This is a genomic window from Rheinheimera sp. (assembly GCF_037442525.1).
GTDB lineage: Bacteria > Pseudomonadota > Gammaproteobacteria > Enterobacterales > Alteromonadaceae > Pararheinheimera.
The window spans coordinates 1-56,912 of the sequence record NZ_JBBIQD010000006.1 but is presented as its reverse complement, the minus strand read 5'-3'; the positions used below and the strand labels follow the sequence as shown (position 1 = coordinate 56,912).

Below are 56,912 nucleotides of genomic sequence, written 5' to 3'. Positions count from 1 at the left end.
AACCATTTCCGACCTGGAACGTATTGGTGATGAAGCCGAGCGTATTGCCAAAGTGGCGCTGGAATCCTTTAACAGTGCTCAACAGGATTTACTGGTGAATCTGGACAATATGGGCCGTCATGTTGCGCAAATGCTGCACGACGTATTAGATGCCTTTGCCCGGATGGACGTGGAAGCCGCTTTAGCCGTGCACCGTGAAGACAAAAAAGTCGACCGTGAGTACGAAGCCATCACCCGTCAGTTGATGACGTACATGATGGAAGACCCACGTTCTATTCCTAAAATTATGAATGTATTGTGGTCCGCCCGTTCGATGGAACGTATAGGTGATCGCTGCAAAAACATTGCCGAGTACATAGTGTTTCTGGTCAAAGGCAAAGATGTCCGGCATGCCGATGACGAAAAACTGGAACAGGATGCCCGCAGCTAACATTTTTCCGTTAAAAAAGCGCCTTGATTTCAAGGCGTTTTTTTTTGGTTTCACGTTAATTTGTCACATAGAACCATTATAAAAGACGCAAAAGCATTGACTTAGGCTAAATTGATCCGGGCATGCTTTTTGGCGTTTTTATTGCGGTTTGATTGCAGTACAATGCGCGCCGACATAAGTCCACCTAACAACATGAGGCACTTTTTTATGCCAAATCATTTTTTGGCGGTTTTTGCGAAGTCTCCGATTAAACCTATTGAAGAGCACATTCGTAAAGTCCACGACGCCAGCAAATTATTGGTTCCGTTTTTTGATGCAGCTTTTGCCAAAGACTGGGACCAAGCGGCTGAAGTTCGTAAATCTATTGTTGCTATGGAAAAAGACGCCGACAAATTAAAACGGGATATCCGCGTTCACTTGCCACGCGGCCTGTTTTTACCTGTCGACAGAACGGATATTCTGGAACTGGTGTCCCAGCAGGACAAAATTGCCAACAAAGCCAAAGATATCACCGGCCGGGTGCTGGGTCGCGAGCTGGAAATTCCAGCCCCTATTCAAACCGAATTTAAGACCTACCTGGAGCGCTGCCTGGATGCAGTGGCGCTGGCCAGCGAAGCCATTAACGAGCTGGATGAACTGTTGGAAACCGGTTTCCGTGGCCGTGAAGTGGATTTAGTGATCAAAATGGTCGAACGCATCGACGAAATTGAACACGACACGGACCAGATGCAAATCAGTCTGCGCAAATTTGTGCGCAAAGCCGAAGCTCAACTGAACCCTATTGACGTGATGTTCCTGTACCGAACCCTGGAATGGGTGGGGGATCTGGCAGATACGGCTCTGAAAGTAGGGTCGCGCCTTGAAATCATGTTAGCGCGTTAACTCCGGGGACTTTTTAGCGATGGAAATTTTATCTCAGTACGGTTTTATCCTGATCCTGGTGGCCGCCCTTTTTGGTTTTATTATGGCTTACGGGGTAGGCGCCAACGATGTGGCTAACGCCATGGGCACCTCTGTGGGTTCGAAAGCCCTGACACTGAAGCAGGCGCTGGTGATTGCCGCCATCTTTGAAGCCTCTGGTGCCTGGTTAGCTGGCGGTGAAGTCACCTCCACCATCCGCAGTGGTATCGTCGATGCCGAAGCCTTTAAAGCGGTGCCGGAATTGTTGGTGTACGGCATGATAGGTTCTTTGCTGGCGGCCGGTACCTGGTTGCTGGTGGCGACCCATTTTGGCTGGCCTGTGTCGACGACGCACTCTATTGTCGGTGCCATTATTGGTTTCGCTTCTGTGGGTGTAGGCACTGAGTACGTGCATTGGGAAGAAGTCAGCAGCATAGTGGGCAGTTGGGTGGTGACCCCTGTGTTGTCCGGTATTCTGGCCTACCTGATTTTTATGAGCGCACAGCGGCTGATTTTTGACACCGACCATCCACTGGAAGCGGCGAAAAAATACGTGCCGTTTTATATGGTGTTTGCGGCCTTTATTATGGCGTTTGTCACAGTCAGTAAAGGCCTGAAACATGTCGGTCTGAAGCTGAGTACTGGCGAAGGTCTGGTTCTTTGTGTCGCCATTGCGCTGGTCATTGGTCTGATTGGTAAAATTGCCATCAGCCGGGTAAAAATTGACCCGGAAGCCGATAAAGAAATGCACTTCACCAATGTGGAGCGGATCTTCGGTATTCTGATGATTTTCACCGCCTGCTGTATGGCGTTTGCTCACGGTTCAAACGATGTGGCCAATGCCATTGGTCCTTTGGCGGCTGTGGTCGGTATTATTCAGTCTGGTGGACAAATTCTGGATAAAGTGGCACTGGACTGGTGGATTTTACCTTTAGGTGCAGTAGGTATTGTGATTGGTCTGGCGACTTTAGGGGCCAGAGTGATCCGCACCATAGGTGAGAACATTACACACCTGACGCCAAGCCGTGGTTTTGCTGCGGAAATTGCCGCTGCCAGTACAGTGGTGATTGCCTCTGGTTTAGGTTTGCCAATTTCAACCACTCAGACGCTGGTCGGGGCTGTGTTGGGCGTCGGCCTGGCCCGTGGTATTGCCGCGCTGAACCTGAGTGTGATCCGTAACATCTTTGTGTCCTGGGTAGTGACGCTGCCTGTGGGCGCAGGTCTGGCGATTCTGTTCTTCTACCTGATCCAGGCCATTGTGGGCGCTTAACCGCTACCGCAATTAAAAGCCCGGTTTCGACCGGGTTTTTTATTGGTCGCGCTATGTTATCCCCCGCTTCAGCGACGAAAGACAGAGGGCTGGCTATTTGGTTTGTATTCGATTAAATTGGAGAAAAGCCAGTTTCTGATTGGAATTAAAGATGAAACGAGTTCCCAGTATCAAGCAGCTGCAATACCTGTTGGCGCTGCACGAACATCAACACTTTGGCAAAGCTGCAGAAGCCTGTTACATAGGTCAGTCGACTTTAAGTGCCGCTATTGCCAATCTGGAAGAGACTCTGGATGCGCAGTTGCTGGAGCGGGATCACAAAACCTTTATCTTTACCCCTTTAGGGGAAGATGTGGTGCGTCAGGCACGTTACATCGTTGAACAATGCGAAGAACTGGCCGAGTTCGCCAAATGTCAGGGCAAGCCAATGGCCGGGCCACTCCGTCTGGGCTGTATTCCGACCATCGCACCTTTTGTATTGAGTGAAGTGATGGCCTTGGCCAAGGAACGTTTTCCTGAATTGCAATTGCTGCTGCGGGAAGACACTACGGAAAACTCCTTACGTTCCCTGATTGAAGGCCGGCTGGATTTGGTGTTGCTGGCGTTGCCTTATGACACCGGTACTTTACATACCCAGGTGCTGGCGCAGGACCCTTTTAAGCTGGTGTTGCATCAGGACTGGCTGGACCGTGGTTTTGAGCAGGATATCAGCCAGTGGCCGGATGAAAGCATCTTTTTGCTGGAGCGCGAGCACTGCATGACAGGCCATGCGGTCAAAGCCTGTGAGCTGGAAGACAACCGTAAAGTGAACCCCTTTTTCGCCACCAGTCTGCACACCTTAACCCAAATGGTGAATAACAAACTGGGGGTGACTTTTATGCCGCAGATGGCGATTAACAGTGGCTTGCTGGCTGGCACTGAGCTGGTGGCACAAAACCCTGGGGCCAGCCAGGCGCATCGTGAGATAGGTATTGCCTGGCGTCCTACTTCAAGCAAACTGCGCAGCTACCGGCAAATGGCCCAATTGATTGCCGAAGTACTGCAGCATAAATGCACGGGTTAACCACCAAAAGCCTTGTTGTTCCAGTCTGAGCTTTGTACACTGCGCCGGCCTGTGCATCCGGTGCAGGCCTTAGTTTGTCGGTAAAGCGGACTGAACCTTATGCATATCAAAGAATTCTCTTTTGAGCTGCCCGAGCAGCTGATTGCCCGTTTCCCCAAACCAGAACGTTCCAGCAGTCGTTTGCTGAAAATGGACCGCCATAGCGGTGAATTGCAGCATCTGGTGTTTACCCAACTGCTTGAAGAGGTCCGGCCCGGGGATTTGCTGGTGTTTAATAACACCCGCGTGATCCCGGCCCGTTTATTTGGCCAAAAAGCTTCAGGCGGAAAAGTCGAGATTTTGCTGGAACGCATGCTGGATGAGCGGCGTTTTCTGGCACATTGCCGCGCCAGTAAAGCGCCCAAACCCGGCACTGACATTCTGCTGGATGAACACACCCGACTGACCATGCGTGAGCGGCATGACACCTTGTTTGAGCTGGAGCTGCAGGGGGACGAGCCGTTGCTCAGTATGCTGGAACGCATTGGCCATATGCCGTTACCTCCTTACATCGACAGGCCGGACAGCGAAGAAGACAAAGAGCGTTACCAGACTGTCTATAACGAAAAGCCCGGAGCCGTGGCGGCACCAACCGCTGGTTTGCACTTCGATGAAGCCTTGCTGGCGGCGCTGAAAGCTAAAGGCGTGGAAACGGCCTTTGTTACTTTGCATGTCGGGGCAGGCACTTTCCAGCCAGTACGGGTCGACAATGTGCTTGAGCATAAAATGCATGCTGAATACATTGAGGTGGGGCAACAGGTGGTCGATGCCATTGCCGCCTGCAAAGCACGTGGCAATAAGGTGATTGCTGTGGGGACCACCTCTGTGCGTTCGCTGGAATCGGCGGCGCAAATCGCCAAAGCGCAGGGGGTGCCACTGCAGCCTTACAGTGGCGACACCCAGATCTTTATTTACCCTGGGTACGAGTTTCAGCTGATTGATGGCCTGGTGACCAATTTCCATTTACCGGAGTCCACCCTGATTATGCTGGTCAGCGCTTTCAGTCAGAAAGACTACGTGATGCAGGCCTATCAGGTGGCGATTGAACAGCAGTACCGCTTTTATTCCTATGGCGATGCCATGCTGATTATTTAGCCCTTTGCAAGCAGGGTAGGGATCCGTCCTGCCTTCTGCTACAATCGGGCGCGACGAGCCGGACTGTCTTTCTGGCCTTATGAGGTAACAACGTGAAATTTGAATTATTGACCACAGACGGCAAAGCCCGTCGTGGCCGTCTGAGCTTTGACCGCGGTGTGGTCGAAACCCCGGCTTTTATGCCTGTAGGCACTTACGGCACAGTGAAAGGCATGACTCCCGAAGAGCTGGACGCCACAGGCGCTCAGATTTGCCTGGGCAACACCTTCCATCTGATGCTGCGTCCTGGCACTGAGATCATTAAAAAACACGGCGACCTGCACGACTTTATGAACTGGCATAAGCCAATTCTGACGGACTCAGGTGGCTTTCAGGTGTTCAGTCTGGGGGAACTGCGCAAGATCAAAGAAGAAGGGGTGCATTTCCGCTCGCCGCTGAACGGCGAAAAAATTCTGCTGACGCCGGAAAAGTCCATTCAGGTGCAACGTGACCTGGGCTCTGACATTGTGATGATTTTTGACGAATGCACGCCCTACCCGGCGACCGAAGTGCAGGCGAAAAAGTCGATGGAGTTGTCATTGCGCTGGGCCAAACGCAGCAAAGATGAACATGGTGACAGCAAATCTGCGTTATTTGGCATTATTCAGGGCGGTATGTACCCGCACCTGCGTGACATTTCGTTAGAAGGCCTCGAGCAGATTGGCTTTGACGGCTACGCCATTGGCGGCCTGTCGGTGGGAGAACCGAAAGAGGAGATGATTAAAATCCTCGACCATACCACAGACAAAATGCCAGCCAATAAACCCCGTTACCTGATGGGGGTTGGCAAGCCGGAGGACATTGTGGAAGCAGTGCGCCGTGGTGTGGATATGTTTGACTGTGTGATGCCAACCCGTAATGCCCGCAATGGCCATCTGTTTGTCAGTACGGGGGTGATTAAGATCCGCAATGCCAAACACAAAGACGATACCTCGCCTTTGGATAAAGAATGTGATTGCTACACTTGTAAAAATTATTCCCGTGCATATTTACATCATTTAGACAGATGCAATGAGATACAGGGCGCCAGGCTGAACACCATTCATAACCTGCACCATTATCAAAAACTGATGCAGGGCTTACGTGCGGCCATTGCTGATGGCAAACTTGAGGCTTTCGTTGAAGAGTTTTATCAGAAACGCGGTATGCAGGTTCCTGCGCTGAACACTGCAGTCACAGAATAAATTTTTAAATTTAACTTTAGGGGACATGTAATGAGTTTGTTTATTTCCAATGCCTATGCCAATACACCAGCCACAGCACCACAAGGTGGCGGCTGGGACCTGCTGATTATGCTGGTGGCTTTTGGTCTGATTTTTTATTTCCTGATCTACCGTCCACAAGCCAAACGGGTGAAAGACCACAAAAACCTGATGTCTGCTTTGGGTAAAGGGGATGAAGTGCTGACCCAGGGGGGGTTGGTGGGCCGTATCGCCAAGATTGCTGACGACAAAGACTTTGTGGTGGTGGCGCTGAATGACACCACTGAAGTGACAGTACAAAAAGCCTCTATTGCCGCCGTGTTGCCGAAAGGCACCATGAAGTCACTGTAATAAGGACCAACCCGTGTTAAACCAGAATTCAATCTGGCGGTATCTGCTGGTGATAGGTGTGTTGGTGGTGAGTCTGTTGTACGCACTGCCAAACATCTACCCTAATGATCCGTCCTTACAAATTAACGCGACCCGGGGCGGCGAAGTCAGCCAGGAAAATGTAGAGCAGTTGACCAAAGCCTTGGCCGAACATGGCCTGACGGCCAAGTCGGCACAGCTGGAGAAAGGTCAGTTACTGGTGCGTTTCCTCAGCACAGAAGACCAGTTAAAGGCCCGTGAAGTAGCGACCGCTGCGTTGGGGGATAACTTCGTGACCGCGCTGAACCTGGCGCCGGCTACACCAGCCTGGTTGGATGCTATTGGTGCCCAGCCAATGAAACTGGGCCTGGACTTACGGGGTGGTGTGCACTTCCTGATGGAAGTGGATATGAAAACCGCGATGGAAAAAAACGTCAACGATCTGGTGGCCGTATACCGCACTGATCTGCGTGAAGCCAAAGTGCGTTACCGCGCTATTACCGCCGACCTGGCCAACCAACGGGTGCTGCTGAGTTTCCGCAATGCAGAGGATTTAGCTGCAGCCGAAAAAACCTTATCCGCCAAAGACCGCGATATGCTGTTTACTGCAGCGGACGAACTGACCCTGGTTGCGGCCTTCAGTGAATTGAAACTGAAAGCCCTGCGTGAAGATGCGGTCGCACAAAACATCACTATTATCCGTAACAGGGTCAATGCGATTGGCGTGGCTGAACCACTGGTGCAGCGTCAGGGGGCAGAACGTATTGTGGTGCAGTTGCCTGGTATTCAGGATACAGCCCGAGCCAAAGAAATTCTGGGGGCAACAGCCACGCTGGAATTCCGGATGGTCGATGAAAACGCTGATCTGGCCAGTGCGCTGGAAGGCCGTATTCCGCCCAATGCGGAACTCTACCATGATCGTCAGGGCCGCCCTGTACTGCTGCAAAAACGCGTGATGCTGACAGGGAACCATATTATTGGTGCCAACAGCAGCTACGACGAATACAGCCGTCCGCAGGTGAATATCGACCTGGATGCCAAAGGCGGCAATACCTTTTCTCAGGCCACCAAAGAAGCCATTGGTAAGTCGATGGCGACCGTCTTTATTGAGTACAAACCGACCGATAAAAAAGACGAAAACGGCCGCACCATTCTTGAGAAAAAAGAAGAAGTCATTAACGTGGCCACTATTCAGGCCCGTTTAGGCCGCTCGTTCCGCATTACAGGGGTGGACAGCCCGGCAGAAGCGCAGAACCTGGCATTGCTGTTGCGCGCCGGTGCCCTGATTGCGCCTATTCAGATTGTGGAAGAGCGCACTGTAGGCCCGAGCCTGGGTCAGGAAAATATTGAACTGGGTACCAATGCCATCATGTGGGGCATGATTGTCACCGTGATCTTTATGGGGATTTACTACAAAGCTGTGGGTCTGGTCGCAAACCTGGCACTGGCCTGTAACGTGGTGGTGCTGATTGGGGTGCTGTCGATGGTGCCAGGGGCGACCCTGACCTTGCCTGGCATGGCTGGTATTCTGCTGACCATAGGTATGGCGATTGACGCCAACGTACTGATTAACGAGCGGATCCGCGAAGAACTGGCCTCAGGCCGTTCGGTGCAGCAGGCCATTCATGAAGGTTACAACAGAGCTTTTGCCACTATTACTGACTCCAACCTGACCACCTTCCTGGTGGCGCTGATCCTGTTTGGTCTGGGTTCAGGTCCGGTCAAAGGCTTTGCGGTGACTCTGGCTCTGGGGATTGTCACCTCTATTTTCACCGCTGTGACTGTATCGCGGTTGTTTGTGAATCTGATTTGGGGTGGTCGCAAGGTTGACCGCTTACCTATTTAAGGACTGCTCATGCAAATTCTAAATTTTAAAGAGCCGTTAAATTTCATGAAGCTGAAATGGCCAGCCATGACGCTGTCTGTTCTGCTGATCCTGGGCTCGTTGTTCAGTGTGTTCACCAAAGGCATTAACTTCGGCCTGGATTTTACCGGCGGTATTGTCGTAGAGCTGGGGTTTGAGCAGCAGGCGGATTTGAATAAAATCCGCAGCGCTTTAGCTCAGAATGGCTTCCCTGATGCGGTGGTGCAGTACTTCGGCACCAGTACGGATGTGATGATCCGTATTACGCCTCGCGAGGATCAGGCTCAGGTTGGCGCGCAAATTCTGCAGGCGGTGCAAACCGTCGAGCAGGGGACTGTCACTCAACGCCGGGTGGATGTGGTGGGGTCTGCGGTCGGTGACGAGCTGAAAGAAGACGGTATGCTGGCGCTGCTGGCTGCTTTTATCGGCATTATGATGTATGTGGCTTTTCGTTTTGAATGGCGCTATTCGGTCGGTGCTGTACTGGCCTTAGTGCATGATGTGATCATCACTTTGGGGATGTTCTCCATCACAGGTATGGAATTCGACCTGACGGTACTGGCTGCTTTGTTGGCGTTGGTGGGTTACTCCATTAACGACACCATAGTGGTATTTGACCGCATTCGCGAAATGTTTCGTAAGTTACGGGACTCCACAGTGGAAGAAACAGTGAATGAAGCTGTCACTTCCACCTTAGGCCGCACCGTCATTACCTCAGGTACCACAGCGCTGTCACTGGTCGCGCTGTTTTTCCTCGGCGGTCCGCTGTTGACCGGTTTCTCTGCCGCCTTGCTGTTTGGTATTGCCATTGGTACTTACTCGTCAATCTTTGTGGCGAGCTCTATTGCGGTGATACTGGGAGCCAGCCGTGAAGACTTGCTGCCGGAAGTGATTGAGAAAGAGGGTGAAAATACACCGTCTCTGTAAATTTATCTGAGAAGAAACCGGGCCTATGCCCGGTTTCTTTTTTTTGGGGCCCCGCTGGCTTTCGGAATTTCCGTTATTTTGTGGCTGAGCAGTTCGACTTCTTTCTGACTGCTCCGACCTGCTGCTTGGCGTTAGTTTAAAAACTTGTTATAACCAATAGTGGCTCTGTGATCTTTCTGTTTTGTCCGCGTCGGGTGGATCACTGGTACGATCTGAAAATTTCCGATACTAAAGTTGCATGGCGCTCTTTAGAATGAGGCACCTTTTCGGCCGGCACCACAAGCCGTAACTACCAATAAAAAAATCTATAGCCCACAGGGCAACCCTATAAAAAAGCAGGAACCTCTTACCATGTCAGACCTACGCGAACAGGCGCTGAAGTATCACGCCGAGCCCAGACCGGGCAAAATATCTATTGAAATCAGCAAACCCGCTGAAACAGTGAAAGACCTGGCGCTGGCGTACAGCCCTGGTGTGGCTGAACCGGTGCGGGAAATTGCCGACAACATCGACAATGTGTACAAGTACACGGCCAAAGGCAATCTGGTGGCGGTTATTTCCAACGGTACCGCCATTCTGGGGCTGGGCAATCTGGGGCCTATGGCGTCCAAACCGGTGATGGAAGGCAAAGCCTTGTTGTTTAAGCGTTTTGCCGGGTTGGACTCCATCGACATTGAAGTCAGCCATAAAACCACAGAAGACTTTATCAACACAGTGGCCAATATTGCCGACACCTTTGGTGGCATTAATCTGGAAGATATTAAGTCACCAGAATGCTTTGAAATTGAAAAAGAGCTGATTAAACGCTGCAACATTCCGGTGTTTCATGATGACCAGCACGGCACCGCTATTGTGACTGCCGCAGGTTTACTCAATGCACTGGAAATTCAGGGCAAAGACATCAGCAAAGTGGTGATTGTCTGTATGGGGGCTGGTGCTGCGGCTATTGCCTGCATGGAGCTGTTGGTTAAATGTGGGGCACGGCGTGAGCATATTTACATGCTCGACACCAAAGGGGTGATCCACAGCCGCCGCGATGATCTGAATCAGTACAAAAAGTTGTTTGCCAACAACACCGACAAACGCACGCTGGAAGAGGCGATGGAGGGGGCTGATGTCTTTGTTGGGGTGTCTGGACCAGACGCTTTACCGCCTGAAGCGGTGAAGCTGATGGCGGATAAGCCGGTGATTTTTGCCTGTTCCAACCCGGATCCGGAAATTAAACCTGAACTGGCCCAGGCCCAGCGCTCCGATTTGATTATGGCAACAGGCCGCTCGGACTACCCGAATCAGGTGAATAACGTCTTGTGTTTCCCCTTTATTTTCCGCGGGGCTTTGGATGTGCGGGCCAGGGTGATTAACGATGAAATGAAAATAGCTGCTGTGCATGCCATCCGTGCTATTGCCAAAGAGCCAGTGCCTCAGGCGGTGCTGGATGCGGCGCAGGTCAGTCATCTGGAATTTGGCCCCGGTTATATTATTCCGAAGCCAATGGACCCGCGTTTATTGCAGCGGGTGGCCAGAGCGGTGGCCGAAGCTGCAGTCGCTTCTGGAGTGGCGCGTTTGCCATTACCGGAGAACTATCTGCAGCTTTAAACCTCTGTCAGAAACCAAAAACCCGCTGTTAGGCGGGTTTTTGCTGTGTAATCTGTAGTACGTGGTTCAGACTGAATCTTGTTGGATTATTCTTCGTCTGTTTCGGCTTCCTGAATTTCAGGAATAGGTTTGCCCATACTGACCAGGATATCACGGACTTCCTGTGGGATCTGATGGGGGTTGTCTTTGCGTAAATCTTCATCTGCCGGCAGTGGCTGTCCGGTAAAGGCGTGTAAAAACGCTTCACAGAGCAATTCACTGTTGGTGGCATGCCGCAGGTTATTCACCTGACGACGGGTACGCTCGTCAGTGAGCACCTTCAGTACATTCAGCGGTATTGATACGGTAATCTTTTTAACCTGTTCAGATTTTTTACCGTGCTCCGCATAAGGGTGAATGTATTCACCGTTCCACTTTGCCATAGGGTTACCTTGAAATTATCAATTGAGGAGTCGCCGGGCTGTTGCCTGGCGCAAGGCCGCAAATTTTACTTCTTATTGCTGCACACTACAAACCTTGTACAGTAATTCATCATACAGACGTCTAAATGTTTTGACATCTTATTTTTGGGATGTATACTTTTAGACGTCTAAACATCTAAAGGTCTTGTTATGAGCCAGCGTCATTCAGCCACTATTGCAGCACGAGCCGGTATAGCGCAGGACCCGGCTTTTGGCGCTGTGACCCCACCTTTGTACCTGACTTCCACTTATGAGTTAAAGGCCTTTAAGCAGCCTGGTCAGTACGACTATTCCCGCTCCAACAACCCAACCCGGGATTTATTGGGGGAAACCCTGGCAGAGCTGGAAGGCGGTGCTAAAGGCCTGATCACCAATACAGGCATGTCGGCCTGTTTACTGGCGCTGCAGCTGATAGGCCCGGACGATACGCTGGTGATCCCCCACGATTGTTACGGTGGCAGTTACCGTTTATTTTTTAATCTGGCCAGCCGCAAGCGCGCGTTCAAGCTGAAAGTGGTGAACTTTCAGCTCGACAGCTGGCAGCAGGAGATCCGCGCTGTGAGGCCAGCCATGATTTGGCTGGAAACGCCAAGCAATCCGTTACTGCAAATCACGGATATTAAAGCTGTAGTAGCGCTCGCCAACGAATTCAAAGCCAAAGTGGTGGTAGACAACACCTTTTTGTCGCCTGTATTGCAAAAGCCGCTGGATTTGGGCGCCGATATTGTGGTGCACAGCACCACCAAATTTATCAATGGCCACAGTGACATAGTGGGCGGCGCACTGATTGCTAAAGAGCAAAGCATCGGCGATGAGTTGAAATGGTGGGCCAATTGCCTGGGCGTGACCGCAGGTGCATTTGATTCTTACCAAACCTTACGTGGCCTGCGTACTCTATTACCGCGCATTAAACAGCATCAGCACAACGCAGCCTTAGTTGCAGAGTTTCTGCAGCAGCAGCCGCTGGTCAGTAAAGTGTATTACCCAGGTTTGCCAGAGCACCCGGGCCATGCCATTGCCAAAGCCCAGCAATTTGGTTTTGGCTCCATGCTGAGTTTTGACTTGGCGGCAGACGAGGCCTTATTGCCAGTATTTTTCAGTGCGCTGAAGTACTTCACGCTGGCTCAGTCACTGGGAGGAATTGAGAGCCTGATTTGCCATCCGGGCAGCATGACCCATGCGTCTTTGGATGCGGCCACCCAAAAAGCGGCGGGTATAGGGCCGACCTTAATCCGCTTGTCGGTCGGCATTGAAGATGCAGCAGAGCTGATTGCTGATCTGGCGCAAGGTTTTGCCGCAGTGCAGCAGCAGTTAACTGCGCAGACGCCCTTGAATGCAGGTCGGCAGTCTGTGCAGGCGCAGGGCCCTGACGCCCAGTTTCGATTAAACCCGGCCTTAACGGCATTATGGTGAGTTTATGAGTTTGGTAGTCCATAAATTTGGTGGCAGCAGTCTGGCAAGCGCAGAACGTTTTGCTGCTGTGGCCGATATTTTACAGAAGGAACCTGAGGCCTGGGTCGTGGTGTCGGCCCCCGGTGATACCACAGACGAATTGCTGGCGCTGATTGACAGCCGCGAGCAGCCGGATGTGTTTTTGCAGTTACAAACCGGGTTGCAGCACAAACTGCAGTTGCTGGCTCGCCGTACTCTGGCTGAACCTGAAGAGATAATGGCCCAGGTGAGCCGCTGGGTTGCTGAAATCCCCGGTTTTCTGGCGGCGCAGCAACTGAATGATGTGCTTGCCATTGGTGAGCGCTTTTCCAGCCAGCTGTTGGCTGCATTACTGAACGAACGTGGGCTTCGCAGTCAGGCGCTGGATGCCCGTGATTTTCTGCGGCTGGATGGTTCGGCAGTGGACTGGCATTTGTCTGCGCAGTTGCTGGAACCCTTGAAGCAAAGCGGCCTGAATGTGGTGACGGGCTATATTGCCCGCACTATTCATGGGCAGAGCATTACGCTGGGTCGCAATGGCAGCGACTATTCAGCCACTATTCTGGGGCGTCTGCTGCACGCCAGTGCTATCCATATCTGGACAGATGTTGATGCGATTTACAGCGCAGACCCACGTAAAGTGCCGTCAGCCCGCGCCTATAAACAAGTGCCCTGGCAGCAGGCGTTAACGCTGGCGGCTTTAGGCAACCCTGTGTTGCATGCGAAAACCCTAAGCCCGCTGCTGGATGCGCCAGCAGATTTAGTGGTGCGCAGCAGTTTTAACCCGGAGCATCCGGGTTGTAAGGTCAGTCAGCAAAGCGCCATCGAAGTGCAGTTTTTAACCGACATTCAGCAGGCAGCTTTGGTCAGCTTGCCCGCCCATTGTGCACTGAATGCCGCAGATTTAGCCGCACAATTGCAACAACCTGTGATTGCCGCACCAGGCAAGGCTCAGCAATGGCTGGTGCCTGCAGCTGTGGTCGACCCCTTGTTAAGCATTCTGGCCAGTCAAAATGTATTCGCCCGGGTCAGTCCACAGCTGTATCACCTGGTGGCCTGGGTAAAACCGGCCGCCCGCCGGCAAAAGCAGGTCAGTACCCAGGCGCAGCAGTGGCTGCAACGTCAGGCGCCTGCGGCAGTATTTAATGATGAACAACTGGCGGTCTGGTTATTTGCGCAACCGCTGACGTCGCTGGAGCTGACCGAGCTGCATCAGGCTTTATTGCCTTCAGTGGTGCGGCTGAACCTGGTGGTGGCCGGTACCGGCAATGTAGGCTCCGAGTTTTTGCAGCTGCTTGAGCGGCAGCAGCAGGCGCTGGCCGGTCAGATTGAACTGAATCTGGCGGGTTTACTGAACTCCCGTCAGGCCTTATTTGCCGAGAGCCTGAGTCTGTCGGATTGGGCCGCACAGCTGCAGCAGGCTCCGCTTTATACGGAGCACAGCCTGCAGCTGGCCCTGCAGGAACTGGCCGAGCCAAAAGTGTTAATTGATCTGACGCCGAGCCAAGCTTTTGCCGAGCGTTATCCGCAATTTATTCAGACGGGTTTTGACCTGATCAGTGCCAACAAACAAGGTGTGACCTTGCCGCTTGCGCAGTTCCAGCACATTAAGCAACTGGCGGCGCAGCAGCAGGTGCAGTGGCTGAGTAACACCACTGTGGGAGCTGGTTTGCCGGTGCAGCGTTTGTTGCAGGAACTGCGCAGCAGTGGGGACACAGTGCATGCCGTCAGTGGTATTTTTTCCGGCACTTTGTCCTGGTTGCTGGCCAAATTTGATGGTTCAGTGCCGTTCTCAGCCTTGCTGAAACAAGCACAGCAACTGGGGTTTACCGAGCCGGACCCGCGGGACGATTTGTCCGGCAAAGACGTCCAGCGTAAATTACTGGTACTGGCACGGGAGCTGGATTTACCGCTGGAGCTGGAACAGATTGCATTGGAACCTTTATTACCTGCTGTGCTGGCTGACGGTTCTGTGGAACAGTTCTGGCAGCAGGCTGAAGTGCTGGACCATGCCTTTGCGCCTGTACTGGCCGAAGCACAACAACAAGGCAAAGTGCTGCGTTATATCGCGGAGCTGAAAATAGAGCAGGGCAAGGCAAAGGCGCAGGTACGGCTGGTGTCTGTGGCGCCTGACCATCCACTGGCCGCTATTATTCCTTGTGATAATGTGTTTGTGATTGAAAGCGACTGGTACCAGCAGAATCCCTTGGTGCTCAAAGGCCCGGGCGCGGGGCGTCAGGTGACGGCCGGCGGTGTGCATGCCGATTTAGCCTTGTTGGCCAAACAAAAAATAGCCGCGGCCAAAGCCGCTCAACACAGTCAGGCGCAGGCCGCAGCCTGGGTAAAGTGAGAATTTTATGTCTTTTGTCAGCGCACAGTATTTAGAGTCCATCAACCGTAACCTGCAGGATGTGCAGGGTAAGGTGAATGTCAGTTTTGAGTTTTTTCCGCCGAAGACCGAACAGCTGGAACAAACGCTGTGGAAGTCGATTGAGCGGCTGGCGCCATTGGCACCTTCTTTTGTCTCTGTGACCTATGGCGCGAACTCAGGCGAACGTGACCGCACCCATGAAATTATTAAGTCCATTAAACAGCGTACCGGGCTGATTGCGGCACCACACTTAACCTGTGTCGACGCCAGCCGCGCTGAGCTTGAAGCCATTGCCCGTGATTACTGGAACAATGGCATTCGCCACATTGTGGCACTGCGGGGGGATCTGCCACCTGGCACCACGGAAAAGCCAGCCTTGTACGCGGCGGATCTGGTGGAAATTCTGCGTTCAGTGGCGGACTTTGACATCTCGGTTGCGGCTTATCCGGAAGTGCATCCGGAATCACCTAACGCCCAGTTTGATCTGCTGAACTTAAAACGCAAAGTGGATGCTGGCGCCTCGCGCGCTATTACCCAGTTTTTCTTTGAACCGGAAAAATACCTGCGTTACCGTGACCGCTGTGCCGCTGTTGGTATTGATGTGGACATTGTGCCGGGTATTCTGCCTGTTACCAACTTCAAGCAATTGCAGAAGTTTGCCGCCATGACCAATGTGGCTATCCCAGCCTGGATGCATAAAGCTTATGAGGGGCTGGACAAAGACGAAACCACCCGCAATCTGGTGGCTGCCAATATTGCGATGGACATGGTGAAGGTATTAAGCCGTGAAGGTGTGAACTGCTTCCATTTTTACACCTTAAACCGCAGCGAACTGACCTACGCCATTTGCCATTTGCTGGGGGTGCGGCCTGAGGTTGCTGTAGAGTAAACTGCGCTCTGCGTGCATACTAAGCCCACTGAACAGGAGCAAAATCCGAATCTTGGTGTTTTGGTATGCAGCGTTGTTTTTTCAGTCTAAGTTTTAGTCCGTCCCAGCAACAGCAACTGGCGGCCTGCCAGCCGGTGGCACAATACCCGGATGCCTTGTGGCACCCGCCTGCCAATTTGCACCTGACTCTGGTGTTTCTGGGCCAACAGAGTGAAGAAACCCAACAGCAGCTATGGCAGGACGCCTTGCCGCTGCTTCAGCGCACACCGGCTTTTGAGCTCTGCTTTGATCATCTGGCGCAATTTCATCAGGCCAGAGTGTTGTTTTTAGGAGTGCAGTCCGGGGTTCCTGCCTTAATGGACCTGCAGGCGGAGCTGTCTGCGCTTTGCCAGCCGGTGCTGACCGGTCCTCAACCGGAACAGTTTTTGCCTCACGTCACCCTGGCACGCAAAATCCGGCCAGAATTCAGTTATCGCCAGAGCGCCGGCCCTGTAACAGTGCAGTGCACTGACGTGGGCTTTTACCATTCGGTCAGCACTTTGTCTGGGGTGCGTTACCTGTGTAAACAACGTCAGACTTTGGTCTAACACCTTGCTCTGAAACAAAAAATTTATTGGCCCACTCTGTTACACTCAAGCTATTGATTCAGGGAGGGGACATGTCACATCGTTCTTATCTGTTTTCGCTGCGTATAGGGCATGCTTTAAGAGAAAGCCTGTCCGATGGCTATCGGCTCTGGCACCTGAAGCAAGACCTGCTGGCAGGGGTAACTGTAGGTATTATTGCGATCCCTCTGGCGATGGCTTTGGCCATCGCATCCGGTGTTCCCCCTCAATACGGCCTCTACACTGCGGTCGTGGCAGGCTTTTTCATTGCCCTCTGTGGCGGTTCACGTTACAGCATCAGCGGCCCAACAGCGGCTTTTGTGGTGGTGCTGTACCCTGTGGCCCAACACTATGGGCTGGCAGGGTTATTGCTGGCCACTCTATTGTCCGGGTTTATTCTGATCTTGATGGCTGTGGTGCGTTTGGGCCGTTTTATCGAATACATTCCGGAGGCGGTGACGCTGGGTTTTACCTGCGGCATTGCGATTGTGATTGCCACTTTGCAGCTCAATGATGTGTTGGGCCTGGGGCTGGCGTCGATGCCAGAACATTACCTGGAAAAACTCCAGGTGCTGTTCACGGCTTTACCTGAATTGCACTGGCCATCTTTGTTGGTCGCGCTGACCACTCTGGCGGTGATGCTGTGCTGGCCAAAACTGGGCTGGCCTGTTCCGCCGCATTTGCCCGCATTGGCGCTGGCGACTTTTCTCGGCATTGCCTTGCAGCAGTTTGGTTTGAGTCTGGACAGTATTGGCTCACGCTTCAGCTACCTGTTGCCCGATGGCTCGACAGGCTTTGGCATACCGTCTGAGCTGCCTGCCTTGCAATGGCCCTGGCTGCAATCGGGGCCGGACGGTCAGCCACTGCAGTGGAGCACGCAAATGGTCAAAGATCTGTTAGCGGCTGCTTTTGCCATGGCAATGCTCGGCGCTATTGAGTCGTTGCTTTGCGCTGTGGTATTGGATGGCATGACGGGCAAACGCCACAGTGCCAACAGCGAATTGTTAGGGCAGGGCATTGGCAATCTGGTCACGCCTTTTTTTGGTGGTTTTACGGCCACTGCGGCCATTGCCCGCTCGGCTGCCAATGTGCGCTCTGGTGCTCAGTCGCCGGTCGCTGCCATGGTGCATGCCGGGACTGTGCTGTTGGCCTTGGTGCTGCTGGCCCCTGTACTGGCTTATTTGCCGATGGCCGCCATGGCGGCCTTGTTACTGGTGGTGGCCTGGAATATGAGCGAAGCACCTAAAGCCATGCGTCTGTTAAAAACAGCGCCAACAGAGGACATTTGGATCTTCAGCATCTGCTGTGGCTGCACAGTGCTCTTTGATATGGTGGTGGCCATTAGTCTGGGCATGGTGATTGCCGCATTTTTATTCGTCAAACAAGTGGCCGATATGACCCGCGCTGTCGATATCAGCCATAACCGCAAATTACTCAGCCACACCGTGCCTGCAGGCTGGAAAGTGTTCCGCATTAGTGGCCCGTTGTTTTTTGCTGCCGCCGACCGGGTTTTTGGGGAATTGTCACAAAAACTGAAAGGTCAGCAGGGCGCCATTCTGATGATGGATGCAGTCACTCTGATGGATGCAGGTGGCTTGTCTGCCTTTGAAAAATTAATCAGTCTGGCGGAAAAACAAAAAGTGCATTTGCTGGTGACGGACTTGCAGTTTCAGCCGCTCAAAACGCTGGCAAAAGCAGGCATTCAGCCGGTACCTGGCATTTTGAGTTTTTATTCAGCACTTGCAGACGCGTTACTGCAATTGCCTGGGACTATGCCGCTGGCAGACCAACAAAACGAGGGACAGTAAAACAGGGCTTTTTACTTTAGTCTGCCACGGATCTGGTCTAAGCTGTGCCCAACCTTGGGTTGTAGCGGGCAAGAAGGCGAAAATGAATTTTTTAAATATAAAAATTCATAAATTCAGAATAAAAATTCTTGAATCTGCATGTCGAACCCTCTACACTGGCCTCACTTTTTCGGGCGTGGCCTTATTTTTTGTTTTAAGTCGCGGAGATTTCGCTGTTTATGACGACTTTATCTGTTTCAGGCAAACTCAAAGCTGCAGTACTGGGTGCGGCAGGTTACAGTGGTGCAGAGCTGGCTGTGATGCTGTCACGCCACCCACATTTTGAACTGAGTTATGCCTTTGCATCCGCAGGCCGCGCGGCAGAACCTTTTTCTAAACTCTACCCACGCCATCAGGCCGTGGTGGATATTCAGGTAGAACCCTGGACAGATGACAGGGCCGAAACCTTGGATGCAGACGTTGCTTTCCTGGCGTTACCCCATGAAGTCAGTGAGGCGGTGACGCCCTTACTGCTGGCCAAAGGCATTGCCGTATTTGATTTATCCGGCGCCTTCCGTCTGAAAGACCCGGCCTTGTATCCGAAGTATTACGGCTACGAGCACCTGCATACTGATTTGCTGGAACAAGCTGTTTATTCACTGGTCGAGTGGCTGGATAAACCGCTGCCACAGCTGGTGTCCGTGCCTGGCTGTTACCCAACCGCCTGTTCGCTGGCGTTGCTGCCAGTGTTAAAGGCCGGTTTGGTGGCTGATGGCTGCATTCCTGTGATTAATGCCACCAGTGGTGTGTCCGGTGCTGGCCGTAAAGCGGCGCTGAGTACCTCCTTTTGTGAAGTGGGTCTGAATGCCTATGGTTTCTTTAAACACCGCCACCGTCCTGAGATTGAGCAGAACCTGGGCCGCAAAGTGGTGTTTACCCCGCATCTGGGTAACTTCAAACGCGGCATTCTGGCGACCTCAGTCGTGACACTAAAAGCCGGTGTCAGCGCTGAACAGGTGAAAGCTGCTTTTGAGCAAGCCTATGCCGGTAAACCGCTGGTGCGTCTGGTCAGTCATTCTCCCAATGTGGCCGATGTGGCCGGTACCCCGTTTTGCGATATCCACTGGCAGCAGGATGCTGAGCAGTTGGTGATTGTGTCGGCTATTGATAACCTGCTTAAAGGGGCGGCCGCTCAGGCATTGCAAGCCGCTAACCTGAAGTTCGGTTTTGCAGAAACCGCAGGTTTATTCGCCGGGGTGCCTCATGAGTAAGGTTTATGTCTTAAAAATGGGTGGCCGCTTATTGCAAGACCAGGCCGCTCTGGATGCCCTGTTAGCAGTTTGTGCTGAACTCAAGCACCAACACCCGTTGGTGTTGGTGCATGGTGGTGGCGATCAGGTCGACCAATGGCTGGCGAAATTTGGGTTTACCACCGAAAAAATTGATGGTCAGCGCGTGTCTCCGGCCGAACAAATGCCGGTGATTACCGGAGCTCTGGACGGCGCCGTCAATGCGGAAATGGTCAGTCGTGCCACAGTGGCGGGTCTAAAGCCAGTCGGTTTAAATCTGGCTGCCGGTGGCAGCTTAAGCTTTGACGTGAATACCAAACTGGGGGCCGTAGGCATTGCAAAGCCCAATGATGGCAGCTTGGTGAACAGCCTGTTGGCCCAGGGCTTTACGCCTGTGTTCAGTTCCATTGGGATTGGCCAGCAAGGCCAGTTGCTGAATGTGAACGCCGATATTGCGGCTGCGGCTATTTGCCAGCTGGTGCAGGGGCAGCTCATTTTGCTGACGGACGTCCCAGGTATTCTGGATGCGGATATGCAGTTGATCCCAACCTTAACCGCAGAGGCGGCAGAAGCGCTGGTGCAAAGCGGTGTGATTAAAGGTGGTATGAAAGTCAAGCTGGATGCGGCTCTGGAAACTGCGGCAGCACTGAAAAGCACCATTATTGTGGCAGGCTGGCAGGACCCGGATAATTTATTAAAACTGATGCGTAACGAGCCGGTCGGCACCTGCATTCAGTATTAATGGTTGTATAAACAGACGTCGGAGCATTGGGCTCTGGCCTTTAAAAAGGAAAGCGCCTAGCGCATAAAGTGTGATTTATGAGTAAATTAACCCAGCTGCTGTGTATAGCTGATTTAAGTCAGAACCAGGTGGCCCACCTGCTGGATTTAGCCCTCGAAATTAAACGTGACCCAGACCGATTCTCTAGCGCCTTAAAAGGCCGCAGTATTGCACTGTTGTTTGAGAAACCTTCACTGCGTACCCGTGTCAGCTTCGACGTCGGCATCCACAAACTGGGTGGCCATTCGGTCTATCTGGATCAGCAAAATGGCGCTTTGGGTGTACGGGAGTCGGTGGAAGATTTTGGCAGCAACCTGGCTTGCTGGACTGACGCCATAGTGGCCCGGGTTTATTCACAAAAAACATTAGTGCAACTGGCGCAAAGCAGTAAAAAACCGGTGATTAATGCGCTCAGCGATTTGTATCACCCCTGCCAGGCTTTGGCCGATTTATTGACCTTAAAAGAGCATTATGGCGACTTGTCCAAAGTGCATCTGGCGTTCGTTGGCGATGGCAATAATGTCTGCCACTCGCTGATGCTGGGGGCGGCCATTTTAGGCATGACACTGACGGTGGTGACGCCGCAGGGCTTTGGTCCGGATGCCCATGTGCTGCTCAAAGCCCAGGCGCTGGCGGAACAAAGTGGCGCTAAACTGACGCTGAGTCAGCATGTGTCGGCCGCCGCAGGGGCCGATGCCATCTACACGGACACCTGGTTGTCGATGGGGGGCCGGGCGGACCCGGCGCTGATTGAACAACTGTTTGCGCCTTATCAGATTAATACGGCCGTGATGCAGCGCCTGGCCGTGAAACATTTTATGCACTGCCTGCCAGCTCACCGCGGCCAGGAAGTGACCAGCGAAGTGCTGGACAGCGACTGTTCGCTGGTACTGCAGCAGGCGGAAAACCGTATGCATGCACAAAACGCGGTGTTAGTCAGTTTATTCAGTTGAGGTTGAAGATGAGTATCAAAAAAGTTGTGCTGGCCTATTCAGGTGGTTTGGATACCTCGGCCATTGTGCCTTGGTTAAAAGAAAACTATGACTGTGAGGTCATTGCTTTTGTGGCCAACGTGGGTCAGGGCGATGATGAGCTCGCTGGTGTGGAAGAAAAAGCCATTAAATCCGGTGCCAGCAGCTGCTACGTGGTGGATTTACGCGAAGAGCTGATCAAAGAAGTGATTTACCCGACGCTGAAAACCGGCGCTGTGTATGAAGGTCAGTACCTGTTAGGTACCTCAATGGCCCGCCCTGTGATTGCCCGTGCCCAGGTCAAACTGGCGCTGGAGCTGGGCGCGGACGCGCTCTGTCACGGCTGTACTGGTAAAGGCAATGACCAGGTTCGTTTTGAGGGCGCCTTTGCTGCTTTGGCTCCGCACTTAAAAGTGATTGCGCCTTGGCGTGAATGGAGCTTCAACTCCCGTCAGTCGTTGCTGAACTACCTGGCAGAGAAAAACATTCCTACCACAGCGTCAGCCACCAAAATTTACAGCCGTGATGCCAACTTATGGCATATCTCGCACGAAGGTGGCGAGATTGAAAACCCGTGGAATGAACCGTCTGATCAGATCTGGATGTGGACCAAATCACCAGAGCAGGCACCGGACAAAGCTGAATACATTCAGCTGAGTTTTGAAAAGGGCGAGCTGACCAAGCTCAACGGCGACGTGGTGGACCCGGTAAAAGCCATTGAATTGCTGAACGCCATTGGGTCAGAGCACGGTGTTGGCCGTATCGACATCGTCGAAAACCGTTTAGTGGGCATGAAGTCCCGCGGTTGTTACGAAACCCCGGGTGGTACTATTTTAGTGGCGGCACTGCGTGCGCTGGAATCCCTGGTGTATGACCGCACCTCACTGAAATACCGTGAAGAAGTCGGCCTGGAGTTCGCCCAGCTGGTGTATGACGGCCGCTGGTTCACCCCACTGAAAGATGCCCTGCTCGCGGCAGCGACCTCGCTGGCCGATCAACTGACAGGTGACATCATGGTGAAACTGTACAAGGGCAATGTGACTGTGACACAGCGCCGTTCCAGCAACAGCCTGTACTCTGAAGCTTTTGCTACCTTCGAAGGGGACGAAGTGTACAACCAGAAAGATGCAGCCGGTTTTATCCGCCTGTACAGCCTGGCCAGCCGCATTCGTGCCTTAAAAGGCAGTATCGACTAACCAACGCTTTATTGTAGTCTGACTGCGGGGCCGGTTTTAGTCCGGCCCTTTTTTATGAATTCTCAGAGGGTAACAACCATGGCAATGTGGGGTGGACGTTTTACCGAAGCCAGTCTGGCTGAGTTCCGTGATTTTAACGACTCCTTAAGTTTCGATTATCAGCTAGCGCAGCAGGATATTGCTGCCTCGCGGGCCTGGACTGCCGGCCTGCTGGAAGCCGGCATTATCACGGCCGATGAAGCCGACCAACTGGATCATGCGTTGGCCGATTTAACGCTGGCGTTGGAGTCGAATCCTAAGTTGCCACTGGAAACTCAGGAAGAAGATATTCACAGCTGGGTGGAAAGCCAACTGCAGGCAAAAATTGGTGTGATAGCGAAAAAGCTGCACACAGGCCGCAGCCGCAATGATTTGGTCGCCACGGATTTACGGCTCTGGACCAAACTGAACAGTCAACAGGTTCGTCGCTTGCTGGTAGGTGCTATTGGGTCCCTGATCCAGTTTGCCGACCGTTTCCATGGTGCTGTGATGCCGGGCTTTACCCACCTGCAGCGCGCGCAACCTGTGCTGGTCAGCCACTGGGCTTTGGCCTATGTCGAAATGTTTAAACGGGATTTAAGCCGTCTGGATGATGCATTAGCACGGCTGGATGTGTGTCCATTGGGCTGTGGCGCCCTGGCAGGAACCGGCATTGCAATTGACCGTCATGCGCTTGCGCAGCGTCTTGGCTTTCAAAGCGCAGCACTGAACAGCCTGGACGCTGTGTCCGACCGGGATTATGTGGTGGAGGTTTCGGCCGCCGCATCGATTTGCATGACCCATTTATCCCGGTTATCAGAAGATGTGATTTTCTTCTGCTCCGGCGAAGCGGGCTTCTTTAAACTGGGCGACGCTATCAGCTCTGGCTCGTCCTTGATGCCGCAGAAGAAAAACCCGGATGTATTCGAGTTACTGCGGGGTAAAACCGGCCGGGTGCTGGGCCACCTGGTTGCTATTCTGCATACCTTAAAAGGCTTACCTTTGGCCTATAACAAAGATATGCAGGAAGACAAGCAAGGTTTCTTTGACCTGGTGGCGACCTGGCAGCAATGTTTGCTGGTGCTCTCTACCGTGCTGCCGCATTTGTCGGTGAATATCGAACGTTGCCGTGAAGCCGCTGAACTGGGCTACAGCAACGCCACCGATCTGGCAGACTATCTGGTGGGTAAAGGCATTGCGTTCCGCGATGCGCATGAAATCTCTGGTGAGTTGGTCTTGCTGGCTTCACGTGAGAAAAAGCCGCTGGAAGCGCTGAGCCTGTCGCAAATGCAGCAAGTCTGCCCGCTCATTAGCGACGATGTGTATCCGGCGCTGACCATTGAAGCGGGCCTGGCGAAACGTGGTGCTTTAGGCGGAACCTGCCCTAAACGGGTCGCCGAGGCGTTGGCGGCTGCCAAAGTCTGGTTTGAAAAGTTGTCAGCTTAAGCTTTTACCAGTAGACGAAAGCCGCCGTACGCCATACGGCGGCAATCAAATACCGGATCGTCCTGATCCATCATCTGGTGCACTCTGGGATCGGCCATCACCTTTTCGTTGACCGCATCCCGGTGGTCCTTGTCGTGGTAACTGATCCAGCTGAACACCACTGTTTCTTCTGTGCTGCAGCCCGCTTTATTCAGGAAACTGTCCACCCCGTCAATAGTCATGTCGTCCCCGACCGTTTCGACATACTCCACAGCACCGTATTCTTTCCAGATCAAAGCCGCTGCTGCCGCCATAGTTTTGTATTCATCCAGCCTGTGGCTGGCAATTGGAATTAAAAAGCCGTCGACGTACATTAGTTTTCTCCTGGAGTAAACTGAGGTAAACAACCTTGGATCGCCTGATTCAGCGCAGGCAAAAAAGCCTTGTTGGCTCTTTTGCTGAGGTAAAAGCCCCCTGCGACTTTATTGAACTCAAGGCGGGAGTAACGCTGCTTGCGCTGAGCCTGCAGACTGAGAAAGGTTTCTTCCGGAATTAACGCCAGATCAGCCCGTCCGGCGTCCAGCATATCCAGCTGAGTGCGAAAGTCCTCCACCAGCACGAGCTTCACGAAGCCACGCTCTTTGAGCTGCTCGACCTGCAACGACCCCCGTTTGACGACTATGCTCTTTTCTTTGGTCGGTATAGGGCGGGATGCCGTGCTCAGCCACAGATTGCGCACGTAAAACAGCTTTTCACTGGCAATAGCGTAGGTTTCCCGTTCTGCTGAAAAAATAGCCGGGTAGACCAGATCCAAATCGCCGGACGCAAGGGAATGAAAGAGCCGGGTTGTTGGGTAAGATTGCCAGGACCAGTGCAGATTGGAGCGCTGTTCAATGCAATAAAGTAATTGAGAGCGAAGGCTGTTGCCTGCTTTGCCTGGCAGCTCGTCACTAAAGCCGGTTGGGTAGCCTGCTTTGAGGGTGGGGTGAGCGACCAGGTTGAAACTGAAACAGGCAAGAATAATCAGACGCATAACACCTCCGGTTTTGCTGAATTATAGCCAGCAAAACCGGAGCTTATGCGCCATCTGTTAAAACAACTCGATTTCTTCCTGCGATTCTTTTGTTTCTGTCGGAACTGGAGACAGGGCCGAGTTGGCGTAAGTTTTGGGTTCAGTACCCTGAATAAAATACTCGAAGGTGCTGCTGTTGTCGGTCGCCTGGGTGAGCAGGCCGGTGCTCAGGTCAATCCGCACCGAGCTGATCCCGACAGGTGGCGGGGTAATAACTTGTGGTTTGCCGTCCAGGGCAAAACCAACAAACTCCTGCCAGGCAGGCAAGGCTGTTTTGGCACCAGATTCGCTGCCCGCTGTCTGGTCTTTGCCCAGATTGCTGTTCCAGACGGTTTTGCCCAGCCGGCTCTCAGCATCGTCAAAACCTACCCAGGTGGTGACTACCAGCTCAGGTGAGAACCCGGAGAACCAGGCGTCTTTGACGTCATTGGTGGTCCCGGTTTTTCCCGATAAATCCTGACGTTTCAGCTCACGCAACCTGTGTGCAGTCCCGACCCAGCCGCGGCCACCCCAAATGGAGCTTTTCAGCGCGTCGGCCACCAGAAAGGCATTTTGCGCTGAGATCACCCTTGGTGCATAAGGGGCTTCCTGAGAGACGAAGTCAGGGATCTCGGTTGGACTTTGTGGTGCAGGGGCCGCAAACTGAGCTTCCAGCTGCGCTTCCGGATCGGCCGCAAGAGCGTCGGCCGCGGCCTGCTGCTGTGCTTCAGCTTGTTGCCGGGCCTGGAGCACCGCCAGCTGGCCTGCTTTATCACGGGCTTCACACTCAGCACAGACAGCGACCGGCTGATGCTGATAAATCAGGTTGTTTTCATCATCCAGAATTTTGGTGATGAAATAAGGTTTCACCAGAAAGCCGCCGTTGGCAAAAGTGGCGTAACCAGTGGCAAGTTCCAACGGTGTCAGAGAGGCTGAACCTAAGGCCAGGGTTTCACTGTGTGGCAGGTCTTTTTCCCTGAAGCCAAATTTGGTCAGATGCTGGCGGGTTTTTTCTATACCCACAGTACGTAATAAGCGGATCGCGACCACGTTTTTCGATTTGGCCAGGGCTTCACGAATGCGGATAGGACCATCGTACACTTCCGGCGAGTTTTTGGGTCGCCAGGCCTGATTGGCGCCTTCATCCCACTCGTGGATAGGGGCATCATTCATCACTGTGGCCAGAGTCAGTTTATTGTCCAGCGCGGCAGAATAAATAAAAGGTTTAATATTGGAACCGACCTGACGGTTGGCCTGAGTCGCGCGGTTAAACTGGGTCATCGCAAAGCTGTAACCACCGACCAAGGCCTGCAGCGCACCATCTTTCGGACTGATAGCGACCAGAGCGCTGCTGACATTGGGGATTTGGCCCAGCCGCCAGCCAGACCCTGCGGGCCTCACCAGCACGTGCATCCCTGGCGCCAGCACTTCAGCCGCCGTTTTCGGCGCGTGGCTCTGACGGTCATGGCTGATAAACTTGCGTGCCCAGCTTAAACCATCCCAGTCAATCTGAATGGCGCGGCCGCCGGACAAAATAGCGCTGGCTTCACGGCCTGATACGGCGGTAATCACTGCTGGTGTCAAATCTTCCAGACCATCCTGTTCATCCAGATAAGCCAGGATTTCGGCGTCAGATAAACGCTCTTGCTCTGCAAACTGCACTGAGCCATCGGCCTGAGGCTGAGCAGTGGCTTGCCACAGGGTGGCAACGGGGCCGCGGTAACCATGACGCTCATCGTAACCAATAACGTTCTTTTGCACGGCTTCAACGGCTTTCGCCTGCAGTCGGGTGTCGACGGTTGTAAACACCTGAAAGCCTTTGGAATAGGCTTCGTCTTCCCCGTATTTAGCGACCACTTCCTGACGCACCATTTCGGCGACATAAGGGGCGGATGCAGTGATTTGTGCGCCATGCAGCTTGGACACTATAGGTTCCGCAATGGCGGCTTCGTATTGTTCCTTGGTGATGTATTTTTCTGCCAGCATGCGGCCAAGCACTATATTACGGCGAGTGCGGGCCCGGCTGGGTGAGCGCACCGGGTTCAACACGGACGGAGCCTGGGGCAAACCAGCGATAATGGCCATTTCGGACAAGGTCAAATCCTGAATGTTTTTGCCAAAATACACCTGGGCGGCGGCACCCACACCAAAAGAGCGTTGACCCAATTCAATTTTATTCAGGTACAGTTCCAGAATTTCATCTTTGCTCAGTTGCTGTTCAATCCGGATTGCGAGGAAAATCTCTTTGATTTTACGCAGGATCTTTTTTTCCCTGCTAAGGAAAAACTCGCGGGCTACCTGTTGGGTAATGGTGCTGGCGCCCTGGCGGGCTTCCCCGCTTAATGCTACGACAGTGGCGGCGCGTAACATGCCTATCACATCAATGCCTGGGTGTTCATAAAAGCGGTTGTCTTCAGTGGCCAAAACGGCTTTGAGCAGCAAGTCCGGCATTTCTTCCAGTTTTAGCGGAATACGGCGTTTTTCACCGAACTGTGAAATCAGTTGCCCGTCCTGACTGAATACCCGCATCGGGGTCTGCAGCTTGACTTCTTTTAGCGTGGCAACACTGGGCAAATCGTCTTTGACATAAAGATAAGCGCCGGCGATCGTCAGAACGCCACACATCAGACCCGCCAGAATCAGCAGTGTTATTTTTTTAAACCAGGACATCAGAACCCTCTGTCAGGCCACTTCAGGGCACAACACTGAAACGGAATGTTTTTCAGCCAACTTGGCCGCTACTTTGGCAGAAACCTACTAAGCTCAGTTCACAAGTCCAGTTAAATCATTCACCTGTATCACCTGAACTTATGCTGAACCGGCTCTTTCCACCTAAAAAAAACCTGATGCTGGGCGTCGATATCGGTTCCCACAGCATCAAAGCCGTGCTGCTTAGTCAGCAAGCCGGGCATTATAAAGTAGAAGCCATTGCAATTGAACCTATGCCTGCAGATGTGATGATGGACAGGGATATCCGTGATATTGAAGCCGTCAGTCAGGTGCTCAGCCGGGTCCGGCGGCAGATTGAGAAAACAGTGCGTTTTGTGGCGACAGCTGTATCCGGGGCTCAGGTGATCAGCAAAGTGATTTTGCTGAATGCGCAGCTGGATGATGCAGCCCTGGCGCGCCAGATTGAGCTGGATGCTGAAAGCCTGATCCCTTACCCCTTACATGAAGTCAGCCTGGATTTTGAAGTGCTGGGGCAGGACAGCAGAACAGGGCAAGCTCAGGTGCTGCTGACGGCAGCCCGCACTGTCACTGTGCAAAGCCGGGTCAGCGCTTTGGAGCAGGCCGGGTTTCTGACCAAAGTGGTGGATGTGGAAAGTGCCGCCTTAAGCAGGGCTGTTCCGCTTTGTTATGCCCAGTTGCCTGCCGACGCTATGGGGAAAAGGGTCGCGGTACTGGATATAGGGGCCAGCCTGACGCTGCTGTGCATAGTGCAGGGGGAACAGCTGCTGTACAGCCGGGATCTGGCCTTCGGCGGCCAGCACTACACCAATGCGATCGCCAGCTTTTATGGCAAAACATCCGCTGAGGCCGAGCGGGCCAAACAGCTGGGGGATTTACCTCCCAGCGCCAGCTTTGAAGTCACAGCCCCTTTTCAAACCCAGTTGTTGCAACAGCTGCGCCGCGCTTTGCAAATGTACCTGACTACCAGCGGCAACGAACAGGTGGATTATATTTTGCTGTCCGGTGGTTCAGCCTGCTTGCCCGGACTGGCGCAATTGCTGGCGGATGAACTGGCCATTCATACGGTGCTGGCGGATCCTCTGGGTCAGATGCACTGGGGGCCTGCTGCAGACAAAGGGCGTTATGCCCAGCACAGCTGTGCGTTGTTAATCGCCTGTGGCCTGGCTTTACGGGGGTTCTCATCATGTCATTTGTAAACCTGCTGCCCTGGCGGGAAGCGGCCCGTAAACAGCGTCAACTGAAGTATTTGCAGCAACTGGGCCAGGTGGCGTTGCTGACCTTTGGTGTGATGTTTCTGCTGATGTGGCTGGTACAGGCGATGACAGCAGGTCAGCAGGTCAGAAACGGCCTGCTGGAGGCCGAAATTCAGCAGTTGGATAAAAAACTGTATGAAATCCGCTTACTGAACCAGAAGAAAAAAGATTTGGAACAGCGACTGGCACTGATTGAACAACTGCAGCAAAGACGCAACCTGGGGACCCAGATCTTTGATCAGATTGCTCAAACTGTGCCTGATGGGGTCTTTCTGACCGGCATGGACAAAAAAGCCAATCAGCTGTTACTGACCGGCCGCAGTGAATCCAATAACAGGCTGTCCACTTTACTGCGGCAGGTGGAGCAGTCCAGTTTATTTCGCCAGCCACTGCTGGAGTTTATTCAGGCCGATGTGGAAGACCAACGTGGTTTGAGCGATTTTAAAATGCATATGCTGATCCTGGGAGCCGAACCAGTGGCCCCACCGCCTGAAACGCAGGGTAAGGGAAAAAAGGCGAAAAAAGCCGGGGCTAAATCATGAATCTGAACCTGAATTTATCGGAACTGGATTTATCGGAGCTGGATTTCAGCAATATGGGTTCGTGGCCGAAAGCCGGTCGTATGGCGCTGGCGGCACTGTTGGCTCTGTTGGTGGTGATTGGCAGTTATTTGTTTCTGGTTGACCCGGCGCTGAGCCTGTTACAGGCAGAACAACAAAAAGAGCAGGAGCTCAGGCAAAGTTACCGCAGTAAATACAATCTGGCGGTGAATCTGCCTTTGTATCAGCAGCAGATGGAGCAGATGGAACAGATGCTGGCGGGGTTGCTGCAGCAGTTACCTGGCAGCCGGGAGACCCCAGGTATGTTAGATGACATTACGTTTGCCGGTACTTCGGTGGGGTTAAGTTTTGTCCGTATTCACTGGATGCCGGAAATCGAAAAAGAATTTTACACCGAACTGCCGATCCAGATAGAGGTGCAGGGTGACTATCATCAGGTCGGGCGTTTTGTCAGTGCAGTGGCGGCTTTGCCCCGTATTGTCACTTTGCATGATTTTCAGTTGAAAACCACAGAAACTGCCGGGCTGAATTTTGCTGTGGTGGCCAGGACATACCGGTACAAAGAGCCTCAGGCGGCGCCTGCAACACCTGCTAAAAGCGGGGCAACCTTATGAAACCTCATATTTTGTTGCTGGGGTCTGTGCTGCTTGGCGGCTGTTTTGATAACAGCGACGATATCCGGCTTTTTATGCAGGAAGTGCAACAAAATGCAGTGGCCACAGTGCCTGCGCTGAAACCTGTAAATGCGTTTGAACACCAGCCTTATCAAAGTTATCTGGGTCGCAGCCCTTTTGTGATGCCTGAGCCTGCGCAGGGAGCTGTTGCGGCTACTGGCAGAGCGGGTTGTTTGCAGCCCGAGGCCGGACAGTCAAAGCAGCCGTTGGAGCTGGTAGCGCTGGATACCCTTTCCATGAAAGGTACCTTAGGTGCCAATGGTCTGCTGTGGGCCTTATTGCAGGATGCTGAGCAGAAATTGCACCGGGTGACAGTGGGGGATCGGCTGGGGCTGTTTTACGGCGAAATCCGTCAGGTGCGCCCGGATAAAGTGTTGATCGATGAGTTGGTGCCTGATGGCTCCGGCTGCTTTATCCGGCGGAAAACAGAATTACAACTGGAGTTGCCGGCCACACCAACTGGCCAGCTGCAGGGGGGGAGGGGAGCATGAACAGATGGATGGCCGCTATTGGGGTGTGCTGGACTATGGCCGCCGCCGCCCAGCCACAGAATCAGATCGACGCCATAGATTTCCGCCGCACGGCTGAAGGGGAAGGCAAAGTGCTGGTTTCTCTGTCCAGTCCGGCTATTGCTGTTGATGTCAGTTCAGATGGTCAGCGGATCCAACTGGATTTTCTGCAGACCCGGCTGCCGGATGAATTATTGTATCAACTGGATGTGCTGGATTTTGCCACTGTGGTGCAGGGCATCGAAACCTTCAGGCAAGACCAGAATGCCCGGCTGGTGATCAGCAATTTGTCGGAGGTGGACTACAGATACTATCAGCTGGACAGTAGCTTTGAGCTGATTGTGCAGAAAAAAGCAGAGCAGCAGGCTGTCGCTCCGGGCCCTTATGTTGGCAAGCCCATTTCGCTGAATTTTCAGGATGTGCCCGTGCGCACGGTGCTGCAGATCATTGCAGATTATACAGGCTTTAACCTGGTGACCAGTGACTCAGTGAGTGGCAATATTACGTTGCGACTCGATGGTACGCCCTGGGATCAGGCGCTGGATATGGTGCTCAAGGTGCGCGGGCTGGATAAACGTCTGGAAGGCAATATTCTGCTGATAGCCCCTTCGGAAGAGCTGGCAGCCAGGGAGGCCCGTGAGTTGCAGGCACAGCAACAGGTTGAACAGCTCGAACCTCTGACGTCAGAATTTCTGACTGTCAATTATGCCAAAGCGGCCGATTTGGCCGCATTGCTGAACAACAAAGAGGCCACCTTGTTGTCGGAGCGGGGCAATGTCTCTGTGGACGAGCGTACCAACACCTTGTTGGTCAAAGACAACAGGCGCAGCATCGACAATATCCGGCGTCTGTTGCGCCGCCTCGACGTGCCGGTGAAACAGGTACTGATCGAATCCCGGATGGTGACTGTACGCGACAATGTGCGGGACGAAATTGGTATTCGCTGGGGCTTCAGTGATCAGCAAAACAATAATGCCTGGTCCGGCAATGCCAGCGGCGCCAATGATTTAGCCGGAGGCACTGTGCCCTCATTGGGAGACAGATGGAATGTGAATTTACCTGTGGCCAATCCGGCGGGCAGCCTGGCCTTTCATGTCACCAAGTTTGCCGACGGCACTTTACTTGATCTGGAGTTATCTGCACTCGAGCAGGAAAACAAAGGCGAAATTATTGCCAGCCCCCGTATTACCACCGCCAATCAGAAAAAAGCCAGGATAGAGCAGGGTACTGAAATCCCTTACCTGGAAGCTTCCAGCAGTGGCGCCACTACTGTGACCTTTAAAAAAGCGGTGTTAAGTCTGGAAGTGACACCACAAGTGACACCGGACAACAAAATTATCCTGGATCTGGAGATCACCCAGGACACCAGGGGCGAGACGGTGTCTACCGGAAATGGACCGGCCCAGGCTATTGATACTCAACGTATTCAAACCCAGGTGCTGGTCGATAATGGCGCCACTGTGGTGCTGGGGGGGATCTATCAGCAGCAGTACACCAACACGACCTCCAAGGTACCTGTGCTTGGTGATATTCCTGTGATGGGGCGTTTATTCCGGCGCAACAACGACTTTAATGAAAAAACCGAACTGTTGATTTTTGTCACCCCCAGAATACTGACAGAGCAACGCTGAGCTGGCCCCCATCACAGCAGGGGGCCAGCCAAAATTCGCTTGCCAAGCCAAAGCCATTGCTGACATAATTCACCGCTTCAAATTTTCGTGGGAGCTTTCGCGTCCTGATAATTAACCTTCAAAGTTAGCGCAGCAGCATTACGTATGGCAGAAAAACGCAATATCTTCCTTGTAGGCCCAATGGGTGCAGGTAAAAGTACAATTGGCCGTCATTTAGCAGAAATGCTTCATTTAGAATTCTACGACTCTGATCAGGAAATAGAACGCCGCACAGGTGCAGACATTGCCTGGGTATTCGATCTGGAAGGTGAAGAAGGATTCCGTGTCCGCGAAGAGAACGTGATTTCGGATCTGACCGAATTACAAGGCATTGTGCTGGCCACTGGTGGTGGTTCAGTGTTAAGCAAAGAAACACGTAACCGTTTGTCGGCACGTGGCATAGTGGTGTATCTGGAAACCCCGATCGAAAAACAAGTGGCCCGTACCCAAAGGGATAAACGCCGTCCATTATTGCAGACCAAAGAAGAACCACGCGAAGTGCTGGTGCGTCTGGCCGATGAACGTAATCCGCTGTACGAAGAAATCGCCGATTTCACGATCCGGACCGACGAGCAGAGTGCCCGTGCCGTGGCCAACCAGATTGTTGAACAACTGGGTTTTTAACGACGACTACTGACAGGAAAGGAGAGCTGTGAATGCAAAAAGTTGAAGTCCAACTTGGAGAGCGCAGCTACCCTATCCTGATCCAATCCGGGTTATTTCAGCAAGACCTGCAGCCGATGCTGCCAGCAGCCCGGCAGGTGGTGATTATCTCCAATCCGCTGGTGGCTGATTTATACCTTGAGCCTGTGCAGGCGCTGTTCAGCCAGGCTGAAGTACGCCATTTTCTTATTCCCGATGGTGAAGCCTACAAAACCCTGAGCTCTTTTGAGCAGGCGCTCTGCTTTTTGCTGGAGCATAAAATCAACCGTGACGTTCTGCTTGTAGCATTGGGCGGCGGTGTCATTGGTGATTTAACGGGTTTTGTCGCAGCCTGCTACCAGCGTGGTGTGCGTTTTGTGCAAGTTCCCACCACTTTATTGTCTCAGGTGGATTCCTCTGTCGGCGGAAAAACTGCGGTGAACCACCCACTGGGCAAAAATATGATCGGCGCTTTTAAGCAACCAGAGCTGGTGCTGATCAATACCTCAGTGCTGGATACCCTACCCAAACCTGAGTTTGCGGCCGGTATGGCAGAAGTGGTGAAGTATGCCTTAATTGCCGACCTGGCGTTTTTCAACTGGCTGGAACAGCAGCAGCAGGCCATCCAGGCCAGAGATAAAGCAGTACTGGCAGAGATGATCCGGCATTGCTGCCAGATGAAAGCCGATATTGTCAGCCGGGATGAAACAGAGCAGGGCGAACGGGCGCTGCTGAATTTAGGTCACACCTTTGGTCATGCCATTGAAGCGCACCTGGGGTATGGCGACTGGTTGCACGGTGAAGCTGTGGCAGCTGGAATGGTGATGGCTGCCAGGGTTGCACACAGCCGCGGTGGTTTAAGCTCAGATGAGCTGGAGCGGATCATTTTATTGTTGCAGGCCTTTGATTTGCCTGTGGTACCACCTGAAGGCATGCGCATTCAGGACTTTATGCCTTATATGAAAACCGACAAAAAAGTACAGGCAGGTAAAATGCGCTTTATTTTACCTGTGGCTTTAGGGCAAAGTGCTATTGTCGACAATGTCACTGAATCTGAACTACTGACTATCTTCAGTTTATGAACAAACCTGCACTTCAACAGCGTCTGACTCAGCACTCCGGTTTGCTGGACTCTCAGCGTCAGTTACTGCAACGCTTATTGCTGCAACTGGAATTTAACCGGCCGGAACGGTTGCAACTGATCGGTAGCAGCGGCAGTGGCAAAAGCACCCTGATGCTGGCGCTGGCCGAAATTTGCTCTGAACATTTTAATCTGGCACTGCTGCAGGCCGAACCGGGCCTGAAACCGGTGGATATGCTCAAAGTGATGCAGCAGCACTGGTTTGGTGTGCAGCCTTTGCCACGGGCTTTACCGGAATTTTTTGCCCAGCTGCAGCCGAAAGAGCCATTTTTACTGCTGATTGACGATGCAGACCAACTGTCTGATGAATGCTGGCAATTGGTGCAGCAATTACCGGTCAGTGTGTTTATTTCGGTGTTGCAGCCGAAAACTGAAATCCGTCTGGCGATGCATCTGTTGCCTGTCACGGAGCAGGAGCTGCGCGATCTCTTGTTGCCTTATGGGTTGCCTGAGCGTGAAGTGCTGGAGCGAATCGATGATTGTGCCGGCGACTTGCATCTGTTGTTTGTTGGGCTTTCCCGTAACCCGGTCCAGCGCCAGTTTAAAGCCGAACACAAAGTCAAAGCACCACAACAGGCTGTCCAAACGGGCTTTAGCTCAGTGGATGACGACGAGGAAGTCCCGGTCTTTATCAGCACTCAGGACAACTCTGATCCTGTAGGTTTAAGGGCGATTCGGACCGAGCAGGAACAGAATCTGTCGTTTGAAACTGAAGTCCGGCCGCCAAGAACAGCTCATGCGCCTGTGAAAGCCTCCACCGCTTCCGGTCAGTTTTTTTCACCTTTTCTGGTGATGAGCATAGGTTTCAGTCTTATTGCGGCTGTGGTGATGTTCTGGCTTTGGTCGGAACAGCAATTCCGCCAGCCGGTCGCCCCAGACCTGGTCCCACATTACCCGAATGCCAGTGCCAGCGCGACTTCTGAGCAGCGTTTGGCTGTGTCCGTACCTGTGGTAAAAGGCCCGGATGTGCAGGACCAGCTGGAGCAGGCAAAAACAGCCAAAGGCACCGAAGTGGGGACCATCAGCAGGCCAGCCTTCAGTGATAACGCAATGCCGCAGATGGCGCTGCCGAAAACGGCAGCCCCTGCAACCCAAGTGGCTGAGCCTGAACAGGCCGTCACTGAACAGGCAGAGGTTGAACAGCAGCCGCAGCAAGTGGTCAGCAGCGTGGCAACCGACACGGCCGCGACAGAACCTCAGGCAGACAGCCCGGCTGCTGCTCAGGATGAAACCGCGATCCCGGAGCCTGTTGCGTCGGAGCCGGAACCACAACCTGTACCTGAGCAGGTTCAGCAAGCACCAGTCCAAGCGGCAGAAGTGCAACAAGCTGCGGTGTCTCAGAATGATGAACTTCTGGCTGAAATGGCCGAAGAAAATGCAGCCAAACCCGCGACCAGCGACAAGGCATCAGGTCTGGATGAACAGGTATTGCTGGCGATGTTGCCAGACACTGTGGCCATTCAGCTTGGCGTCTATTCACAATTGAGTGCCGCACGAGGCTTTATCAACAAATATAAAAACCTGAATCTGCAACTGTACCAGCGTCAGCAGCAGGGCAAAAACCAGTTTGTGGTGGTGTCCGCGTCCTATGTCAATGGCACTGCGGCCCGGCAGCAGGTGAAGACCCTGCCGGAAGAGTTACGACAGCAAACCCCTTTTGTGAAGAGCCTGACCGACATCCAGCGGGAGATCCGAAATTTTGCCGGCCAATAAAAATGCTTCTGACAAAGCAGGCAAAAGCCGGGCTTTTCTGAAATGGGCAGGTGGCAAATTTAATCTGGTGGATGCCATCCGTCAGCAACTGCCGGCTGGCCCATTGTTAGTCGAACCTTTTGTTGGCGCAGGTTCGGTGTTTCTGAACACTGATTATCCGGCTTATCTGCTCAATGATATCAATGCTGATCTGATCCATTTGTACCAGCTGTTGCAGCAACGGCCACAGGCTTATATTCAGGATGCTGCGGGGCTGTTTAATGACAGCGCCAATCAGAAGAGCAGTTATCTGGCGTTTCGGGAGCAGTTTAATCAGAGCCAGGACAGCTACGAGCGATCCTTATTATTTTTGTACCTGAACCGGCATGGTTATAACGGTTTATGCCGTTACAACAGCAGCGGTAAATTTAATGTGCCTTTTGGCAGCTACAAAAAACCCTACTTTCCGGAGCAAGAATTGTGGTTTTTTGCAGAAAAAGCGCAACGGGCCCGTTTTGTCTGTATGTCCTATGAGCAGCTGTTTGCCAGCCTGAAAGCACCGGCCGTGGTTTATTGCGACCCGCCTTACGTACCACTGAGCCGCACTGCCAGTTTTACGTCTTATGCCAAAAACAGTTTTAATCTGGATGATCAGGCGCAGTTGGCTAATCTGGCCGAACAGGCACAGCGGGATGGCATGACAGTCTTGATCAGCAACCATGACACCACGCTGACTCGCAAGTTGTATGAAAACTCCGGCTTAAGTTCATTGCAGGTGGGGCGTTCCATTAGCCAGAAAGGCAGCAGCAGGGGCAAGGTTGCCGAATTATTTGCCTTGTACCAGGCCCGTCAGGACAGCACAGTGGTGACAATCAACAGTAACACTGTGACAAACAGAGCTGTGACTAAAATACCGGCGATCAAATAAGGCCAGATGGATTTTTGTTCGAAATCGGCCTGACGCTGTTGTTCAGACTGCACACCAATCAGAGCACCTAAAACGGCTTTACCCAGCTGCTTCAGCGAAGGGCCAGCCACTTCAGTTCCTGCTGTGACTGAATCTGTTTAACAACTCCAACAGGTCGACAAAGTGAAACTGAGTGGAGCGGCTGTTGCCCTGTAACCAGTTGAACCAGCTTTGCTGTGGCTGGCATTCGGTGTTCAGGCTGCTGTCGGCGGAAAACTGTGCAACACAAGGCGCCAAAAGAGGATTTTTAATCTGGACAACCAGCAGAGCAGCTGCAGCGATGGCTACCAAGGCACCGAAACGGAGCTTTGAACGGGTTTTCATCTGCGATCCTCGCTGGTCAATAAGTGTGCCGAATCATACTCAACTTTAGCGATGTATACAACTGGTTAACTTATGTTCAGCGCAGAAAGACCTGAGGGTGGCACTGGTCCGCCAGGCGGACCAGCCCAGGATGCCGGATCAGAAGCTTTTGCTGACCGTCAGTACAATACGGCTGTCACATAAATAACATTCGGCTGAATCGTCAACGCTGGTATCGGCGTACTTGACTGCAACGCCGGCACCGAGGATTTCGCCACTTAAGCCAACACTCCAGTCAATGTACGAATCATCAGTGGTTGGGCCGGCCGCCAGAAAGGTTTCAAACTCTGCGGCGTCTTCAAAGGCGTTGTAGCCGAAGTGCAGATCCAGCGCCATGCTTTCTACCAACGGGTATTTGTAGTCGGCCGACAGATAATAGTAGTCATCCACACCGGCACCAAAATAATCCGGCGAGTAAGCCAGGCCCAGGGTCCATTTGTCATAAAAGAACTTGGCGTAACCTTCATAGAAGTTAAACTCAGTCTCGCCATTGTCTCCTTCCGGGTACATGTATTCCATGGCGCCAACATCAATGCTCCATTCTTCATTCAGCGCACCAGTCCAGCCAACCAGCACATCCAGTTCCATGCTGCCTTCACCAAACTTAATGTTGGAACCCCAGGTGGACAGGTAGAAACCGGATTCGCCAGCTAAAGTAAAACCACCCTGAATAGCCGGGCCTTCGTCGGTTTGTGAAATACCACGGAATAAATAATCGGATGTCAAAGCCACATTACCGCTCAGCGTGGCTGCATTGGCAGACAGGCTGGCGGTCAATGCAGTAGCCAGCAAACTCAGCTTTAACCAACGACTTGTTGCGTGTTTTCCCATACTGGATGTTTTTGTCATGTTATATGCCCTTATCTGATAGTTCCCGTTCAGGTTATTCCATTTCTGTGCCATAGCTAAAAATCTTTATAAATCATCTAGATGACATATATGCTTTAGTTGCATGCAGAATTAATGTCCAGTTTTGGTGCGTTGTCGCCTGCTTTTTGTGCAGAAATGGGGCCGACCTGACAGGTGATTTTTTCCAGTAAATTCAGTAAAGTCTGGACCTCTGTAGTCTTTGCTCATGGAAATCAGATGCGTCAGCCTTTCTGGATAGCTCCTTCAATTTTATCCGCCGATTTTGCCCGTTTGGGCCAGGATGTGTCTGCTGTACTGGCAGCAGGAGCGGATCTGGTGCATTTTGATGTGATGGACAACCACTATGTGCCGAATCTGACCTTTGGCCCAATGCTGTGTCAGGCTTTGCGCAATTACGGTATCAAGGCACCTATAGATGTGCATTTGATGGTTGAAAATGTCGACAGTCTGGTACCGGCATTTGCCCAGGCCGGTGCGTCCATCATCAGTTTTCATCCTGAAGCTTCACGTCATATCGACCGGACTTTACAGCTGATCCGTCAGCAGGGCTGTCAGGCCGGTCTGGTGTTTAACCCGGCCACTCCCTTGAGTTATCTGGACTATGTACTGGATAAGGTGGACCTGGTGCTGCTGATGTCGGTGAATCCGGGTTTTGGGGGGCAGTCTTTCATTCCGTCCACCTTAAAAAAGCTGGAACAGGCCCGCGCCTTAATTGATCAATCGGGTCTGTCGATCCGGCTGGAGGTGGATGGCGGGGTCAAACAGGACAATATTGCAGACATTGCTGCGGCAGGCGCAGATACCTTTGTGGCGGGCTCAGCCATATTTGCCCAGCCGGACTATCAGGCAGTGATTGCGCAGATGCGCTCGGAGTTGGCCAAGGTGCAGGCAAAGTGACGTCCCTTCGCTGTATTGCTTTTGATTTGGACGGCACTCTGGTTGACAGTGCACCTGATATTCTGCCTGCGTTAAATCAGACTTTGTCTGAACTCGGCTTGCCTCAGGTGGTTCTGGAACAGGTGCAGCACTGGCTGGGAAATGGGATGCAGATGCTGCTTAAACGTGCTCTGACCGGGGCCATGCAGCCATCCTGGGTGGCTCCCGAGCTGCTGGAGCGAGCGAAAGCACTTTTTATTGAGTCCTACCATCAGACCAATGGTCAATACACTGTGTTGTTTCCAGGGGTAAAAGAGGTGCTGTCAGAGTTGAGTCAAAGTTACCGTTTGGCGGTCACGACAAACAAACCCCGTCAGTTCAGCCAGCCTTTATTACACAGCCTTGGCATAGCCCCTTACTTTTCTCAGCTGGTCTGTGCCGATGATGTGCCACACGCCAAACCTGCGCCAGATATGCTGTACAAGTTGGCGGAACTGGAACAGCTGTTGCCTGCCCAGCTGTTGCTGGTGGGGGATTCTGAAAACGATATATTTGCCGCCAGAGCGGCCGCTTTGCCTGTATTTGCCCTGAGCTACGGGTATAATCACGGCCAATCCATCGAACTTAGTCAGCCGGACCTGGTACTGCACGATTTTCGTCAGTTGCCGCAGGCGATCCGGCAATACGTACAGGAAAGTTAAATGTCTGCAGTTTCTTCAGCCTCGAAACCTACAGTATTGAGTGGCGCTCAGCCCTCTGGTCAGCTCACTATTGGCAATTATCTGGGCGCGTTGCGGCAGTGGGACAAGATGCAGGATGACTATGATTGCCTGTACTGCATTGTGGACCTGCATGCTATTACGGTTCGTCAAGAGCCACAGGCGCTGCGGAATGCCTCGTTAGACAGTCTGGCGCTGTATTTGGCTTGTGGTATTGATCCAAAACGTTCAACTGTTTTTATGCAAAGCCATGTGCCAGAGCACAGCCAGCTGAATTGGGTGCTGAACTGTTACACCCAGTTTGGTGAACTGAGTCGGATGACCCAGTTTAAGGATAAGTCAGAGCGCCACAGCAATAACGTCAATGCCGGTTTGTTTACTTACCCTGTGTTAATGGCCGCTGACATTCTGGTGTACAACGCCCATCAGGTACCGGTAGGTCATGATCAGAAACAGCATCTGGAACTGGCCCGTGATGTGGCAATGCGGTTTAATGCCTTGCACGGTGATACCTTTGTGGTGCCAGAACCTTATATCCCGCCTGTGGCGGCCCGGGTGATGAGCCTGCAGGACCCAACGAAAAAAATGTCCAAGTCGGATGAGAACCCCTGGAACTTCGTAGGGCTGTTGGAAGATCCGAAAATGATCAGCAAAAAATTCAAAAAGGCGATGACTGATTCTGACGACCCGCCACGGGTGTATTTTGATCTGGAAAACAAAGCCGGTGTGGCCAACCTGCTGAGTATTTTAAGTGGGGTGACCGGCAAATCCATTGAGGTCCTGGTGTCAGAGTACGAAGGCAAAATGTACGGTCACCTGAAAACGGATGTGGCGGATGCGGTGATTGCACTGCTGGAACCTGTGCAGCAGAAATTCAAAGAAATACGTGCGGACCAAAACCTGATGAACCAGGTGCTGCGCCAGGGCGCCGAACAGGCCAGAGCCCGTGCTGCCACTACGCTGAAACAGGTGTATGACGCCGTAGGTTTTGTGTTACCTGCCTGATGTTACTGCTGCTGGATAACTACGATTCTTTTACCTATAACCTGGTTCAGTACTTTGCTGAACTGGGGCAGCAGGTGTTGGTTCGCCGCAATGATGAAGTCAGCCTGACCCAGATTGCCGCGATGAAACCTGATTATCTGGTGATTTCGCCGGGCCCCTGTAGCCCGGATCAGGCTGGTATTTCGCTGGATGCGATCCGGCATTTCGCCGGTCAGTTGCCTATTTTAGGGGTCTGTCTGGGTCATCAGGCGATAGCTCAGGTGTTTGGTGCCACAGTGGTGCGAGCGCCACAGGTGATGCATGGTAAAAACAGCCCGATAGGCCATCTTGGGACCGGGCTTTTTACGGGCCTGAATAGCCCCTTGAGCGTCACCCGCTACCATTCTTTACTGGTGGAGCGGGAAAGCCTGCCTGACTGTTTCGAGATCACGGCCTGGACAGAGTCCGGTGAGATTATGGGCTTACAACACAAGCATCTGCCGCTGGCGGGGGTGCAATTTCATCCCGAAGCCATATTAACGGAACAAGGGCATCAGTTATTGCAGAATTTTCTGACACAAGCAGATAGACTGAAGCATAATGATAAAAACTGCAGTCACAGTCCCGAAAATTTCTGAGGCCTCATGTCGTTTAGTCCGTTAGAACAATTGTTTGTCGATAATTTGATTGGTGTGGATCCAAATCAGAAAAGGCTGCGTTACAGCAAAAAGCTGGCGGCGCAGCAAAACCACAGGCCCATGCTGGATATTGAACGCAAAGCCATGGAAGCCCGTCAGTCCGACGCCAATGCCAAAAGCATGTTTCTGGATTTCACCCAGGCGCACCTGCATGACGAGGTGGCGCAGGAAATGTTGCAGCGTTTAAGCAGCATTGAAGTGATCAGCAGTTCATTGTTTGATCTGGGACCAGGATTTGCGCCTTTGCTGGACGCGCTGAGTGCCAAAGCGGTCACGTTAAACCAGCTGGATCCACTTATTTCTGCCATCGACTGGCTGACGGAAGATATTCTGCGTCTGATCAATTCGCCGCGATACCGTAGCAAAATTGGCAGTGCCAATCTGGTGAAAGATGTGAAGACGGCCTTGCGTTTTTTAGGCATTGAAGCCTTGCAGTCGCTGGTCCCCGTTTATGCATTTCGGCGTTGTATTCCGCATTCCACTGAACCTTTTGTCCAGTTTAAAACCAAGATATGGGATTATTCGCTGGCCACAGCTATAGCGGCCAGAAAGATTGCCGAGGAACAGGGGCAGAATGCCTTCGTCGCGTTTTGTGCGGCATTATTCCAGACCTTGGGCCATATGGTGGTGATCCGCAATTACCTGCGCAGTTACAAGCAGGTGAAGCTGAACGAACAGAAGCGGGCGCAGGATGCCCGGGATGTTGAATTAATTGACGCTCTGGAAATTCTGGATGCTGACGCCGGTTTCCTGTCCAGTGGAATTGAAGAGTTTGCCGCCATTATCAGTGCGGACCTGGTGTCCCGCTGGCAATTAAAGCGTCTGCCGCTGGCGGCATTGTTGGATCAACTGGCTGACAATACGCCTTATCAGAGCTGCATGGATTTAACCCGGGTACTGCTGCAGGCCAATTGTTTTGTGCAGGTAAAGTTTTTACTGAATGATCACAAGCTGGTGATGGACGAGGCGGTTCGCTATCTGGACCAGTATGAGATTCATACGGCGCTGCGCAAAGCGCTGGCACAAACGGATTTACGAAAATTACAGTTTGAATAAAAATTCAGCTTGGTGCGGTCAGCACTGTTTCAGCTACCGGCTGAATGGCCTTGCCTGTGCTGATGTTCTGAGCAGAAGCAAACAGAAAACCCATTGTTTCCCTAAATTGCCTAGTTATTCAAAAGCCCTGCAAATCTAGCGCTAAGCCTTAATTTTCAAGGCTTAGCGTCAATTTCCGCTGCAAGACTTTTCATTTTTTATCTGCAATAATGCCAACAACAGCATCCATGCGGACGCAAGGAGTTGCGCCTGAGACGTCCGCCAAAAAAACCAGAGGAATATGAATATGGCTGAATATATGCAGGTCGGGCGGTCACTGTTTGACGAGGTGATGGTTCCCAATTATGCGCCCGCACCTATGATCCCGGTGCGTGGTCTGGGTTCCAGAGTCTGGGACCAGCAAGGCCGTGAGTATGTCGATTTTGCCGGGGGTATAGCGGTAAACGCTTTGGGGCACTGCCATCCTGCTCTGGTGTCAGCACTGAAACATCAGGCCGATCAGCTGTGGCATCTGTCGAATGTGATGACCAACGAACCGGCCTTGCGGCTGGCGAAAAAGCTGGTGGATGCCACTTTTGCGGAAAAGGTCTATTTTGCCAATTCCGGTGCTGAAGCAAATGAAGCGGCGCTGAAACTGGCGCGGCGCTGGGCTTTGGAAAACTTTGGTGAGCAAAAACAACAGATTATCTCTTTTGGCAAAAGCTTTCACGGCCGCACTTTTTTTACGGTGACGGTCGGTGGTCAGGCTTCTTATTCCGACGGTTTTGGCCCTAAGCCTGCCGCCATTGATCACGCTCAATACAATGATCTGGACAGCTTAAAAGCGCTGATGTCAGACAATACCTGCGCCGTGATCCTCGAGCCTGTGCAAGGGGAAGGCGGCATTATTCCCGCCGATGCTGCCTTTTTGCGTGGGGTACGTCAGTTGTGCGATCAGCACAAAGCCTTGCTGATTTATGACGAAGTGCAGACTGGCGTGGGCCGGACCGGCAAGCTGTATGCCTATATGCACAGCGATGTGACTCCCGATATTCTGACCACGGCCAAGTCGTTAGGCGGCGGTTTCCCTGTGGGCGCCATGCTGACCACGACGGCTATTGCCAGCCATTTAAAAGTAGGTACGCATGGCAGTACTTATGGCGGGAACCCGCTGGCTTGTGCGGTGGCTGAAGCAGCCTTGGATACCATCAATACGCCGGAGGTGCTGCAAGGCGTGCTTCAACGCGAGCAGTGGTTCCGTCGTGAACTGGCTGCCATTAACGAAAAGTACCAGCTGTTCAGTGAAATACGGGGTCAGGGCATGTTGCTGGGTGCTGTTCTCTCTGAACAGTATAAAGGCCGGTCTCGCGAGTTTTTCCTGGCGGCGGCTGATCAGGGCTTATTGGCTTTGGTCGCAGGGCCGGATGTGATCCGTTTTGCTCCTTCATTGGTGATCCCAGAGCAGGACATCATCGAGGGGATGCAACGTTTTGCCAAAGCTGTGGCACAGGTACTGAACCAGCAGTAAGACTGGGCTGTCCAAGCTTTTGCCCGTTGTCGATGAAGCGTTCGCTTTCTTGGCGCGGGTATAAAAAATTTAAAGCAAAAATAACGGCGTCACAGAACGCCACTGAAGCAAAAAAACTGGAGCAAGCGACCATGTTGCTGATTCGCCCAATCCGAGCCGAAGATTACCCTGAACTCTACGAAATAGCCGTGGAGTCAGGGCATGGTTTTACCTCCTTGCCAGTCAATGAAGAATTGCTGCAACGGAAGATCAACCGTTCTGAGGCTTCGTTCGCCAAAACTATTCAATGCCCCGGTGACGAGGGGTATCTGTTTGTGCTGCAGGATTCCGACACTGGCCGGGTGCTGGGGACCAGTGCCATTGAAGCCGCAGTTGGCCTGGAGGATGCTTTTTACCATTATCATCTTGGTAAAGTGGTGCACAGCTCACGGGCTTTAGGGGTATACAAAGCGGTCGATATTCTGACACTTTGTAATGATTACACCGGAGTTTCTGAGCTTTGTACTTTGTTTGTCCGCGAAGACAGCCGCAAAAACAATGCCGGTAAGCTGTTGTCCAAAATCCGCTTTTTATTTATGGCCGAATTCCGTCAGCGTTTTGCAGAACGGGTCATTGCTGAAATGCGTGGTGTATCGGATGAAGCCGGTAACTCACCATTCTGGCAGTGGCTGCAGGACAGCTTTTTTTCGGTCGACTTCCCGACCGCCGATTACCTGACGGGTATAGGTCAGAAGGTGTTTATTGCAGAGCTGATGCCGAAGTACCCGATTTACGTCAGCCTGCTCAGCAAAGAAGCGCAGGCGGTGATTGGCAAAGTGCATGACAAAACCCGGCCCGCGCTGGCCATGCTGCAATCGGAAGGCTTCTCCAACACAGGTTATGTCGACATTTTTGACGCAGGTCCGACGGTGGAAGCCAAAGTGGAGCATATCCGCAGTGTGCGGAACAGCCGTCGTCTGCAAGTACGTATTGGCGAGGTGCAGGGCGGGCAACCCTGGATGATCTGCAATACCAGCTTGCAGAACTTCCGGGCCAGCTGGCTTTATCTGCCACTGCGGGAAGATGACACTGTGGTCACGGTGCCGGCTGCAACAGCTCAGCTGCTGCAGGTTCAAAACGGAGATTGGGTGCGGGTCGCCCGGATTTAAGCAGGATTCAAAGATGCAACAGGTACAGTTTATTGAGGGGCAGTGGCAAGCCGGCACTGGTCAGGTATTTTCGTCGTTCGACCCGGCTAAACAACAGCAAATCTGGCAAGGGCACAGTGCTGGGCCAGAGCAGGTGGCTTTGGCCGTGCATGCCGCGCGGGCAGCCTTTGAAGTGTGGGCAGACTGGAGTTTTGAGCAGCGGCTGGAGCTGGTGCGCCAGTACGGCCGTCAGTTGGAAGCACACAAAGATCAGCTGGCATTCTGTATTGCCAGTGAAACCGGCAAACCTTTATGGGAAAGCCGCACTGAAGTAGCCGCCATGATCGGCAAAATTGAAATTTCCGCCAAAGCTTATCTCGAGCGTACCGGCGTCCGGGAAAACCCAATGCCACAAGGCAAAGCATGGGTTCGGCATAAACCTCATGGGGTGGTGGCGGTGTTTGGCCCTTACAATTTCCCGGGCCACTTACCAAACGGCCATATAGTCCCTGCCTTGCTGGCGGGCAATACAGTGGTGTTTAAGCCCAGTGAGCTGACCCCCAAAGTGGCGGAGCTGACCGTGCAGTTGTGGCAACAGGCTGGCTTACCTGCCGGTGTGCTGAACTTGCTGCAAGGGGAAATCGATACCGGCAAAGCGCTGGCCAGTCATCCCGATATTGACGGTTTGTTTTTCACCGGCAGTTCTGGCACAGGCCATTACCTGCATCAGCAGTTTGCCAGCCAGCCACATAAAATTCTGGCGCTGGAAATGGGCGGCAACAACCCATTGATTGTCGAGCAGGTCAACAACATCGATGCAGCCGTGCATGACATTATTCTGTCTGCGTTTTTGTCTGCCGGCCAGCGCTGTACCTGTGCCCGTCGCCTGTATTTACCACAATCAGCCGAAGGCGACGCAATTTTGGCCCGTTTACTTGACGTCACAGCCAGGTTAAAGGTTGGGTTCTATGATGACGACCATCAGCCTTTTATGGGGACCCTGATCTCGGTGAAAGCGGCTGGGCAGTTGCTGCAGGCTCAGCAGCAGTTAGTGGCGCTGGGGGCTGAAGTGCTGCTGGAAATGCAGCCACTGCCTGCGAGTCCGGCCATGTTAAGCCCTGGTATTCTGGAGTGCACCAGCATCAGCACTATGCCGGATCAGGAGCATTTTGGTCCTTTACTGAAAGTGTTCCGTTATGCTGATTTTGACCAGGCGTTGCACCTGGCCAATCAAACCAGTTATGGGCTTTCAGCTGGTTTGCTGTCGGACAACGCAGAGCTGTATCAGCAGTTTTTCCGCAAAATCCGCGCTGGTATTGTCAACTGGAACCGGCCCATCACCGGTGCCAGTTCAGCAGCCCCCTTTGGGGGGATAGGCGGCAGCGGCAATCACAGAGCCAGTGCTTATTATGCGGCAGATTATTGTGCTTACCCTGTGGCTTCAGTGGAACTTGATTCGGTACAGCTTCCGGCAACCTTGTCGCCAGGTTTGGAATTCTGAGGCAAACTTAAAATTTAAGTGTCGGGGCCTGTGGCCCCGATTTGTTTTCTGAAAAAAAATTTGCTTAAATGACACTCACTTATCCGTGTTTTCAGCCTATTGTCTGCACGACAAACCGGATTTGCTCAGACAAATCAGCTCAGGGGTAGCAGCGTTTTATGGTGACTGATAAGCCAGGGTACGAACATCTGATCCAGTTTTTGACGGAAAATTTGGCTTTATTCGAGCGTGGAGACAACAGCGCTTCTGGTAAAACCTTGGGCGAAGTACTGGAAGAAGCCATTGCAGAGCAGATTATCCAGCTCTGTACCCAACACACTGAACTTGAAATGAACCACCGCAGCCTGATTGTGCGTGAGGTGGACGGTATTATGTATGATTTTCAGGAAGTGTTAGCTTCGGTACTGAGTCGTCCGGCCACAGCCCAGCAGACTGAGTTGATCCAGGAAGTTGCATTGCTGATTAAGAACCTGTTTGACAACGCCATTGCCGACTTGATGGATTAACCCTCTGTTTCCTTCGCTGTCAGGCGGAGATTTTTCTTTTCCACCCCCCTTGTTTTCCGTAGAATACGGCCCTCTTTCTGCAGCAGATAGCGGGATTTTTATGCAAGCCAAAGTGAAATGGGTCGGTGACGAAACTTTCGTGGGTCGTTCCGCCAGTGGCCATAATGTGGTGTTTGATGCCAATAAAGACGACAGCGCCGCACCAAGCCCGATGGAAATGGTGCTGATGGCTGCGGGGACCTGTTCCTCAGTGGACGTGGTCAGTATTCTGAAAAAGGCCCGCCAGCAGGTGACCGGCTGCGAAGTGATTCTGACCGGTGAGCGGGTGGACACTGTGCCACGTGTGTTCAGCAAAATTCACCTGCATTTTGAAGTCACGGGCTTTGACGTCAGTGAAAAACACGTGGAACGTGCGGTGAACCTGTCGGCGGAAAAATACTGTTCAGTGTCTATTATGTTATCCAAAGCAGTGGAAGTGACACATTCGTTCAGCGTGAAGCAGGCCAGTTTCCAGCCTGACGCTGATTAACACAGGCCAGCCGCGGCTGGTTTGATTTGCAATGTACCGGAGCCTTACCGGCCAACTTAGGGTAAAGAATAAGTGGTTAAACCTTTTGAAAAATTAAAACTGCATGGCTTTAACAATCTGACTAAAAGCCTGAGTTTTAGCATTTACGATATTTGTTATGCCAAAACCGAGCAGCATCGCCAGGAATATATTTCCTATATTGATGAGCAATACAACGCGGATCGGCTGACTGATATTTTAAGTGAAGTGGTCGATATTATCGGCGCCAACATTCTGAATGTGGCACGTCAGGATTACGACCCACAAGGCGCCAGTGTCACCATTCTGGTCTGTGAAGAACCTATTGAAGGTTCTCCGGACAACTCAGAAAATCCGGGTCCATTGCCGGATTCTGTGGTGGCGCATCTGGATAAAAGCCATATCTGTGTGCACACCTATCCGGAGGTGCATCCACATGATGGCATTTGCACCTTCCGCGCCGATATTGAAGTGTCCACCTGTGGTTTGATTTCACCACTCAAAGCATTGAACTTCCTGATCCACAGCTTTGAATCTGACATTGTCACCATTGACTACCGGGTGCGTGGTTTTACCCGCGATGTCAAAGGTGTGAAGCATTACATTGACCACCCTATTCACTCCATTCAGAACTTTATGGATGAGCAGACCAAACAGGCATTTCAGATGGTGGACGTCAACGTCTACCAGGAAAACCTGTTCCACACCAAGATGATGCTTAAAGAGTACGATCTGAACAACTACCTGTTTGGCACGGGTGTTGAGTCATTAAACGAAGATGAGCGTCGGGTAATTAATAAAAAAGTGAAACGCGAAATGCGTGAAATTTTTTATGGCCGTAATTTGCCGGAAATGAATTAAGGCGTTTTCTTCTGTGGACAAAAAAGCCAGGCGATTGCCTGGCTTTTGCGTTTTTCCGCACAACGACAACACTATTCCAGCCAGTTGATTTGACCGCGTGCCTGCCGTCTTTTGGTCAGCAGCTGCTCAATCAGCGGTGTTAAAATCAGCTCCATCGCCAGCCCCATTTTGCCACCCGGCACCACCAACGTATTGACCCGCGACATAAAAGCGCCGTTGATCATCTGCAGGTAATAGGGAAAATCGACATGCTTGATGCCACGAAAACGGATCACCACAAAACTTTCATCCAAAGACGGAATGTCTTTGGCGCTGAACGGGTTGGAGGTGTCGACAGTAGGTACCCGCTGAAAGTTAATGTGAGTGCGGGAAAACTGTGGCGTAATGTGGGTGACGTAATCATCCATACTGCGCACTATGCTGGCCATCACGGCTTCACGGCTGTGACCCCGTTCGCTGGTGTCACGGATAATTTTCTGGATCCACTCCAGGTTAACAATAGGCACCATGCCTATCAGTAAATCCACATGCTGCGCCACATTGTGTTGTTCAGTCACCACACCGCCATGCAGGCCTTCATAAAACAATAAGTCGGTATTGGGGCGCAAATCCTGCCAGGGCGTAAAAGTGCCGGGAAGTTGGTTGTAGGGCACAGCTTCGTCAAAGGTATGCAGGTATTGCCGTACTTTGCCGGTGCCGGTTTCGCCATAACTGGCAAATAGCTGTTCCAAAGCGCCGAAATCATTGGCCTCCACACCAAAATAACTAATGTGTTTGCCTTGCTCTTTGGCTTTACGCACCGCCAGGTCCATTTCAGGCCGGCTGTAACGGTGGAAACAGTCACCTGAGACAAAAGCGGCGTCCATCCCCAAGGAGCGGAAGATATGGGAAAAGGCGCCTGTAGTAGTGGTGGTGCCTGCGCCGGACGAACCTGTCACGGCAATAATGGGATTCTTATGGGACATAGCCGTCACTTTCTATCGTTGTCAGGGCTTTACCTTAAAGGATAAAGTGGACTGAACACAAGAAAGGAAACAGGGAACCTTATGCGCTTATCATTACTTTGGGTTGGGCTGCTGGCAACAACTGCGCAGGCCGCGATGCCTCAATTTGATCTCTACCTGGCCGACATCCAGCAGGGGAAAATCGCCTCTGCACAGCTGATCAGCCCTAAAGTGGGGTATATCAACCAGCCGGCCTTCAGCAAAGATGGCGGCACGCTGTATTACACGCTGGAACAACCGCAAGATAAAACCGATATTGGTTTTTATCAGCTGCGCGAAAAGCAGCATGGCGTGTTGGCCGAAACCAGTTTAAGTGAGTATTCACCAACCCTGCTGCAGGATGGCTCGGGGTTGTCCACTGTAGTGGTCGAAGCCGACGGTACCCAGCGCTTATGGAAAATTGACTGGCAAGGCAAAGCGTCGGTGCTGAACGCCGAAGTCAAAGGTGTGGGCTACCATGCCTGGGGGGCACAGAACAGCGCCTTGTTGTTTATCCTCGGTGACAAAGAAGACAACCATACCATGCGCTATCTGGCTCCAAACGGCAGCCTGACTGTGCTGGCGACCAATGTCGGCCGTGGTATCAGCTGGACAGACGCTGGCAGGGTTGCGGCTTTTGTGACTCAGCAGCAGGGGGAAAGCCGGCTGACGTTTTTTGCTTCAGACGCGAATAAGCTTTACCCGACGCAGTTGGCTTTGCCAAAGGGCGGCCAGGATTTGCTCTGGTTAACAGCGGATCAACTGCTGGTCTCAGCTGGGCAGCGTATCTACCGCCTGCAAAGCTCAGGCGAATCGTTATCTCAATGGGCAGAGAACGCCAAAGGCTGGCAGCCGTACCTGGATTTATCCGCCTGGTGTAAAACCGAAGTCAGCCGTTTTGCCTTTAATAGCACCGCCACACAATTGGCCTTTGTCTGTAAAAAATAAATAAAAAAGGCGGGTTTGAACACCCGCCTTTAGCTCTATCCAACCTTAGAGGCCGTTAGATTTTCTTGTATTTAATACGGTGCGGCTGCATCGCGTCCGCGCCATATGTGGCTTTCATCCAGGTCTCGTAGTCCGAGTAGTTGCCTTCGAAGAAATTCACTTTGCCTTCATCCCGGTAGTCCAGAATATGGGTGGCGATCCGGTCGAGGAACCAGCGGTCGTGCGAGATCACCATGGCGCAGCCGGGGAAATCCAGCAGTGCGTTTTCCAGTGCCCGCAGGGTTTCAACGTCCAAATCGTTGGTTGGTTCGTCAAGCAGCAGCATGTTGCCACCGGCTTTGAGCAGCGCGGCCAAATGCACCCGGTTACGCTCACCACCAGAGAGCTCGCCGATAAACTTCTGCTGGTCGTTGCCTTTGAAGTTAAAGCGGCCAACATAAGCCCGGCTTGGAATGGTAAAGGTGCCGATTTGCAGCATGTCCTGACCGTTGGAGATTTCCTGCCAGACGGTATTTTTCGGGTTCATTTTGTCGCGGAACTGATCCACGCTGGCCAGTTGCACTGTGTCACCGACAGAAATACTGCCGCTATCGGCTTGTTCGGTGCCGCTGATCATCTTAAACAAGGTCGATTTACCGGCACCGTTCGGGCCGATAATACCAACAATAGCGCCTTTGGGAATGCTGAAACTTAAGTCATCAATCAGCACGCGGTCGCCAAAGGACTTACGCAGGTTGCTGACTTCCAGCACTTTGTCACCCAAGCGAGGCCCTGGTGGAATAAACAGCTCGTTGGTTTCGTTGCGTTTCTGGAATTCCTGGCTTTGCAGTTCCTCGAAACGGGCCATCCGGGCTTTGGATTTGGCATGGCGGCCTTTCGGGTTGGTGCGAACCCATTCCAATTCTTGCTTAATGGAACGTTGGCGGGCGTTTTCAGCCCGTTCTTCCTGCTCCAGACGGGCGTCTTTTTGCTCCAGCCAGCTGGAGTAGTTGCCTTGCCATGGAATCCCTTCACCGCGGTCCAGTTCTAAAATCCAGCCCGCCACGTTGTCGAGGAAATAACGGTCGTGGGTAATGGCCACCACTGTGCCCGGGTAGTCGTGCAGGAAGCGCTCCAGCCAGGCCACAGACTCCGCATCCAGGTGGTTGGTTGGTTCGTCCAGCAGCAGCATGTCTGGTTTTTCCAGCAGCAGGCGGCAGATGGCGACACGGCGGCGCTCGCCACCGGATAAATGTTTGATCACCGCATCCCAGGGCGGCAGACGCAACGCATCGGCCGCGCGGTCCAGGATGTTGTCCAGGTTGTGGCCATCTTTGGCCTGAATAATGGCTTCCAGTTCGCCCTGCTCACGGGCCAAAGCGTCGAAGTCTGCGTTTTCTTCGGCATAAGCGGCATACACCTGGTCCAGACGGGTCAGGGCGTTTTTCACATCGGCCACGGCTTCTTCCACCACTTCACGCACAGTTTTTTGTTCGTCCAGTTGTGGTTCCTGCGGCAGGTAACCAATTTTGGTGCCAGCCAGCGGTTTGGCTTCGCCTTCAAACTCGGTGTCGACACCGGCCATAATACGCAATAAGGTCGACTTACCGGCGCCGTTTAAACCCAAGACGCCGATTTTCGCGCCAGGGAAAAAAGATAAAGAGATGTCTTTTAAAATGGTGCGCTTGGGCGGCACCACTTTGGACACCCGATACATACTGTAAATGTACTGAGCCATATCAGTTCCTGCTGTGTGCAAGTGGATGAGAATGCAGGGATTGTACGTGATTTTCTCGGATGCGGCAGCCTGCGCCAGATTAAATTCGTGTTTGCCAGGCAAATCTGCTGTAATAGCGCGCAGGCATCAACAGCTTTTTGAGGGAGTCAGTTATGGGTGAATTCAGTCACGATCCGGTATTTCAGGGCTTTATTGCCGATGCAAAAACTCACGCGGTGGTTTATGTGCTGGCCAACGGGGAAGATTTACTGGTGGTGGAATCGGTCGATTTTGAAGACACCGACGTGATGCCGGTCTGGTCGACCAAAGAAGCCGCACAGGCCCATTGCAGCGAAGAATGGTCCGAATACCATCCGGAAGCGGTGCCGTTGGATGTGTTTGTGGAAGGCTGGTTGCAGGAAATGTATGACGATGGCGTGCTGATTGGCACTAACTGGGACGAACAGTTAAACGGCCCGGAAGTGGAACCACGTGAAATTCTGGAAGCACTGGCGCTGGTGCAATAAGTGCTGGCACAGATCCAATTCAGTCTGAGCTGCGTATGCAGATAGAAGACGAACCAAGGAGAATGCATCATGAAACTGATTCTATTGATAGCCGGCCTGAGTGTCAGCGGTATGGCGCTGGCCAACAGCTGCGGTGAAATCCTCAGCCATTCCATGCCACAGCTGCGCAGCAAAGAAACCGTTGATTTATGTGAGGCGTATCAGGGCAAAACCCTGCTCATCGTCAACACCGCCAGCAAGTGTGGTTTTACCCCTCAGTTTAAAGCCTTACAGGCGTTGCAGGAGAAATATCAGGACAAAGGGCTGGTTGTGTTAGGTTTTCCGTCCGATGACTTTATGCAGGAGCATGACGATGCAGAAAAGACTGCCGAAGTCTGTTACATCAATTACGGTGTGAAGTTTCCGATGTTCTCCACCAGCGCCGTGCGTGGTGATGACGCCAACCCGGTCTTTAAGGCGCTGATTGCCAAAACCGGCGAAAAGCCGTCCTGGAACTTTAACAAGTATCTGGTCAGTGCTGACGAAAAAACCGTGAAGCATTTTGGTAGCCGCACCGCGCCGGACGATACGGCCTTTATCAAAGAAGTGGAAGCGATGCTTCAGCCTTAATCCGGTTCTGCTGAGACCAAGCCGGCTGATGCCGGCTTTTTTCTACCCGCCATTCCAGGGATGATTGCTTATTCCTATATTGAAGCATATTATTTCTTTTGGTTATTAAGAGCGGCAGGAGCTTTATGACGGTCTGGGTCTTATTGGCAGCGTTAATTATTGGCGCCGCTGTTGGTTTACTGGGTTCCGGTGGCTCTATTCTGACAGTGCCCGTGCTGCTTCATCTGCTGAACTTGCCTGAAAAAGTGGCGATAGCCGCCTCTCTCGGAGTGGTTGCACAAATTAGTCTGATCGCCTTGTTGCCTTATTTGTGGCGCAAACGAGTGCCACTCAAGCTGCTGAAACGTTTTGTGGCGCCAGCGTTGGCTGGCACGGCCTGCGGCACCTGGTTGTCCGTTTATCTGGCGGCTGACTGGCAGTTATTCATTCTGGCTGCTTTGATGCTGTTGAGCGCGCTGAATATGTGGCGGCAGAAGTTATGGCAGTGGCCTCTTCATTCCGGCTGGGCTTTGGCGGTTGTGGCTTTTATGCTCGGAGGCTTAACAGGTTTGGTAGGGGTTGGCGGCGGCTTTCTGATAGTGCCTTTATTGCTGACCGTCACCAGTTTGCCATTGGTCTCGGCGGTCGCCTGCAGTTTGGCGCTGATCTGCCTGCAGAGCTGGCTGGCCTTTGCCGGTCACAGCTACTGGATGCTGCAGCAGGGCATCAATCTGCCCTGGAGCAGTATTTTCTGGTTGGGGGCGCTGGGGGCCTTGGGAAGTCTGGCCGGTGTGTTGCTGTCTGAATACTTGCCACAGCAACTGCTAAAACGGGCTTTTGCGCTGGTGCTGGTGTTGCTTGCCGCGTCCTTATTCTTTGTCTGAACGCGGTTAAGCTGGTTGGTTGACAAAGCCTTCATCCGGTAGGGTAGCCTGTTCTGTTGCAGCCAGTCGGGCCAGCTCATCACAACGTTCGTTCTCCGGATGGCCGGCATGGCCTTTCACCCAGTGCCAGCTCACCTGATGACGCTGGCAAGCCGCATCAAGCCGTTGCCATAAGTCTTTGTTTTTCACCGGTTCTTTCTGGCTGGTTTTCCAGTTATTGCGTTTCCAGTTTTGCAGCCATTGAGTAATACCGAGCCGCACATACTGACTGTCGGTCGTTAAGTCGATGGTGCAGGGTCTGGTCAGGCATTCCAGTCCGGCAATGGCGGCCATCAGTTCCATCCTGTTGTTGGTGGTTTGCTGATAACCGGCCGATAATTCTTTACGATGTTGCTGATAAATAAGGACTACACCATAACCCCCAGGCCCAGGGTTACCAAGACAAGAGCCATCGGTATAGATAGCTACAGTTTTCTGCATCATCGCTTCCCACAAACTAAAACGGCGTATAATCTAACGTAAAACAGCCGTTGATACGAAGAAGAATGTTAAAACGCCAAATTGTTCTGGATACAGAAACCACAGGTTTAAGCCCGCAGGAAGGCCACCGTATTATCGAAATTGGTTGTGTTGAGCTCATTAACCGACGGCTGACCGGCAATAACTTTCATGTTTACCTGCAACCGGATCGGTTGATTGATGCCGAAGCCATAGCAGTGCATGGTATTACCAATGAATACCTGCTGGATAAACCCAGGTTTCGTGATATCGCCCAGCAGTTCTATCAGTACATTGAAGGGGCTGAACTGGTGATCCATAACGCTGCGTTCGACGTGGGGTTTATCAACCATGAATTTAACCTGCTGACACCGTCGCTTGGCAAAGTCGAAAGCATTTGTGGGGTGTTGGATACCCTGATGCTGGCGCGGCAGCGGCATCCGGGCCAAAAAAATAATCTGGACGCTTTGTGTCGTCGCTACGACATTAATAACAGTCACCGGACGCTGCACGGCGCTTTGCTTGACGCCGAAATTCTGGCTGATGTCTATCTGGCGATGACAGGTGGTCAGGTCAGCCTGAACCTGGCTACAGAAGAGCGCAGTACAGGTCAGCAGAGCAGCAACAGTGGCCAGTTAAAACGAACCAAGGCCTTGCCTGTGATTTTTGCTGCCGATGACGAGCTGACAGCTCATGAAAAACGGCTGGATCTGGTGCAAAAAAAAGGAGGAGCCTGCCTGTGGCGAAGCTGATCCTGCTGATGTTGCTGATTTTTTTTCCGGCGTTGGCACAACAGACCGAACAGCAGCCAGACCCGACAGGTCTGAGTTTGTTGCCGCCGTTGAATGACAAGAACCAAATTCCTTTATTGGATAACCGCTTTCGGATTGATTACGAAGTGGCAGAAATCACCCTGGTATTTTTCCGCAAACGCGGTTCAGCTTCGGTGATCCTGGTGAAACCGGACGGCAGCAAAATTAATGTAATCAATGCGTCCCGGCAAGGGGTGGATTGGTACGATGATCAGAGTTATGACCTGATCAAAATTAAAAATCCGACGCCGGGCCCCTGGCAGGCGCTGGGGCAGATCCTGCCGGAAAGCCGCATTATGGTGCTGACCGATATCGAGCTGCAGGTCGACCCTTTGCCAGCCCATCTGATGGTGGGAGAGACGATCAAAGTTACAGCACGACTGACCAATGGCGGTGAGCCGATAGCGGCCAAGGATTTTCGTGATTTACTGAGGCTGGATGTGCTCTTTATCAGCAGTAACAATGCCGATTTTGAAAACTTCGGTGCGGGTGTGGTTGAAGTCACCAGTTTTGCCGACGATGGCCGTAATTTTGACGAGCGCCCCAGAGACGGCATTTTTACCGGTGAGTTCCGCTTGCAGATGGTGCCAGGTCAGTGGCAGCCCAAGTACATTGTGAAAACGCCGCTTTATACCAGAGAGCTGGTGCAGGAGCCGGTGATTCTGCATAAATCACCGATAGAATTTATCGCAAAACCAGCCACAGCAGAAGGGGGGATGCATCTACTGACGTTTAAGCTGGCAGATCCGGAGATTAACCCTAAATCCCTGGCATTCCAGGGGAAAATTCGTTTTCCCAATAATGAGATCCAGAGCTTTACCTTAGGTGAAGCCGCAGGGGACGAGCGGGTGCTAAAAATTGTGAACTTCGCGCCAGGCTATTACAAAGTGGAAAGTACCTTATTTGCCCAGACCAATGCAGGCCGGGATTTAGTCATCAATTTGCCCGAGGCTACTTTTTTTGCTGAAGCTATTGCCAAAGAGCCTGAACCTGCTTCCGCAGAGGCTTCAGGCCAACAAGCAACCCCGACAGCTGCAGCAGAAACAACGCCAGAGGTCAGCCAGGGGGAGGGAGCGGTAGAGCCGAAAGAAGGCAGCGGACCGCCATGGACTCTGATTATTGTGCTGAATCTTCTGTTGCTTGGCGGTGGGGGCTTGGCGGTCTGGATGGTGATGACCGACCGGACATTGAAGGATTTATGGCCCGGGAAAAAAGACCAGATGGATCTGTCGGCGCTGCAACAAAGCGAAATGCCTGCGGCGAAAACCAGCAAACCGGCGCAAAAAAACAGCAAGTCGGATGACATTCTGGAACTTTCATTACCGGATGATTAAGGAATAAACAAAAGCGGCAAAAAAAGATTTGACGCACTTAGACCTTATCCGTATCATTCCCGCCGCACTACAGCATACCCTTCTGAAATCTGTAGTGTATTGGCGCGGAGCGGTAGTTCAGTCGGTTAGAATACCGGCCTGTCACGCCGGGGGTCGCGG

55 protein-coding genes (1 of these 55 running past the window's edge) are annotated in these 56,912 nt (G+C 52.5%); 46 read left to right on the top strand and 9 right to left on the bottom strand.

The window, feature by feature from the left end:
* From phoU to WKJ03_RS10655, 10 genes are all read left to right on the top strand, one after another.
* Positions 1–430, top strand: the 3' portion of a protein-coding gene (gene phoU / locus WKJ03_RS10700) for a phosphate signaling complex protein PhoU (RefSeq protein ID WP_337842196.1). 281 nt of this gene lie to the left of the window's left edge; only the last 430 of its 711 coding nucleotides appear in the window; the start codon falls outside the window, past its left edge; it ends in the stop codon at positions 428–430.
* A gap of 207 nt (positions 431–637) precedes the next feature.
* Positions 638–1,312: a TIGR00153 family protein gene (locus tag WKJ03_RS10695; RefSeq protein ID WP_337842195.1), complete on the top strand. Its 675-nt coding sequence runs from the start codon at positions 638–640 to the stop codon at positions 1,310–1,312.
* A 19-nt stretch (positions 1,313–1,331) separates the two neighbouring features.
* A complete protein-coding gene (locus WKJ03_RS10690) occupies positions 1,332–2,600 on the top strand; it encodes an inorganic phosphate transporter (protein ID WP_337842194.1) in 1,269 nt (422 codons plus the stop codon).
* A 151-nt stretch (positions 2,601–2,751) separates the two neighbouring features.
* Positions 2,752–3,663, top strand: coding sequence for a LysR substrate-binding domain-containing protein (locus WKJ03_RS10685; RefSeq protein WP_337842193.1), 912 nt, complete (start codon positions 2,752–2,754; stop codon positions 3,661–3,663).
* Between the two features lie 99 nt (positions 3,664–3,762).
* Entirely contained in the window at positions 3,763–4,797 is a 1,035-nt protein-coding gene (gene queA / locus WKJ03_RS10680; RefSeq protein WP_337842192.1) for a tRNA preQ1(34) S-adenosylmethionine ribosyltransferase-isomerase QueA, read from the top strand.
* 92 nt (positions 4,798–4,889) lie between these two features.
* Positions 4,890–6,020 (top strand): tRNA guanosine(34) transglycosylase Tgt, encoded by a 1,131-nt coding sequence (gene tgt / locus WKJ03_RS10675; protein ID WP_337842191.1) that lies wholly within the window; start codon positions 4,890–4,892, stop codon positions 6,018–6,020.
* Between the two features lie 30 nt (positions 6,021–6,050).
* Positions 6,051–6,389, top strand: a complete 339-nt coding sequence (yajC, locus tag WKJ03_RS10670; protein ID WP_337842190.1) for a preprotein translocase subunit YajC — start codon at positions 6,051–6,053, stop codon at positions 6,387–6,389.
* 13 nt (positions 6,390–6,402) lie between these two features.
* On the top strand, positions 6,403–8,253 hold the full coding sequence (gene secD, locus WKJ03_RS10665; RefSeq protein WP_337842189.1) for a protein translocase subunit SecD: 1,851 nt from the start codon (positions 6,403–6,405) through the stop codon (positions 8,251–8,253).
* Positions 8,254–8,262: 9 nt separating this feature from the next.
* Positions 8,263–9,198: a protein translocase subunit SecF gene (secF, locus tag WKJ03_RS10660; RefSeq protein ID WP_337842188.1), complete on the top strand. Its 936-nt coding sequence runs from the start codon at positions 8,263–8,265 to the stop codon at positions 9,196–9,198.
* Between the two features lie 351 nt (positions 9,199–9,549).
* Positions 9,550–10,794 carry a malic enzyme-like NAD(P)-binding protein gene (locus tag WKJ03_RS10655; protein ID WP_337842187.1) on the top strand — a complete coding sequence of 415 codons (1,245 nt, stop codon included), beginning with the start codon at positions 9,550–9,552 and terminating at the stop codon, positions 10,792–10,794.
* A gap of 86 nt (positions 10,795–10,880) precedes the next feature.
* Here the strand turns inward: WKJ03_RS10655 and metJ are convergent, their stop codons facing one another.
* The gene (metJ, locus tag WKJ03_RS10650; RefSeq protein ID WP_337842186.1) at positions 10,881–11,216 is read right to left on the bottom strand and encodes a met regulon transcriptional regulator MetJ; all 336 of its coding nucleotides are present in this window, start codon (positions 11,214–11,216) and stop codon (positions 10,881–10,883) included.
* Positions 11,217–11,405: 189 nt separating this feature from the next.
* Between metJ and metB the strand changes: the two genes are divergently transcribed.
* The 10 genes from metB (at position 11,406) to argH (ending at position 24,039) form a co-directional block, all read left to right on the top strand.
* Positions 11,406–12,668: a cystathionine gamma-synthase gene (metB, locus tag WKJ03_RS10645; RefSeq protein WP_337842185.1), complete on the top strand. Its 1,263-nt coding sequence runs from the start codon at positions 11,406–11,408 to the stop codon at positions 12,666–12,668.
* 4 nt (positions 12,669–12,672) lie between these two features.
* The gene (metL, locus tag WKJ03_RS10640) at positions 12,673–15,036 is read left to right on the top strand and encodes a bifunctional aspartate kinase/homoserine dehydrogenase II (RefSeq protein ID WP_337842184.1); all 2,364 of its coding nucleotides are present in this window, start codon (positions 12,673–12,675) and stop codon (positions 15,034–15,036) included.
* A gap of 7 nt (positions 15,037–15,043) precedes the next feature.
* The gene (metF, locus tag WKJ03_RS10635) at positions 15,044–15,946 is read left to right on the top strand and encodes a methylenetetrahydrofolate reductase (RefSeq protein WP_337842183.1); all 903 of its coding nucleotides are present in this window, start codon (positions 15,044–15,046) and stop codon (positions 15,944–15,946) included.
* A 65-nt stretch (positions 15,947–16,011) separates the two neighbouring features.
* A complete protein-coding gene (gene thpR / locus WKJ03_RS10630; RefSeq protein ID WP_337842182.1) occupies positions 16,012–16,533 on the top strand; it encodes an RNA 2',3'-cyclic phosphodiesterase in 522 nt (173 codons plus the stop codon).
* A 71-nt stretch (positions 16,534–16,604) separates the two neighbouring features.
* Positions 16,605–18,359 (top strand): C4-dicarboxylic acid transporter DauA, encoded by a 1,755-nt coding sequence (gene dauA, locus WKJ03_RS10625; protein WP_337842181.1) that lies wholly within the window; start codon positions 16,605–16,607, stop codon positions 18,357–18,359.
* A 218-nt stretch (positions 18,360–18,577) separates the two neighbouring features.
* Positions 18,578–19,609, top strand: coding sequence for an N-acetyl-gamma-glutamyl-phosphate reductase (gene argC / locus WKJ03_RS10620; RefSeq protein WP_337842180.1), 1,032 nt, complete (start codon positions 18,578–18,580; stop codon positions 19,607–19,609).
* Positions 19,602–20,369 carry an acetylglutamate kinase gene (gene argB / locus WKJ03_RS10615; protein ID WP_337842179.1) on the top strand — a complete coding sequence of 256 codons (768 nt, stop codon included), beginning with the start codon at positions 19,602–19,604 and terminating at the stop codon, positions 20,367–20,369. Before argC ends, argB begins: the two co-directional genes overlap by 8 nt.
* A gap of 77 nt (positions 20,370–20,446) precedes the next feature.
* Positions 20,447–21,361, top strand: a complete 915-nt coding sequence (locus tag WKJ03_RS10610; protein WP_337842178.1) for an ornithine carbamoyltransferase — start codon at positions 20,447–20,449, stop codon at positions 21,359–21,361.
* A gap of 8 nt (positions 21,362–21,369) precedes the next feature.
* The gene (locus WKJ03_RS10605) at positions 21,370–22,575 is read left to right on the top strand and encodes an argininosuccinate synthase (protein ID WP_337842177.1); all 1,206 of its coding nucleotides are present in this window, start codon (positions 21,370–21,372) and stop codon (positions 22,573–22,575) included.
* A gap of 78 nt (positions 22,576–22,653) precedes the next feature.
* Positions 22,654–24,039, top strand: coding sequence for an argininosuccinate lyase (gene argH, locus WKJ03_RS10600; RefSeq protein ID WP_337842176.1), 1,386 nt, complete (start codon positions 22,654–22,656; stop codon positions 24,037–24,039).
* Here argH and WKJ03_RS10595 read toward each other — a convergent pair.
* Genes WKJ03_RS10595 through WKJ03_RS10585 form a run of 3 tightly spaced genes read right to left on the bottom strand, consistent with a single transcriptional unit; the run spans position 24,036 to position 27,739 of the window.
* Positions 24,036–24,392, bottom strand: coding sequence for a DUF1428 domain-containing protein (locus WKJ03_RS10595; RefSeq protein WP_337842175.1), 357 nt, complete (start codon positions 24,390–24,392; stop codon positions 24,036–24,038). The genes argH and WKJ03_RS10595 overlap by 4 nt on opposite strands.
* Positions 24,392–25,051: a transporter substrate-binding domain-containing protein gene (locus WKJ03_RS10590; protein WP_337842174.1), complete on the bottom strand. Its 660-nt coding sequence runs from the start codon at positions 25,049–25,051 to the stop codon at positions 24,392–24,394. The genes WKJ03_RS10595 and WKJ03_RS10590 overlap by 1 nt, the downstream gene beginning before the upstream one ends.
* A 57-nt stretch (positions 25,052–25,108) precedes the next feature.
* Positions 25,109–27,739, bottom strand: a complete 2,631-nt coding sequence (locus WKJ03_RS10585; RefSeq protein ID WP_337842173.1) for a PBP1A family penicillin-binding protein — start codon at positions 27,737–27,739, stop codon at positions 25,109–25,111.
* Positions 27,740–27,879: 140 nt separating this feature from the next.
* On the opposite strand from WKJ03_RS10585, the gene pilM reads away from it, so the two are divergent.
* From pilM to WKJ03_RS10540, 9 genes are all read left to right on the top strand, one after another.
* Entirely contained in the window at positions 27,880–28,956 is a 1,077-nt protein-coding gene (gene pilM, locus WKJ03_RS10580; RefSeq protein WP_337842172.1) for a type IV pilus assembly protein PilM, read from the top strand.
* Entirely contained in the window at positions 28,944–29,555 is a 612-nt protein-coding gene (locus WKJ03_RS10575) for a PilN domain-containing protein (RefSeq protein ID WP_337842171.1), read from the top strand. The genes pilM and WKJ03_RS10575 overlap by 13 nt, the downstream gene beginning before the upstream one ends.
* Positions 29,552–30,187: a type 4a pilus biogenesis protein PilO gene (locus tag WKJ03_RS10570; RefSeq protein ID WP_337842170.1), complete on the top strand. Its 636-nt coding sequence runs from the start codon at positions 29,552–29,554 to the stop codon at positions 30,185–30,187. The genes WKJ03_RS10575 and WKJ03_RS10570 overlap by 4 nt, the downstream gene beginning before the upstream one ends.
* Positions 30,184–30,738, top strand: a complete 555-nt coding sequence (locus WKJ03_RS10565) for a pilus assembly protein PilP (RefSeq protein WP_337842169.1) — start codon at positions 30,184–30,186, stop codon at positions 30,736–30,738. The genes WKJ03_RS10570 and WKJ03_RS10565 overlap by 4 nt, the downstream gene beginning before the upstream one ends.
* Positions 30,735–32,387: a type IV pilus secretin PilQ family protein gene (locus WKJ03_RS10560; RefSeq protein ID WP_337842168.1), complete on the top strand. Its 1,653-nt coding sequence runs from the start codon at positions 30,735–30,737 to the stop codon at positions 32,385–32,387. Before WKJ03_RS10565 ends, WKJ03_RS10560 begins: the two co-directional genes overlap by 4 nt.
* 144 nt (positions 32,388–32,531) lie before the next feature.
* Complete coding sequence (gene aroK / locus WKJ03_RS10555; RefSeq protein ID WP_337842167.1) at positions 32,532–33,050, top strand: shikimate kinase AroK; 519 nt, start codon at positions 32,532–32,534, stop codon at positions 33,048–33,050.
* Between the two features lie 32 nt (positions 33,051–33,082).
* Entirely contained in the window at positions 33,083–34,150 is a 1,068-nt protein-coding gene (gene aroB, locus WKJ03_RS10550) for a 3-dehydroquinate synthase (protein ID WP_337842166.1), read from the top strand.
* Entirely contained in the window at positions 34,147–35,922 is a 1,776-nt protein-coding gene (locus WKJ03_RS10545) for an SPOR domain-containing protein (RefSeq protein WP_337842165.1), read from the top strand. Before aroB ends, WKJ03_RS10545 begins: the two co-directional genes overlap by 4 nt.
* Positions 35,909–36,829, top strand: coding sequence for a Dam family site-specific DNA-(adenine-N6)-methyltransferase (locus WKJ03_RS10540; RefSeq protein WP_337842164.1), 921 nt, complete (start codon positions 35,909–35,911; stop codon positions 36,827–36,829). Before WKJ03_RS10545 ends, WKJ03_RS10540 begins: the two co-directional genes overlap by 14 nt.
* A gap of 111 nt (positions 36,830–36,940) precedes the next feature.
* Here WKJ03_RS10540 and WKJ03_RS10535 read toward each other — a convergent pair whose 3' ends face one another.
* Both WKJ03_RS10535 and WKJ03_RS10530 read right to left on the bottom strand, forming a co-directional pair.
* Positions 36,941–37,192, bottom strand: a complete 252-nt coding sequence (locus tag WKJ03_RS10535; RefSeq protein WP_337842163.1) for a hypothetical protein — start codon at positions 37,190–37,192, stop codon at positions 36,941–36,943.
* Positions 37,193–37,330: 138 nt separating this feature from the next.
* The gene (locus WKJ03_RS10530) at positions 37,331–38,080 is read right to left on the bottom strand and encodes a TorF family putative porin (protein WP_337842162.1); all 750 of its coding nucleotides are present in this window, start codon (positions 38,078–38,080) and stop codon (positions 37,331–37,333) included.
* A 237-nt stretch (positions 38,081–38,317) separates the two neighbouring features.
* On the opposite strand from WKJ03_RS10530, the gene rpe reads away from it, so the two are divergent.
* From rpe to speD, 11 genes are all read left to right on the top strand, one after another.
* Positions 38,318–38,998, top strand: coding sequence for a ribulose-phosphate 3-epimerase (gene rpe, locus WKJ03_RS10525; RefSeq protein WP_337842161.1), 681 nt, complete (start codon positions 38,318–38,320; stop codon positions 38,996–38,998).
* Positions 38,995–39,678: a phosphoglycolate phosphatase gene (locus WKJ03_RS10520; RefSeq protein ID WP_337842160.1), complete on the top strand. Its 684-nt coding sequence runs from the start codon at positions 38,995–38,997 to the stop codon at positions 39,676–39,678. Before rpe ends, WKJ03_RS10520 begins: the two co-directional genes overlap by 4 nt.
* Positions 39,679–40,701 carry a tryptophan--tRNA ligase gene (gene trpS / locus WKJ03_RS10515; RefSeq protein ID WP_337842159.1) on the top strand — a complete coding sequence of 341 codons (1,023 nt, stop codon included), beginning with the start codon at positions 39,679–39,681 and terminating at the stop codon, positions 40,699–40,701. It begins immediately after the preceding gene.
* On the top strand, positions 40,701–41,318 hold the full coding sequence (locus tag WKJ03_RS10510; RefSeq protein ID WP_337842158.1) for an aminodeoxychorismate/anthranilate synthase component II: 618 nt from the start codon (positions 40,701–40,703) through the stop codon (positions 41,316–41,318). The genes trpS and WKJ03_RS10510 overlap by 1 nt, the downstream gene beginning before the upstream one ends.
* Positions 41,319–41,324: 6 nt before the next feature.
* Positions 41,325–42,434: an HDOD domain-containing protein gene (locus WKJ03_RS10505; RefSeq protein ID WP_337842157.1), complete on the top strand. Its 1,110-nt coding sequence runs from the start codon at positions 41,325–41,327 to the stop codon at positions 42,432–42,434.
* 286 nt (positions 42,435–42,720) lie between these two features.
* Positions 42,721–43,941: an aspartate aminotransferase family protein gene (locus WKJ03_RS10500; protein WP_337842156.1), complete on the top strand. Its 1,221-nt coding sequence runs from the start codon at positions 42,721–42,723 to the stop codon at positions 43,939–43,941.
* A 131-nt stretch (positions 43,942–44,072) separates the two neighbouring features.
* Positions 44,073–45,089, top strand: a complete 1,017-nt coding sequence (astA, locus tag WKJ03_RS10495; RefSeq protein WP_337842155.1) for an arginine N-succinyltransferase — start codon at positions 44,073–44,075, stop codon at positions 45,087–45,089.
* Between the two features lie 13 nt (positions 45,090–45,102).
* Complete coding sequence (gene astD / locus WKJ03_RS10490; RefSeq protein ID WP_337842154.1) at positions 45,103–46,569, top strand: succinylglutamate-semialdehyde dehydrogenase; 1,467 nt, start codon at positions 45,103–45,105, stop codon at positions 46,567–46,569.
* A 158-nt stretch (positions 46,570–46,727) separates the two neighbouring features.
* A complete protein-coding gene (locus tag WKJ03_RS10485; RefSeq protein ID WP_337842153.1) occupies positions 46,728–47,075 on the top strand; it encodes a DUF3802 family protein in 348 nt (115 codons plus the stop codon).
* Positions 47,076–47,175: 100 nt separating this feature from the next.
* Positions 47,176–47,604, top strand: a complete 429-nt coding sequence (locus WKJ03_RS10480; protein ID WP_337842152.1) for an OsmC family protein — start codon at positions 47,176–47,178, stop codon at positions 47,602–47,604.
* A 72-nt stretch (positions 47,605–47,676) separates the two neighbouring features.
* A complete protein-coding gene (gene speD / locus WKJ03_RS10475) occupies positions 47,677–48,483 on the top strand; it encodes an adenosylmethionine decarboxylase (RefSeq protein ID WP_337842151.1) in 807 nt (268 codons plus the stop codon).
* 71 nt (positions 48,484–48,554) lie between these two features.
* On the opposite strand, the gene WKJ03_RS10470 is transcribed toward speD, so the two are convergent.
* Positions 48,555–49,448 (bottom strand): phosphoribulokinase, encoded by an 894-nt coding sequence (locus tag WKJ03_RS10470; RefSeq protein ID WP_337842150.1) that lies wholly within the window; start codon positions 49,446–49,448, stop codon positions 48,555–48,557.
* Positions 49,449–49,529: 81 nt separating this feature from the next.
* Between WKJ03_RS10470 and WKJ03_RS10465 the strand changes: the two genes are divergently transcribed.
* On the top strand, positions 49,530–50,414 hold the full coding sequence (locus WKJ03_RS10465; protein ID WP_337842149.1) for a hypothetical protein: 885 nt from the start codon (positions 49,530–49,532) through the stop codon (positions 50,412–50,414).
* 55 nt (positions 50,415–50,469) lie between these two features.
* Here the strand turns inward: WKJ03_RS10465 and ettA are convergent, their stop codons facing one another.
* Positions 50,470–52,131: an energy-dependent translational throttle protein EttA gene (ettA, locus tag WKJ03_RS10460; protein WP_337842148.1), complete on the bottom strand. Its 1,662-nt coding sequence runs from the start codon at positions 52,129–52,131 to the stop codon at positions 50,470–50,472.
* A gap of 152 nt (positions 52,132–52,283) precedes the next feature.
* On the opposite strand from ettA, the gene WKJ03_RS10455 reads away from it, so the two are divergent.
* The 3 genes from WKJ03_RS10455 (at position 52,284) to WKJ03_RS10445 (ending at position 54,109) form a co-directional block, all read left to right on the top strand.
* Complete coding sequence (locus tag WKJ03_RS10455) at positions 52,284–52,637, top strand: DUF2750 domain-containing protein (RefSeq protein WP_337842147.1); 354 nt, start codon at positions 52,284–52,286, stop codon at positions 52,635–52,637.
* Positions 52,638–52,706: 69 nt separating this feature from the next.
* The gene (locus WKJ03_RS10450; RefSeq protein ID WP_337842146.1) at positions 52,707–53,246 is read left to right on the top strand and encodes a glutathione peroxidase; all 540 of its coding nucleotides are present in this window, start codon (positions 52,707–52,709) and stop codon (positions 53,244–53,246) included.
* Positions 53,247–53,371: 125 nt separating this feature from the next.
* Complete coding sequence (locus WKJ03_RS10445) at positions 53,372–54,109, top strand: sulfite exporter TauE/SafE family protein (RefSeq protein ID WP_337842145.1); 738 nt, start codon at positions 53,372–53,374, stop codon at positions 54,107–54,109.
* Between the two features lie 6 nt (positions 54,110–54,115).
* Here WKJ03_RS10445 and rnhA read toward each other — a convergent pair whose 3' ends face one another.
* Positions 54,116–54,589 (bottom strand): ribonuclease HI, encoded by a 474-nt coding sequence (rnhA, locus tag WKJ03_RS10440; RefSeq protein WP_337842144.1) that lies wholly within the window; start codon positions 54,587–54,589, stop codon positions 54,116–54,118.
* Positions 54,590–54,654: 65 nt separating this feature from the next.
* Between rnhA and dnaQ the strand changes: the two genes are divergently transcribed.
* On the top strand, positions 54,655–55,359 hold the full coding sequence (gene dnaQ / locus WKJ03_RS10435) for a DNA polymerase III subunit epsilon (protein ID WP_337842143.1): 705 nt from the start codon (positions 54,655–54,657) through the stop codon (positions 55,357–55,359).
* Positions 55,347–56,753 (top strand): TIGR03503 family protein, encoded by a 1,407-nt coding sequence (locus WKJ03_RS10430; RefSeq protein ID WP_337842142.1) that lies wholly within the window; start codon positions 55,347–55,349, stop codon positions 56,751–56,753. Before dnaQ ends, WKJ03_RS10430 begins: the two co-directional genes overlap by 13 nt.
* The last annotated feature ends 159 nt before the right edge of the window (positions 56,754–56,912 follow it).

Bases quoted from the DNA above. Each gene is read 5' to 3' on its own strand.
- WKJ03_RS10695 (WP_337842195.1), top strand. From the start codon at position 638: ATGCCAAATCATTTTTTGGCGGTTTTTGCGAAGTCTCCGATTAAACCT.
- WKJ03_RS10690 (WP_337842194.1), top strand. From the start codon at position 1,332: ATGGAAATTTTATCTCAGTACGGTTTTATCCTGATCCTGGTGGCCGCC.
- WKJ03_RS10685 (WP_337842193.1), top strand. From the start codon at position 2,752: ATGAAACGAGTTCCCAGTATCAAGCAGCTGCAATACCTGTTGGCGCTG.
- queA (WP_337842192.1), top strand. From the start codon at position 3,763: ATGCATATCAAAGAATTCTCTTTTGAGCTGCCCGAGCAGCTGATTGCC.
- yajC (WP_337842190.1), top strand. From the start codon at position 6,051: ATGAGTTTGTTTATTTCCAATGCCTATGCCAATACACCAGCCACAGCA.
- secF (WP_337842188.1), top strand. From the start codon at position 8,263: ATGCAAATTCTAAATTTTAAAGAGCCGTTAAATTTCATGAAGCTGAAA.
- WKJ03_RS10655 (WP_337842187.1), top strand. From the start codon at position 9,550: ATGTCAGACCTACGCGAACAGGCGCTGAAGTATCACGCCGAGCCCAGA.
- metJ (WP_337842186.1), bottom strand. From the start codon at position 11,216: ATGGCAAAGTGGAACGGTGAATACATTCACCCTTATGCGGAGCACGGT.
- metB (WP_337842185.1), top strand. From the start codon at position 11,406: ATGAGCCAGCGTCATTCAGCCACTATTGCAGCACGAGCCGGTATAGCG.
- metL (WP_337842184.1), top strand. From the start codon at position 12,673: ATGAGTTTGGTAGTCCATAAATTTGGTGGCAGCAGTCTGGCAAGCGCA.
- metF (WP_337842183.1), top strand. From the start codon at position 15,044: ATGTCTTTTGTCAGCGCACAGTATTTAGAGTCCATCAACCGTAACCTG.
- thpR (WP_337842182.1), top strand. From the start codon at position 16,012: ATGCAGCGTTGTTTTTTCAGTCTAAGTTTTAGTCCGTCCCAGCAACAG.
- dauA (WP_337842181.1), top strand. From the start codon at position 16,605: ATGTCACATCGTTCTTATCTGTTTTCGCTGCGTATAGGGCATGCTTTA.
- argC (WP_337842180.1), top strand. From the start codon at position 18,578: ATGACGACTTTATCTGTTTCAGGCAAACTCAAAGCTGCAGTACTGGGT.
- argB (WP_337842179.1), top strand. From the start codon at position 19,602: ATGAGTAAGGTTTATGTCTTAAAAATGGGTGGCCGCTTATTGCAAGAC.
- WKJ03_RS10610 (WP_337842178.1), top strand. From the start codon at position 20,447: ATGAGTAAATTAACCCAGCTGCTGTGTATAGCTGATTTAAGTCAGAAC.
- WKJ03_RS10605 (WP_337842177.1), top strand. From the start codon at position 21,370: ATGAGTATCAAAAAAGTTGTGCTGGCCTATTCAGGTGGTTTGGATACC.
- argH (WP_337842176.1), top strand. From the start codon at position 22,654: ATGGCAATGTGGGGTGGACGTTTTACCGAAGCCAGTCTGGCTGAGTTC.
- WKJ03_RS10595 (WP_337842175.1), bottom strand. From the start codon at position 24,392: ATGTACGTCGACGGCTTTTTAATTCCAATTGCCAGCCACAGGCTGGAT.
- WKJ03_RS10590 (WP_337842174.1), bottom strand. From the start codon at position 25,051: ATGCGTCTGATTATTCTTGCCTGTTTCAGTTTCAACCTGGTCGCTCAC.
- WKJ03_RS10585 (WP_337842173.1), bottom strand. From the start codon at position 27,739: ATGTCCTGGTTTAAAAAAATAACACTGCTGATTCTGGCGGGTCTGATG.
- pilM (WP_337842172.1), top strand. From the start codon at position 27,880: ATGCTGAACCGGCTCTTTCCACCTAAAAAAAACCTGATGCTGGGCGTC.
- WKJ03_RS10575 (WP_337842171.1), top strand. From the start codon at position 28,944: ATGTCATTTGTAAACCTGCTGCCCTGGCGGGAAGCGGCCCGTAAACAG.
- WKJ03_RS10570 (WP_337842170.1), top strand. From the start codon at position 29,552: ATGAATCTGAACCTGAATTTATCGGAACTGGATTTATCGGAGCTGGAT.
- WKJ03_RS10565 (WP_337842169.1), top strand. From the start codon at position 30,184: ATGAAACCTCATATTTTGTTGCTGGGGTCTGTGCTGCTTGGCGGCTGT.
- WKJ03_RS10560 (WP_337842168.1), top strand. From the start codon at position 30,735: ATGAACAGATGGATGGCCGCTATTGGGGTGTGCTGGACTATGGCCGCC.
- aroK (WP_337842167.1), top strand. From the start codon at position 32,532: ATGGCAGAAAAACGCAATATCTTCCTTGTAGGCCCAATGGGTGCAGGT.
- aroB (WP_337842166.1), top strand. From the start codon at position 33,083: ATGCAAAAAGTTGAAGTCCAACTTGGAGAGCGCAGCTACCCTATCCTG.
- WKJ03_RS10545 (WP_337842165.1), top strand. From the start codon at position 34,147: ATGAACAAACCTGCACTTCAACAGCGTCTGACTCAGCACTCCGGTTTG.
- WKJ03_RS10535 (WP_337842163.1), bottom strand. From the start codon at position 37,192: ATGAAAACCCGTTCAAAGCTCCGTTTCGGTGCCTTGGTAGCCATCGCT.
- WKJ03_RS10530 (WP_337842162.1), bottom strand. From the start codon at position 38,080: ATGACAAAAACATCCAGTATGGGAAAACACGCAACAAGTCGTTGGTTA.
- rpe (WP_337842161.1), top strand. From the start codon at position 38,318: ATGCGTCAGCCTTTCTGGATAGCTCCTTCAATTTTATCCGCCGATTTT.
- trpS (WP_337842159.1), top strand. From the start codon at position 39,679: ATGTCTGCAGTTTCTTCAGCCTCGAAACCTACAGTATTGAGTGGCGCT.
- WKJ03_RS10510 (WP_337842158.1), top strand. From the start codon at position 40,701: ATGTTACTGCTGCTGGATAACTACGATTCTTTTACCTATAACCTGGTT.
- WKJ03_RS10505 (WP_337842157.1), top strand. From the start codon at position 41,325: ATGTCGTTTAGTCCGTTAGAACAATTGTTTGTCGATAATTTGATTGGT.
- WKJ03_RS10500 (WP_337842156.1), top strand. From the start codon at position 42,721: ATGGCTGAATATATGCAGGTCGGGCGGTCACTGTTTGACGAGGTGATG.
- astA (WP_337842155.1), top strand. From the start codon at position 44,073: ATGTTGCTGATTCGCCCAATCCGAGCCGAAGATTACCCTGAACTCTAC.
- astD (WP_337842154.1), top strand. From the start codon at position 45,103: ATGCAACAGGTACAGTTTATTGAGGGGCAGTGGCAAGCCGGCACTGGT.
- WKJ03_RS10485 (WP_337842153.1), top strand. From the start codon at position 46,728: ATGGTGACTGATAAGCCAGGGTACGAACATCTGATCCAGTTTTTGACG.
- WKJ03_RS10480 (WP_337842152.1), top strand. From the start codon at position 47,176: ATGCAAGCCAAAGTGAAATGGGTCGGTGACGAAACTTTCGTGGGTCGT.
- WKJ03_RS10470 (WP_337842150.1), bottom strand. From the start codon at position 49,448: ATGTCCCATAAGAATCCCATTATTGCCGTGACAGGTTCGTCCGGCGCA.
- WKJ03_RS10465 (WP_337842149.1), top strand. From the start codon at position 49,530: ATGCGCTTATCATTACTTTGGGTTGGGCTGCTGGCAACAACTGCGCAG.
- ettA (WP_337842148.1), bottom strand. From the start codon at position 52,131: ATGGCTCAGTACATTTACAGTATGTATCGGGTGTCCAAAGTGGTGCCG.
- WKJ03_RS10455 (WP_337842147.1), top strand. From the start codon at position 52,284: ATGGGTGAATTCAGTCACGATCCGGTATTTCAGGGCTTTATTGCCGAT.
- WKJ03_RS10450 (WP_337842146.1), top strand. From the start codon at position 52,707: ATGAAACTGATTCTATTGATAGCCGGCCTGAGTGTCAGCGGTATGGCG.
- WKJ03_RS10445 (WP_337842145.1), top strand. From the start codon at position 53,372: ATGACGGTCTGGGTCTTATTGGCAGCGTTAATTATTGGCGCCGCTGTT.
- rnhA (WP_337842144.1), bottom strand. From the start codon at position 54,589: ATGCAGAAAACTGTAGCTATCTATACCGATGGCTCTTGTCTTGGTAAC.
- dnaQ (WP_337842143.1), top strand. From the start codon at position 54,655: ATGTTAAAACGCCAAATTGTTCTGGATACAGAAACCACAGGTTTAAGC.